The organism is Nitrincola schmidtii, assembly GCF_008973715.1.
GTDB classification, from domain to species: domain Bacteria; phylum Pseudomonadota; class Gammaproteobacteria; order Pseudomonadales; family Balneatricaceae; genus Nitrincola; species Nitrincola schmidtii.
This window is the reverse complement of record NZ_WBOL01000004.1, coordinates 173,014-222,513: the sequence shown is the minus strand read 5'-3', so window position 1 is coordinate 222,513 and position 49,500 is coordinate 173,014. Positions and strand designations below refer to the sequence as shown.

Annotated in this window: 49 protein-coding genes (1 of these 49 only partly in view); 28 read left to right on the top strand and 21 right to left on the bottom strand. The window is 46.4% G+C overall.

The annotated features are described in order from the left end of the window. Window positions 1–123: 123 nt before the first annotated feature. From F7R24_RS05570 to F7R24_RS05560, 3 genes are read right to left on the bottom strand one after another with little or no spacing between them, the layout of a single operon-like run. Window positions 124–375 (bottom strand): glycosyltransferase, encoded by a 252-nt coding sequence (locus tag F7R24_RS05570; protein ID WP_151670263.1) that lies wholly within the window; start codon window positions 373–375, stop codon window positions 124–126. 10 nt (window positions 376–385) lie between these two features. Then, window positions 386–1,426 (bottom strand): glycosyltransferase, encoded by a 1,041-nt coding sequence (locus F7R24_RS05565; protein WP_151670262.1) that lies wholly within the window; start codon window positions 1,424–1,426, stop codon window positions 386–388. Then, window positions 1,423–2,343: a lysophospholipid acyltransferase family protein gene (locus tag F7R24_RS05560; RefSeq protein ID WP_151670261.1), complete on the bottom strand. Its 921-nt coding sequence runs from the start codon at window positions 2,341–2,343 to the stop codon at window positions 1,423–1,425. The genes F7R24_RS05565 and F7R24_RS05560 overlap by 4 nt, the downstream gene beginning before the upstream one ends. A 123-nt stretch (window positions 2,344–2,466) precedes the next feature. On the opposite strand from F7R24_RS05560, the gene msbA reads away from it, so the two are divergent. Together msbA and F7R24_RS05550 are read left to right on the top strand one after the other, a co-directional pair. Then, on the top strand, window positions 2,467–4,236 hold the full coding sequence (gene msbA, locus F7R24_RS05555; RefSeq protein WP_151670260.1) for a lipid A export permease/ATP-binding protein MsbA: 1,770 nt from the start codon (window positions 2,467–2,469) through the stop codon (window positions 4,234–4,236). Further along, a complete protein-coding gene (locus tag F7R24_RS05550) occupies window positions 4,237–5,721 on the top strand; it encodes a glycosyltransferase family 39 protein (protein ID WP_151670259.1) in 1,485 nt (494 codons plus the stop codon). Window positions 5,722–5,735: 14 nt separating this feature from the next. Here F7R24_RS05550 and waaA read toward each other — a convergent pair whose 3' ends face one another. Further along, window positions 5,736–7,007, bottom strand: coding sequence for a lipid IV(A) 3-deoxy-D-manno-octulosonic acid transferase (waaA, locus tag F7R24_RS05545; protein WP_240775997.1), 1,272 nt, complete (start codon window positions 7,005–7,007; stop codon window positions 5,736–5,738). 88 nt (window positions 7,008–7,095) lie between these two features. Between waaA and F7R24_RS05540 the strand changes: the two genes are divergently transcribed. From F7R24_RS05540 to F7R24_RS05500, 9 genes are all read left to right on the top strand, one after another. Next, entirely contained in the window at window positions 7,096–8,148 is a 1,053-nt protein-coding gene (locus tag F7R24_RS05540; protein ID WP_151670258.1) for a glycosyltransferase family 2 protein, read from the top strand. Further along, on the top strand, window positions 8,145–8,516 hold the full coding sequence (locus tag F7R24_RS05535; protein WP_151670257.1) for a GtrA family protein: 372 nt from the start codon (window positions 8,145–8,147) through the stop codon (window positions 8,514–8,516). Before F7R24_RS05540 ends, F7R24_RS05535 begins: the two co-directional genes overlap by 4 nt. Further along, a complete protein-coding gene (locus F7R24_RS05530) occupies window positions 8,513–9,331 on the top strand; it encodes a ChbG/HpnK family deacetylase (protein WP_151670256.1) in 819 nt (272 codons plus the stop codon). The genes F7R24_RS05535 and F7R24_RS05530 overlap by 4 nt, the downstream gene beginning before the upstream one ends. A 95-nt stretch (window positions 9,332–9,426) precedes the next feature. Beyond that, window positions 9,427–9,534 carry an LPS translocon maturation chaperone LptM gene (gene lptM / locus F7R24_RS05525; protein WP_151670255.1) on the top strand — a complete coding sequence of 36 codons (108 nt, stop codon included), beginning with the start codon at window positions 9,427–9,429 and terminating at the stop codon, window positions 9,532–9,534. A gap of 52 nt (window positions 9,535–9,586) precedes the next feature. Then, window positions 9,587–10,843 (top strand): diaminopimelate decarboxylase, encoded by a 1,257-nt coding sequence (gene lysA, locus F7R24_RS05520; RefSeq protein WP_151670254.1) that lies wholly within the window; start codon window positions 9,587–9,589, stop codon window positions 10,841–10,843. A gap of 10 nt (window positions 10,844–10,853) precedes the next feature. Next, window positions 10,854–11,684 (top strand): diaminopimelate epimerase, encoded by an 831-nt coding sequence (gene dapF, locus F7R24_RS05515; RefSeq protein WP_151670253.1) that lies wholly within the window; start codon window positions 10,854–10,856, stop codon window positions 11,682–11,684. Beyond that, a complete protein-coding gene (locus F7R24_RS05510; protein ID WP_151670252.1) occupies window positions 11,681–12,388 on the top strand; it encodes a DUF484 family protein in 708 nt (235 codons plus the stop codon). The genes dapF and F7R24_RS05510 overlap by 4 nt, the downstream gene beginning before the upstream one ends. Window position 12,389: 1 nt before the next feature. Further along, window positions 12,390–13,304 carry a tyrosine recombinase XerC gene (gene xerC, locus F7R24_RS05505; protein WP_151670251.1) on the top strand — a complete coding sequence of 305 codons (915 nt, stop codon included), beginning with the start codon at window positions 12,390–12,392 and terminating at the stop codon, window positions 13,302–13,304. Continuing rightward, a complete protein-coding gene (locus tag F7R24_RS05500) occupies window positions 13,297–14,013 on the top strand; it encodes an HAD family hydrolase (protein WP_151670250.1) in 717 nt (238 codons plus the stop codon). The genes xerC and F7R24_RS05500 overlap by 8 nt, the downstream gene beginning before the upstream one ends. 15 nt (window positions 14,014–14,028) lie before the next feature. Here the strand turns inward: F7R24_RS05500 and hemW are convergent, their stop codons facing one another. The 7 genes from hemW to F7R24_RS05465 all read right to left on the bottom strand — a co-directional run bounded on the left by hemW (window position 14,029) and on the right by F7R24_RS05465 (window position 19,396). After that, the gene (gene hemW / locus F7R24_RS05495) at window positions 14,029–15,174 is read right to left on the bottom strand and encodes a radical SAM family heme chaperone HemW (protein WP_151670249.1); all 1,146 of its coding nucleotides are present in this window, start codon (window positions 15,172–15,174) and stop codon (window positions 14,029–14,031) included. Continuing rightward, entirely contained in the window at window positions 15,171–15,776 is a 606-nt protein-coding gene (gene rdgB, locus F7R24_RS05490) for an RdgB/HAM1 family non-canonical purine NTP pyrophosphatase (RefSeq protein WP_151670248.1), read from the bottom strand. The genes hemW and rdgB overlap by 4 nt, the downstream gene beginning before the upstream one ends. 3 nt (window positions 15,777–15,779) lie before the next feature. Continuing rightward, window positions 15,780–16,244 carry a DUF4426 domain-containing protein gene (locus tag F7R24_RS05485; protein ID WP_151670247.1) on the bottom strand — a complete coding sequence of 155 codons (465 nt, stop codon included), beginning with the start codon at window positions 16,242–16,244 and terminating at the stop codon, window positions 15,780–15,782. Between the two features lie 26 nt (window positions 16,245–16,270). Next, window positions 16,271–16,861, bottom strand: coding sequence for a methionine biosynthesis protein MetW (metW, locus tag F7R24_RS05480; protein ID WP_151670246.1), 591 nt, complete (start codon window positions 16,859–16,861; stop codon window positions 16,271–16,273). Next, window positions 16,851–18,005, bottom strand: coding sequence for a homoserine O-succinyltransferase MetX (gene metX / locus F7R24_RS05475; RefSeq protein WP_151670245.1), 1,155 nt, complete (start codon window positions 18,003–18,005; stop codon window positions 16,851–16,853). Before metX ends, metW begins: the two co-directional genes overlap by 11 nt. A 59-nt stretch (window positions 18,006–18,064) precedes the next feature. Beyond that, window positions 18,065–18,598, bottom strand: a complete 534-nt coding sequence (locus F7R24_RS05470) for a YggT family protein (RefSeq protein ID WP_151670244.1) — start codon at window positions 18,596–18,598, stop codon at window positions 18,065–18,067. 99 nt (window positions 18,599–18,697) lie between these two features. Next, window positions 18,698–19,396, bottom strand: a complete 699-nt coding sequence (locus tag F7R24_RS05465; RefSeq protein ID WP_151670243.1) for a YggS family pyridoxal phosphate-dependent enzyme — start codon at window positions 19,394–19,396, stop codon at window positions 18,698–18,700. 90 nt (window positions 19,397–19,486) lie between these two features. Between F7R24_RS05465 and F7R24_RS05460 the strand changes: the two genes are divergently transcribed. Both F7R24_RS05460 and F7R24_RS05455 read left to right on the top strand, forming a co-directional pair. Next, the gene (locus tag F7R24_RS05460) at window positions 19,487–20,521 is read left to right on the top strand and encodes a type IV pilus twitching motility protein PilT (protein ID WP_151670242.1); all 1,035 of its coding nucleotides are present in this window, start codon (window positions 19,487–19,489) and stop codon (window positions 20,519–20,521) included. Window positions 20,522–20,544: 23 nt separating this feature from the next. Beyond that, window positions 20,545–21,720: a PilT/PilU family type 4a pilus ATPase gene (locus F7R24_RS05455; protein WP_151670241.1), complete on the top strand. Its 1,176-nt coding sequence runs from the start codon at window positions 20,545–20,547 to the stop codon at window positions 21,718–21,720. A 13-nt stretch (window positions 21,721–21,733) separates the two neighbouring features. Here the strand turns inward: F7R24_RS05455 and F7R24_RS05450 are convergent, their stop codons facing one another. The 9 genes from F7R24_RS05450 to metK form a co-directional block, all read right to left on the bottom strand. Next, complete coding sequence (locus tag F7R24_RS05450; protein WP_151670240.1) at window positions 21,734–23,011, bottom strand: dihydroorotase; 1,278 nt, start codon at window positions 23,009–23,011, stop codon at window positions 21,734–21,736. A 2-nt stretch (window positions 23,012–23,013) separates the two neighbouring features. Continuing rightward, window positions 23,014–24,021, bottom strand: a complete 1,008-nt coding sequence (locus F7R24_RS05445) for an aspartate carbamoyltransferase catalytic subunit (protein ID WP_151670239.1) — start codon at window positions 24,019–24,021, stop codon at window positions 23,014–23,016. 38 nt (window positions 24,022–24,059) lie between these two features. Further along, window positions 24,060–24,572, bottom strand: a complete 513-nt coding sequence (pyrR, locus tag F7R24_RS05440) for a bifunctional pyr operon transcriptional regulator/uracil phosphoribosyltransferase PyrR (protein WP_151670238.1) — start codon at window positions 24,570–24,572, stop codon at window positions 24,060–24,062. Beyond that, entirely contained in the window at window positions 24,559–25,047 is a 489-nt protein-coding gene (ruvX, locus tag F7R24_RS05435) for a Holliday junction resolvase RuvX (RefSeq protein ID WP_151670237.1), read from the bottom strand. The genes pyrR and ruvX overlap by 14 nt, the downstream gene beginning before the upstream one ends. 12 nt (window positions 25,048–25,059) lie before the next feature. Further along, a complete protein-coding gene (locus F7R24_RS05430) occupies window positions 25,060–25,626 on the bottom strand; it encodes a YqgE/AlgH family protein (RefSeq protein WP_151670236.1) in 567 nt (188 codons plus the stop codon). A gap of 70 nt (window positions 25,627–25,696) precedes the next feature. Then, window positions 25,697–26,692: an energy transducer TonB gene (locus tag F7R24_RS05425; RefSeq protein ID WP_151670235.1), complete on the bottom strand. Its 996-nt coding sequence runs from the start codon at window positions 26,690–26,692 to the stop codon at window positions 25,697–25,699. Then, window positions 26,689–27,642 (bottom strand): glutathione synthase, encoded by a 954-nt coding sequence (gshB, locus tag F7R24_RS05420; RefSeq protein ID WP_151670234.1) that lies wholly within the window; start codon window positions 27,640–27,642, stop codon window positions 26,689–26,691. Before gshB ends, F7R24_RS05425 begins: the two co-directional genes overlap by 4 nt. A 35-nt stretch (window positions 27,643–27,677) precedes the next feature. Beyond that, window positions 27,678–28,406: a 16S rRNA (uracil(1498)-N(3))-methyltransferase gene (locus F7R24_RS05415; protein WP_151670233.1), complete on the bottom strand. Its 729-nt coding sequence runs from the start codon at window positions 28,404–28,406 to the stop codon at window positions 27,678–27,680. Window positions 28,407–28,450: 44 nt separating this feature from the next. After that, window positions 28,451–29,671, bottom strand: coding sequence for a methionine adenosyltransferase (gene metK, locus F7R24_RS05410; protein WP_151670232.1), 1,221 nt, complete (start codon window positions 29,669–29,671; stop codon window positions 28,451–28,453). A 246-nt stretch (window positions 29,672–29,917) separates the two neighbouring features. Between metK and tkt the strand changes: the two genes are divergently transcribed. From tkt to F7R24_RS05360, 10 genes are all read left to right on the top strand, one after another. After that, entirely contained in the window at window positions 29,918–31,912 is a 1,995-nt protein-coding gene (gene tkt, locus F7R24_RS05405; RefSeq protein ID WP_151670231.1) for a transketolase, read from the top strand. A 10-nt stretch (window positions 31,913–31,922) separates the two neighbouring features. Next, window positions 31,923–32,942 carry a type I glyceraldehyde-3-phosphate dehydrogenase gene (locus tag F7R24_RS05400; protein ID WP_151670230.1) on the top strand — a complete coding sequence of 340 codons (1,020 nt, stop codon included), beginning with the start codon at window positions 31,923–31,925 and terminating at the stop codon, window positions 32,940–32,942. Between the two features lie 35 nt (window positions 32,943–32,977). Then, on the top strand, window positions 32,978–34,147 hold the full coding sequence (locus F7R24_RS05395) for a phosphoglycerate kinase (RefSeq protein ID WP_151670229.1): 1,170 nt from the start codon (window positions 32,978–32,980) through the stop codon (window positions 34,145–34,147). Between the two features lie 31 nt (window positions 34,148–34,178). Further along, on the top strand, window positions 34,179–35,243 hold the full coding sequence (gene fba, locus F7R24_RS05390) for a class II fructose-bisphosphate aldolase (protein ID WP_151670228.1): 1,065 nt from the start codon (window positions 34,179–34,181) through the stop codon (window positions 35,241–35,243). A 391-nt stretch (window positions 35,244–35,634) separates the two neighbouring features. Continuing rightward, a complete protein-coding gene (locus F7R24_RS05385; protein WP_240775999.1) occupies window positions 35,635–36,615 on the top strand; it encodes an amino acid ABC transporter substrate-binding protein in 981 nt (326 codons plus the stop codon). 107 nt (window positions 36,616–36,722) lie between these two features. Continuing rightward, the gene (locus F7R24_RS05380; protein WP_151670226.1) at window positions 36,723–37,901 is read left to right on the top strand and encodes an amino acid ABC transporter permease; all 1,179 of its coding nucleotides are present in this window, start codon (window positions 36,723–36,725) and stop codon (window positions 37,899–37,901) included. A 1-nt stretch (window position 37,902) separates the two neighbouring features. Then, entirely contained in the window at window positions 37,903–38,997 is a 1,095-nt protein-coding gene (locus tag F7R24_RS05375; RefSeq protein ID WP_151670225.1) for an amino acid ABC transporter permease, read from the top strand. 15 nt (window positions 38,998–39,012) lie between these two features. Further along, on the top strand, window positions 39,013–39,762 hold the full coding sequence (locus F7R24_RS05370; RefSeq protein ID WP_151670224.1) for an amino acid ABC transporter ATP-binding protein: 750 nt from the start codon (window positions 39,013–39,015) through the stop codon (window positions 39,760–39,762). 196 nt (window positions 39,763–39,958) lie between these two features. Then, window positions 39,959–41,014, top strand: a complete 1,056-nt coding sequence (locus F7R24_RS05365; protein WP_151670223.1) for an efflux RND transporter periplasmic adaptor subunit — start codon at window positions 39,959–39,961, stop codon at window positions 41,012–41,014. Between the two features lies 1 nt (window position 41,015). Continuing rightward, the gene (locus F7R24_RS05360; protein WP_151670222.1) at window positions 41,016–44,147 is read left to right on the top strand and encodes an efflux RND transporter permease subunit; all 3,132 of its coding nucleotides are present in this window, start codon (window positions 41,016–41,018) and stop codon (window positions 44,145–44,147) included. A 27-nt stretch (window positions 44,148–44,174) separates the two neighbouring features. Here the strand turns inward: F7R24_RS05360 and F7R24_RS05355 are convergent, their stop codons facing one another. Beyond that, window positions 44,175–44,855, bottom strand: coding sequence for a cytochrome b/b6 domain-containing protein (locus F7R24_RS05355; RefSeq protein ID WP_151670221.1), 681 nt, complete (start codon window positions 44,853–44,855; stop codon window positions 44,175–44,177). Window positions 44,856–45,190: 335 nt separating this feature from the next. Between F7R24_RS05355 and F7R24_RS05350 the strand changes: the two genes are divergently transcribed. The 5 genes from F7R24_RS05350 to F7R24_RS05330 all read left to right on the top strand — a co-directional run. After that, the gene (locus tag F7R24_RS05350; protein ID WP_240775996.1) at window positions 45,191–46,240 is read left to right on the top strand and encodes an ABC transporter substrate-binding protein; all 1,050 of its coding nucleotides are present in this window, start codon (window positions 45,191–45,193) and stop codon (window positions 46,238–46,240) included. Between the two features lie 60 nt (window positions 46,241–46,300). Next, the gene (locus F7R24_RS05345) at window positions 46,301–47,080 is read left to right on the top strand and encodes an ABC transporter ATP-binding protein (protein WP_151670220.1); all 780 of its coding nucleotides are present in this window, start codon (window positions 46,301–46,303) and stop codon (window positions 47,078–47,080) included. Window positions 47,081–47,093: 13 nt separating this feature from the next. Further along, the gene (locus tag F7R24_RS05340) at window positions 47,094–47,876 is read left to right on the top strand and encodes an ABC transporter permease (RefSeq protein ID WP_151670219.1); all 783 of its coding nucleotides are present in this window, start codon (window positions 47,094–47,096) and stop codon (window positions 47,874–47,876) included. 23 nt (window positions 47,877–47,899) lie between these two features. Continuing rightward, window positions 47,900–49,288: a uracil-xanthine permease family protein gene (locus F7R24_RS05335; RefSeq protein ID WP_206057477.1), complete on the top strand. Its 1,389-nt coding sequence runs from the start codon at window positions 47,900–47,902 to the stop codon at window positions 49,286–49,288. A 132-nt stretch (window positions 49,289–49,420) separates the two neighbouring features. After that, on the top strand, window positions 49,421–49,500 hold the 5' portion of the coding sequence (locus F7R24_RS05330) for a TetR/AcrR family transcriptional regulator (protein WP_151670217.1). The gene runs 577 nt beyond the window's last position; only the first 80 of its 657 coding nucleotides appear in the window; its start codon is at window positions 49,421–49,423; its stop codon lies off the right edge, out of view.

The window sequence follows — 49,500 nt, the reverse complement described above, 5'->3', positions numbered from 1 at the left end:
ACATCGCAGAAGCCGATACGCTAGAGAAACTTGAACAACTCTTGCCATGGAATGCACCGCTAGAGAAGACTTCGAAAAAAGTGACTCAGTACAGCTAGGGGTAGAGTGCTGATTTATTGGCACTTACTCTAAATTCAATATCCAGTCATGTGAGGTTTTCTCTTCTGCAAAGCGCTTTTGTTGTCCATAGCCGGGCCATTCGTTAAAGAATGTTTTAGCTTCAAGCCTTTCAGCTTTTTGAACAGTGTCATCATTGCTTCCAGAGTCAACCACAATGATTTCATCTACCCAGTCAGCTACGCTATCGATTGCCTTTTCGATTCGATCAGCTTCATTTTTAGTAATAAAAATAACGCTGATGGGAAGTTTTTTCATGTTAATAGACTCAAATGCTTTTTTTATAGAGAGATGTGTATGTATTTAATACCGAACTAGCAACATATTTGCTGATAAGTTCATTATATCCATTTTCAACAATTAGCGACTTCAAGCTAGCATTGCTTTGTAAAATAGATACTTTTTCTGCTAAAGAATAATGATTGTCTTTGTTAAACATTAATGAAGTTTTATTATCTTCGGTAATGGCTAGCGCTCCTTGTGAGTCTGATGTAACAAGAGGTTTTTTATGAGACCAAGCTTCTAGTAATACACTGCCAAAGGGTTCATGGCGAGAAGGAACAAGGAAAATATCACTTATGTAGCAAAAGGGAGTGATGTCGTTTTGCCATCCGGCAAAAATAACTCTATCTTGAACACCTAAATGATTTGCGAGCTTCTTGAGAGTGTCTTCTTCTGGACCGTTTCCCACAATAAGGTAACAAAATTGATCAGGTAATAATTTAAGTGCCTTGATAGCCGTATCAAGGCCTTTAACGCTATGAAGTCTAGCAGGAGTAAAAAGTACAGTTTTATCATTTAATCCTAGCTCATTCTTTAAGTTATCTGATGCTTTTTGCTCTTCGGGGCTGGGCAGATTAACAAAGTTAGGAATACAAGAAAGCTTGTCCGAGTGCCATCCGTTTTGTGTAATATGATTACAAATGTCGTTAGTTGCTCCGACCAACCAATCCATAGATTTGTAGTTCTTCAGTGAATAATAGCCACCTAGGCGCCCAATTTTGAAACCTCGTGCTCTTTTCGGTGTTAAAGTAGCGGCTCGATTCATCCAGCATTGAATAATATCTGATTTTTCTTTTAATGAGATTTTTAAAATCTTTAAGCTAGTAATAAGGTCGAAGCTGGATCGAAAGCCAAGCGCATAAACTTTGATATCTTCTTTGTTAAGCTGTTCTTCAAGCCATGAGTCTTTGCGAACTATGGCGACGACATCCATATCTTCATGCTTATTGAGTTCTATGCAAAATCGTAGGAAATGAGCTTCAGCTCCGCCTGCTTTTTGAGCGCCACAAATTTGCAATATTTTCATTTAATAATGCTCTTAGCTTGGTTATAAAGATAATTCTTCCCTTTAGGATGACTCTTAAATCGACGATGCACCCACATATACTGCTCAGGGTCTTTACGAATTGCCCGCTCAATCTCTTCATTGATGCGCGTTGCATCGTCTATTTCATCGCCTGTTGGAAAAGGTTCAATGATGGGATATAGCTCTAGCTCATAACGTCCATCAGCTAACCGATGCTGTGCCAGCATGAGCACAGGAGAGCCATTCAGTTTGGTAAGGCGCGTCGTCGCTGTCAGTGTCGCTGCAGGCACACCGAAAAAAGGCACAAATACAGACTGTTTCATGCCAAAGTCTTGATCAGGTGCATACCAGATGATTTCATTGGACTTGAGTTTTCGAATGACGCTTCGGAAGTCGGATCGGTCAATGTTATGCGTAAAGCGCGATCGACCGTTACATATGACTTGGTCAAGGTAGGGATTGTTATTAGGTCGATAGAGGGTGTTGAGTTTGTAGTGATATGAAAAAAGCAGTCCACCCAAATCTAGCGTTGAAAAATGAGCGCCCAACATAATTACGCCCTTGCCTTGAGCAAGCGCTTTATCTAAGTGCTCTTTACCCCTCAAGCTCACTTTGTCTTGAAACCAACTTATCGGTGCCCACCATGCCATGGCGGCTTCCATAATGCCGATGCCATTGTGATGGAAGACAGTGCGAACACGTTTGCGTTGTGCTTCAGGTGAAAGTTCAGGGAAGCATAAGCGAATATTGACTTCAGTGACATGGCGTCTGTCTCGAGCTAAGTGGTAAAGCACCCAGCCAAAGAAGGCCCCGATATGCATTTGTAAATTATAGGGTAAGCGAGCAAGCAAGCGCAGAATGTTGACCCACAGGCTAATGGGCCAAAGAGACGGTTTTTTGAGTATTTCTGAGGTCATTAGCCGTTCTGTCACGTCACTTTTTCACTGATACAAAACAATATTTATACCATTCTAACCTGTTATCTGACTCCTGTGCAGTTATACTACTGCTTTTGTCTGAGTCATTGTTAAGAGAGTTCTATGACGAAAACCCCTCAAAACGGTGTTGTCACGCAACCTCAAACAGGTTGGGATGTTTATCTGCGTTTGCTGAGTTATGTACGTGGCCACTGGCCTATGTTCATTGTCGCTTTTGCTGGATTTGCTCTCTATGCTGGATCTCAAACCGCCGCAGCTAAGTGGTTAGAGAGTTTTATTGACGCGGTTGAAAGCGGTAATCTTGATCAGCGATTTTGGTTAGCCTTAGCTATTTTATTGATCTTTTTTGTGCGAGGCATAGGTACTCTATTAGGGAACTATGGCTTTTCTTATGTGGCTAGAGCGGTGGTCAGTCGCCTTCGCTGTCAAATGTTTGATCATCTATTAGTGCTTCCTTGTTCGTTTTATCAACAGCATACCTCTTCAGAGTTGTTATCAAAGCTAACCTACAATGTTGAGCAGGTCACCGGTGCTGCCACCGATGCACTCAAAACAGCGGTTCGCGAAGGCTTAACGGTCTTAGGATTGTTTGGATATATGCTTTTCTTGAACTGGAAGTTAACTCTCCTTTTTGTTGCAGTGGCTCCCTTAGTTGGTGGTGTCGTGGCATTGGCGTCAAAACGATTACGTCGACTCAGTCATGGGATTCAAGATTCCGTTGGTGATATCTCTGCTTCAGCATCAGAAGCCATTAAAGGTTATCAAGTCGTCAGAGTATTTGGCGGTGCTGAGTCTGAGCGTGCTCGCTTTAATAAAGCTTCTGAACGTAATCGTCGCCAATTTATGAAAATGGTTGTCACCCAGTCAGTAACGACGCCGATTATTCAAATGCTGGTGGCTGCAGTCGTGGCATTGTTGACCTTTATCGCAATGTCCCCTGCACTCGTTGCTTCGATGTCTACTGGCCAATTTATTGCCTTTATTTCAGCTGCTTCCTTAATGGCCAAGCCAATACGTCAGTTAACAGAAATTAACAGTACAGTACAAAAAGGTATTGCTGCTGCGGAAAGTTTCTTCCAGCTTTTTGATGAAATTCCTGAAAAAAACAGTGGTTCGGTCATTCTAACGGATGCAAAAGGGCGTGTTGAGTTTCGTGATGTATCGTTTACTTATCCAAAAAGTGAATCTCAGGCACTTAAAAATGTAAGCTTTTTCATCGAGCCTGGTGAAACTGTTGCCCTCGTAGGTCGGTCGGGTAGTGGTAAGTCGACTTTAGCAGGTCTATTGCCGCGCTTTTATGACGTGCAACAGGGAGAAATTCTGTTAGATGATCGTCCTTTATCTGACTATACGCTGGAAAGCCTTCGTAATCAGATTGCCTTGGTAAATCAGCATGTTGTGCTGTTTGAAGGAACCATTGCTGAAAATATTGCTTACGGAGCCTTATCAGGAGCATCTGAAGAAGCCATTCGTGCTGCTGCCGATGCGGCAATGGTGACTGAGTTTGCAGAGCGTCTGCCAGATGGGCTAAACACCCTGATCGGTGAAAATGGTTTGTTGCTGTCAGGTGGGCAGCGACAGCGAATCGCAATTGCGCGTGCTATTTTGAAAGATGCACCGCTGTTGATCTTAGATGAAGCGACCTCAGCACTGGATACTGAGTCAGAGCGTTTTATTCAAACAGCATTAGAGCATGTGATCAAAGATCGTTCTACGTTGGTGATTGCGCATCGTTTATCGACCATTGAGCGAGCGGATCGTATCTTGGTGATGGAGCAGGGCGTTGTGGTGGAGCAGGGTAGTCACGCTGAGTTGTTAGCACAGGGTGGCAGCTATGCTCGTCTTTATAATATGCAATTTAATCAAGACTAAATGACTTCATACGCTGCTTTTTCAAGTGATACGACCCGTTATGTTTGGCTGATTTTAGTTCTTAACGCGTTGCTCTGGACACTGCTGCCTTGGTTGTCAGTCTACAGTTTGCCGCTTGATGTGGTTGAAGGGCTGTTTTGGGGCAAAGAGTGGCAATGGGGTTATTATAAGCACCCTCCTTTACCGTCTTGGTTGATCAATCTTTTGTGGCTGGGTTTGGGTGATCTGGGGCCTTTTGTTCTCAGCCAACTGAGTTTATTGATCACCTATGTTTACGTATGGCGTTTGGGGTTGCGCTTGCTCGGCGTGGAGAAAGCAGCCTTAGGGACTTTGTTGTTGTTAGGGGTCTATTATTTTACGTGGCCCAGTCCAGAATATAACCACAACATTGCTCAGATGCCCATTTGGGCTGCAGCGGTCTTTTATTACTATCAAGCACTGCACTCAGGTCGTTATAGAGACTGGATACTGGTTGGTTTTTGTGCTGGATTAGGATTGCTGACCAAATATGTGATGATCGTTCTATTAACAGCGATCTTCCTGCATCTGCTGACCCAAGCCGAAGGTCGTCGTCAACTGATCCGATGGCCAGTATGGTCTGGTGTGTTGGTGATGTTGCTGGTGTTTATGCCCCATCTGATCTGGCTGTTTCAGCATGACTTCTTGCCTTTTCAATACGCACAGCAACGAGCGGGTGAGGCACCTTCTGCCTTGCAAGCGCATCTTTTTGGCCCACTAAAATTCTTGACGGTACAGTTGCTGGATCATTTCCCCTTGCTGATTCTTTTAGCCGTAACTGGCTTTTTCAGTCGTCCGCTTTGGTCCTCGGATCAAGCTGAAGCGAAAACGCGCTGGTTTTTGTTTGCGATAGGTCTGGGCCCTGCGTTATTAACAGCGATAGTGGCGGGAGCCACTGGGACGGGTTTGCGAGATATGTGGGGAACACCCATGTGGAACTTGTCTGGATTACTGATCGTGTCATGGCTTATCACACCGCTTGCGCAACAGCCGCAACGACGTTTGCTGCGTGGCAGTGTGATGATGGTGATGGTGTTGATTTTGCTTCGTTTAGTCGACATGAGCCTACTGCCTTATCTTAAAGATAAACCGTCACGCATCGGTTGGCCGGATAAAGCGATAGCCTCAGAACTAGAAAAAAATTGGCAACTCGAAACGAACTGTCCATTGGATCTGGTAGCGGGTGAATACTGGTTAGGTGGTTTAGTGTCTTTACGTGCCTCAACACGTCCTTCGGTGCTAATTGAGGGTCGAATGGACTACAGCCCTTGGGTGGATCAGCCACGCATCGATCAGTCGGGTGTGATGCTGGTGTGGCAAAATACTGATTTGCCTGAACAGCTTGCAAATCTGGGTGAAATTTCGGCACAGGGCGAGCTAGCACTCGAATGGCCCGTTACCAAGAATGCAGAGCCTCTAAGATTGAACTGGGCGATTATCCCCCCTCGTTCAGTTTGTCCTGAGTGACGATGGTGAAAAACTCAAAGCAGCTTTTCCAGTTGAGCGGTTAATCGATCTAAGGCTCCAGCGTGTTTTGCAACATAGGCTTTAGCGGCATCGCCTGCTTTCAAGCGTTCTTCATGTTTTGCAAACCAGTCTGCCGCTTGACGCATCACTTGTTCAGCTTGGCTGGTTTGAACCAACGCGCCTGCCTGTAACAGTCCATCGGTGATGCTGGCAAAATTAAAGGTATGTTGACCACAAAGCACGGGCTTTCCGAGTAAAGCAGGTTCTAAAGGGTTGTGCCCTCCGCGTTCAATGAGCGAACCACCAACAAATACCACATCAGCCGCCGCACAAAAGATCATTAGTTCTCCCATAGTGTCGGCAAGGTAAACTTGTATCTCCTCTGAGATAGGTTGGTGTGCGCTTCGGCATTGATAGTCTAAACCACTGGCGAAGCAAAGTTGCGCCACTTCATCAAAGCGCTCTGGATGCCGAGGGACTAAAATCAGCAGTGCATCGGTCTGCTGGCTGAGCAGTAGAGGAAAGCTGTTTAGCAGTTGAGCTTCTTCATCAGCATGAGTGCTGGCAGCCAAAAGGACAGGTCTTCTAGGTCCCCAAGCCTGTTTAAGCCTCTCCGCTTGTTCAAGCCAGACTGTCTGTATCGGTACATCAAACTTAATGCTTCCAGTCATGCTAAGTCGCTCTGGAGACATTCCCAGTACTTTAAAGCGTTCCGCATCGGCTTCACCCTGAGCCGCAAGATGGGTAATCTGATCAAGCATTGCTTTGGTTAAGTGAGGAAAGCGAGCATATCCCCGAGCGGAACGCTCAGATAATCGCGCATTTGCCAATAAAATAGGTATATTTGCGCGCTGGCATTGGTCTAAAAAGTTGGGCCACAACTCTGTTTCAACGATTAAACAAGCACGGGGTTTGATGGTGCGAATAAATCGCTTGAGTGCCCATGGAAGGTCATAGGGGCAGTATCGGTGTGTTACGCGCTTGCCAAATAAAAGCTGCACACGATCAGCACCCGTCGGTGTCATGGTGGTGATGATGATGGGAATATTAGGATGTCGAGCGAGTTGGTTTTGCACCAAGGTAGAGACAGCTTGTACCTCGCCAACCGAGACAGCATGAATCCATAGCGGAGCGTCAGGCGTTTTTTCCACAGGAGTTAAGAAGCCCAAGCGCTCTAGCCAGCGATCTCGATAATGAGGTGCTTTAAAGCCTCGCCACCACAGGCGTAGCAGAATGATCGGTAGCAAGAAATGCAGTAAACAGGTGTAAATTAAGCGACTTATCATAGGATTTGTGGGCTATCCGGTGCGAAACGTAAAGATATAGTTTACCATTATGCCCTGTAGTCTGAAGGACTTGAAACTGGAATGAAGCATGCCCGATAAAATAACACAGCATACATCGGAATCAGATCCAACGTTATCGCCCAGAAACTTAGGCGATACGCCCAGTATTACCTGCATTTTACCTGCCTATAATGAAGCAGATAATCTCAAGGTGATCATCCCCAAACTTTGCGAATATCTGCCCAAGCTTTCATCTCGCTTTGAAATACTGGTGGTTGATGATGGCAGTCGCGATGCAACCTCCGCAGTCGCAATTGACTTAGGTAAGCAGTATCCGGTTTCCCTTATCCGTCTGTCGCGAAACTTTGGTAAAGAAGCCGCGATGAGCGCAGGCCTAGATCATGCGGATACAGATTTAGTGATTTTGATGGACTCGGATCTGCAGCATCCGATTGAGATGCTCGGAGAGTTTTATCAGCACTGGTTAGAAGGCTATGACATGGTGTATGGCATACGCTCAGATCGATCAGATGAGCATCCGATCAAGCGTCGATTAACGCGCTATTTTTACCATATGTTAAGTCAAAGCGCCGATGTGGAGATTCAAGCCGATGCGGGTGATTTCCGCATGATGGACGCTAAAGTGGTTAAAGCACTGAGAGCCTTGCCCGAACGCAAACGGATGATGAAAGGTCTATTTGCCTGGGTCGGTTTTCGCAGTATCGGTATTCCTTTTCAGGTCAATCCTCGCCACAGTGGTGAAACCTCCTTTGGTATTCGTCGTTTATCATCGCTGGCGCTGACGGGAATTACGGCTTTCAGTAGTACGCCGTTGCGTATGTGGATGTTTATTGGTGCGGGAATCTCCATGCTGGCGATCGCCTATGCCATTATCATCGTGTTGCGGACATTGTTTTGGGGAGTCGATGTTCCCGGTTGGCCAACTCTGGTGGCTGGCATCGGATTTTTGGGTGGCGTACAACTCTTATCGGTGGGTGTGCTGGGTGAATATGTGGCGCGTATCTTCTCGGAGGTAAAAGCTCGCCCCGTCTACCTGATTTCCGATCATCACCCAACTAAAGTCAGTTCTGATCGTGTCATTAACATTGAACAACCAGAATCAGGTTCTGTTGATCAATGATGGCACAGGTTTCACGCTTTGCTCTGGTCGGGGTGACGGCCTTAATGGTGCACTGGTTGGTCGTCAGATTACTGGTGCCCTTGGGATTGGCTCCTTTAGTGGCTAATGTGTTTGGCTTTTTGGTCGCTTTTAATGTCAGCTATTTTGGTCACCGTAAACTCACCTTCAAGGCTGAACAACTGAAGCACAGTCGTACCTTACCTAAGTTTGCGACAGTAGCTTTGGGTAGTTTTGCGATTAATGAATCGCTTTATGCGCTGTTACTGCTATTCACCCCCTTACGTTATGACATCGCCTTGTTTATTGTGCTGGGTGTGGTGGCTGTTTTGACTTACCTGTTTAGCCGTTTTTGGGCGTTTGCGGCATGAAATCTGTAGGCTGCGAAAAAACACTAGCGTCTAAATCGATTGTCATGTGTGCAGATGATTTTGGGCTTTCAACGCCGGTCAGTGAAGGAATCCTAGCTTTGCTGGAGCGTCAGCGTCTCTCGGCGGTGAGCTGTATGACCTGCTTTGCGGATTGGAAGGAACAAGCGCAAAACTTACAAAAGTTCAAAAATCATGCAGCGATCGGTTTGCACTTTAATTTAACCGAATCTGATTCGGCTCAACCTCTAGGCCAGTTAATGCTCAACTCTTTAACTGGAAAGCTGGACCTTAATTGGGTTCGAGATGAAATCAACCGACAATTAGATGATTTCGAAGACCAGTTTGGTTATCGGCCAGAGTATGTCGATGGTCATCAGCATGTGCATATTTTTCCCGGTATTCGCTCTGTTTTGTTGGCGACCCTCAAACAGCGCTATCCTAACGAAACTCTATGGTTAAGGGGCGTCAAACCCGCTTTTTCGGGTCATGACTCTTTGACTAAAGCCGTTGCATTGCGAGTGATGGGCTGCGGTTTTTCAGTGCAGGCAAAAAAAGCAAACCTCCCCGTCAGTCGCTATTTTGCGGGGTTATACTCATTAAAGGCTGACGCTGATTTTTCAGCTTTTCTTCATGGCTGGATAGATCACTTGCCTGATGGTGGTTTGATCATGTGTCATCCGGGTCTAACCGGAGCGTCGTCCACTGGCATGGCGCTTACGCGGCAGCAAGAGTGGGACTATCTTGCCAGTGATCTATTTCTTAATCGACTGTCTCAACAAAGTGCAACGCTTTCTAAAACGCCTAGCTTGAACTGATTCTTGCTGGGTTTGCATCTGCCCCTGCCCATCGCCCACGACATCAGGTTATAATCCCCCATTTAAGACACTATTAGCCCTAAAGGTGGTTAGGTATGAAACTGTTTTGGTCTGTGTTATTTGCCAGCCTGTTACTCTTAAGTGGCTGCGGTCAAAAAGGGCCTTTGTACTTGCCCGATACTACTGAAAATCAGACCGACTGAATCACCTACAACGCCTAACATTAACTTTGATACAGGGCAGATGAGAGAACCAATGGATAGTTTTGAGTACCGCAACGGCGAGCTTTTTTGTGAAGAGGTATCGCTGACCCAAGTGGCCGAACAATATGGCACACCGGCTTACGTCTATTCTCGTGAAGCCATAGAACAAGCCTATATGGCCTATGCGAACGCATTACAGGGGCGTGATGCGCTGGTCTGTTATGCTGTCAAAGCAAATTCAAATATTGGTTTGCTCAATTTATTAGCACGCTTAGGTGCTGGCTTTGATATCGTTTCTTTAGGTGAGTTAGAGCGCGTTTTAAGGGCCGGTGGCGACCCTGCCAAAGTGGTCTTTTCGGGTGTCGGTAAGCAAGCCGCTGAGATAAGTCGCGCGTTGGAAGTCGGTATTTTTTGTTTCAATATCGAATCAGATGCTGAGCTAGATCGTGTGAATGCGGTTGCGCTAGAGTTGGGTAAAGTGGCGCGTGTCTCTTTTCGTGTCAATCCCGATGTTGATGCCGGAACGCATCCCTATATTTCAACCGGATTAAAAGAGAATAAGTTTGGTATCGATATTGATCACGCAGAAGCGGTTTATCTGCGTGCTGCCTCTTTACCCGGCATTCAGGTGGTGGGCATGGATTGTCATATTGGCAGCCAGCTCACTGAAATCAGCCCCTTTCTAGATGCCTTGGATCGTTTGTTAGCCCTGACGGATCGTTTAGCTGAGCAAGGTATTGTCATTCATCACCTTGATGTTGGCGGTGGATTGGGCGTGTGTTATACCGATGAAACTCCGCCAACGCCGGATGCCTTTGTCAAAGCGATGTTAACGCACATAGGTTCGCGCCCTCTGAAGCTGATTTTTGAGCCAGGACGTTCGATTGTTGCCAATGCGGGTGTATTACTCACGCGAGTTGAATTCTTAAAAAGAACCGGTGAGAAAAACTTTGCCATTATTGATGCGGCGATGAATGACTTGATCCGTCCATCACTCTATAGCGCTTATCAAGAAATCATTCCGCTGCAAATCAAAGAAGAGGTGGCGACTCAAACTTGGGATCTGGTCGGCCCTGTCTGTGAAACGGGTGACTTCTTAGGTAAGGACAGAGCGCTAAAAATCGAAGCCAATGATCTGTTAGCGGTTTGCTCAGCGGGTGCCTATGGGTTTGTCATGGCATCTAATTACAATACGCGTCCGAAGCCGGTTGAACTCATGGTCGATGATGACCAAATCTTTGTGGTTCGCGAACGTGAACAGATCGATGATCTGTTAAAAGGCGAACAACTGCTGCCAAGCGATCTCTGAGGAAGCAGTCATGTTAGTACGCTTTAGTAAAATGCATGGGTTGGGTAACGATTTTATGGTGATCGACGCCGTAGCTCAGCGTGTCCGCTTGACTCCAGAGGTTGTTAAGCGTTTAGCGGATCGTCACACGGGTGTTGGCTTCGATCAACTGTTACTGGTAGAGCCGCCTAGCCGTCCCGATATGGATTTCCGATACCGTATCTACAATGCTGACGGCTCTGAAGTCGAGCACTGTGGCAATGGAGCGCGCTGCTTTGCCCGATTTGTGCGTGAAAGACGCTTAACAGTGAAGCAAGAGATTCAGGTCGAAACCGCTAAAGGCAGTGCTCTGCTCAAGGTGCAAGCCGATCGTTCCGTCCAGGTAGATATGGGCGCACCGATTTTACAACCTAATGAGATTCCATTTGCTGCTGAACAACAAGCGAGTCGTTATGATTTAGACGTCGAAGGTAAAACCTATGACGTGTCAGCCGTTTCGATGGGTAACCCTCACTGTGTCTTAGTGGTTGACGATATTTCTCAAGCGCCGGTTAAACAACTGGGACGTGTTATTGAAAAACATCCTCGTTTTCCTCAGCGCGTCAATGTGGGATTTATGCAAATTGTCTCTCCTAACCATATCAAGTTGCGGGTCTTTGAGCGTGGCGCAGGAGAGACTCGTGCCTGTGGAACAGGAGCCTGTGCTGCGGTGGTTGCAGGTCGTTTGCGTGGATTACTAAATGAAGACGTGACGGTTGAATTACCCGGTGGCGAACTACAAATTAGTTGGAAAGGTGATGGCCACTCTGTCTTAATGACAGGGCCCGCCACAACCGTGTATGAAGGGCAGATTTATCTATGATACAGCAGGCAGTGGAAACGGATGAGGCGGCATCTGCAGGTGTGACGGCTGAACAGGTCGCAGAATACCTAGCGGCACACCCTGACTTTTTTGATGCACATGTTGGTTTGTTAGAGAAGCTCTATGTTCCTCATCAGCGAGGTACGACGGTTTCTTTGGTTGAGCGTCAAACCTCGTTATTAAGAGAGCGAAATCAAAAACTTCATGGCCATCTTGCCGAGCTGATTGAAATCGCTCGACATAACGATATCCAGTTTGAAAAAACCAAACGCATGGTGCTGTCACTGCTAGAAGCACAAACACTCGATGATGTGGCAATCGCGATCGAAGAAAGCTTGTGTCAGGACTTCTATGGTGATGACGCGCGCCTTATTCTATTCAGTGATGCGCCTTTTGATGTGAACAGTCTTCGTATCTTAAGCCGTTCTGACTGTAGTTTGGTGCAGCCTTTAGTTGAAACCAGTATGCCCAGTTGCGGACAGTTATCTGAACCCATGAACCGTTTTCTGTTCCAAGAGAATGCGACTCGTATTCAGTCTGCGGCAGTCGTCCCGCTCGTTAAAGGGGAAACCTTAGGTTTGCTGGCGATAGGTAGTTTTGATCCTGATTACTTCCAGAGTAGCCAAGGAACGTTGTTTTTGAGCTATGTAGGTGAAGTGCTTAGCCGAATTGTCATGCATATTTTAGAGTCTCCGCGTCGCTAGTATGTCGGATCTGCCTGACGAGTCCTCATGGGTTGACGCGTTTTTACGTCACCTGCACTCAGAGCGGCAACTCTCCCCGCATACCTTGCAGCACTATCGGCGTGATCTGCAAAAACTGGCTGAACAGTTACAGGAATTACAATTTGCTGGCTGGATGAGTTTAAACGAAAAGCGGCTACGTCAGGCCATTGCCATGTTGCATGGTAATGGCTTATCGGGTCGTAGCTTACATCGTTTACTCTCCGCGACACGCACCTTTTATCACTTTTTAAATAGGGAAGGTTGGATCGATAAAAATCCAGCGCTAGCGGTTCAAGCGCCTAAATCGGGTCGCCGATTGCCTGCTACACTCGATCCGGACCAAGTCAGTCAGCTCTTAACCCCGCCTAATGATGAACCCATTACACTCAGGGACTTCGCCATGATGGAGTTGATCTATTCATCGGGTTTGCGTGTCTCTGAATTGGTTTCTTTACGGATCCAGATGATGGATCTCGGGGATGCATCCTTGCGCGTCATCGGTAAGGGGCAAAAAGTGCGAGTGCTTCCGATAGGCCTGCCCGCATTAAATGCGCTGAAACAATGGCTTGTCGTACGAGAATTGTGGAATAAGTATCATCTTCCCGAAGTCTTTTTAGGCCAGCGTGGCCGTCCCCTAACGACGCGTTCAGTAGAGCAGCGCTTGGCACACTGGGGCGAGTATTTAGGCACTCAGGGACGTGTATATCCTCACCGTCTGCGCCATAGTTTTGCCAGTCACCTGTTAGAATCCAGTCAAGATCTGCGGGCGGTTCAAGAGTTACTGGGACATAGCGATATCAGTACGACACAAATTTATACCCATTTGGATTTTCAGCATTTAATGCAGGTCTATGAACAATCACACCCACGTGCGAGGAGAAAATCGCGTGATTAAAGCCGTTACTTTCGATTTAGACGATACACTCTGGGCTGTTGATCCTGTGATTCAGCATGCCAATCGCACCCTGTGGGAGTGGTTGCATGCCAATACGCCAGCAGTGACGGCGGAGTTTGCATTAACTGATCTTAACGAGGGCTCAGCATTACGCGCTAAGCTGATCGAAAAGCATCCTGAGATTGCTTATAGCATGACGTTGGTGCGCGTTCGTCTGTTGCAAGAATGCTTAAAGTCGGTTGGCTATAGTGAGCAAGAGGCAGAAGTTCATGCGAATCATGCGTTTGCGGCCTTTATTGAAGCGCGCCATGAGGTGGAATTGTTTGCTCATGCGCGCACCATGCTTGAAGCCTTAAAAGGAAAGGGTTTGATAATCGGTGCACTAAGTAACGGTAATGCGGAAGTCAAGCGGACAGGTTTGGCGGATCTTTTTGACTTCCAGTTTAATGCTGATGATGTCGGCCAGGCTAAACCTCACCCGCTGATGTTCGAGAAAGCCTTAGCGCTACACCAGCTGAAAGCGGAAGAAGTGGTGCATGTCGGAGATCATCCAATCAATGATATCAAGGCGGCAGCCGACTTAAAGATGAAGACCATATGGGTCAATATTTGGAAAGTTGAGTGGCCTAGCGGTGTTGAAACTGCTGATGCCGAAGTCACCAGTCTTGATCAGCTAGCGGCTGTGGTTGAAGCATTTTCGCAAGCATAATTGTTGGTAAAACGATTATAAAAACAGCTCTAAAAGATCATTCAGAAACAGTCTTCCCTGTGGGGTCGGCTCTAATCGGTCTGGATTATCGACTAACAAGCCTTTAGCTCGGGCGAGTGCCAAAGGTTTGTGAATCCTATCCAGTGATAGGCCGGTTCTTTCAGAAAATAAACCCGCGGGAACACCGTGATAAAGGCGTAAAGCATTGAGCATAAACTCAAAGGCTAACTCATCCTCATCAACCCATTCACGCTGTTGAGTCGGATTAAGTGCTTGCAAATAGCCTTTGGGCTGTCGCTGTTTTTGGTGACGCTCTATTCTGAGTCTGCCTGAATCCCGATGTGATACTTTGCCATGAGCACCGGCACCAATGCCGATATAATCTCCGAAGGTCCAATAATTCATATTGTGCTGACTTACTGCACCCTGTCGAGCGTAAGCGGAAATTTCATATTGCTGAAACCCTGCCAAACTGAGTAATTCCTGCCCTTGTTCTTGAATCTCCCAGAGTGCTTCATCGACCGGTAGCAGAGGCGGGCGTGCATGGAATTCGGTATTGGGTTCCAGCGTCAGTTGATACCAAGAAAGATGCTCAGGACCCAGATCGATTGCTTGTTGAAGATCCTTTAGGGCTTGTTGTGTTTGTTGTTCTGGTAAACCGTGCATCAGATCTAAATTGACGCGATCAAAGAGTTTGATGGCACTGGTCGCTGCCTGAATGGCATTTTCAGCGTTATGAACGCGACCTAAGGCTTTAAGTTGCGTGTCGTGAAAACTCTGTATCCCTAATGACAGTCTATTGACGCCAGCAGCGCGAAAACCTGCGAACTTCTGCTGCTCAAAGGTTCCCGGATTTGCTTCTAGGGTGATCTCTGTGGAGGATGAGATAGGCATCTGTTGATCAATTTGCTGCAGCAAACGGTGGATCGCTGCGGCAGAAAACAAACTAGGGGTGCCGCCACCGATAAAGATGGAGTGTAGTCCTCGAGGTGAATTTATGCGATTCATCTCAAAGGTTAAATCTCTGATTAATGCGTCAATGTACTCGTTTTCAGGTAAAGACTCATCACGTTGTGCATGTGAATTAAAGTCACAATAAGGACATTTGCGAATGCACCAAGGGATGTGTACATATAACGAAAGGGTTGCCGGCACTGTCATGCCGGCAGATAGTGGGGGAGTTGTTCGAAAAATGCTCGCATCGCTTTTCCGCGATGACCGTATTGATGCTTAGTCTCAGCGCTAAGCTCTGCCACAGCGCTATTCAGTTCAGGAATATAAAAAATCGGGTCATACCCAAAGCCACCTTCACCTCGTCGCTCTGTCAAAACCACACCTTCCCAGCTGGCCTGACAGATCAGTGGTGTAGGATCTAAGGAATGGCGCATATAGACCAAGACACACTGGTAGCGGCCAGTTCGTTGAGCTTCTGGAACCTCTTTCAGTGCATCCAACAGCTTATCAATGTTTTTGGCATCGTTAGCGCCTTCGCCAGAATAACGTGCTGAGTAAATACCGGGCGCGCCATTCAGTGCATCAACCTCGAGCCCAGAATCATCTGCCAGGGCGGGTAGTCCTGTGGCTTGACTAGCATGACGAGCCTTTAAGATCGCATTTTCGACAAAGGTTAGGCCGGTTTCGTCGGCATCTGAAACCGAGAATGCTGATTGAGGAAGCAGATCAATGCCTTGCTTCGCCAACATCTCACTAAACTCACGAAGCTTTCCGGCATTGCTGCTCGCTAATACAAACTGTTTGTTCACACCTTAATCCACGTAAAAAGTTTGTTGCAGTTCAATCGTATAGGTTTGCTCAGAGCTTTCTGGTTTGACACTTAAGGTAATCGTCAACAGGTCTTCGTTGGTGAATTGAAAGCTACTAATCGAATAGATGGCGTTCGCTTCTTCTACCTCATTAAAGATCAAATTTTGGCGCTGTTGAACGATGTTGCGTGTATCACCACTGACCTCAGCACTCACTGGCTGGGTTGAGCCATCCTCCTGCTTTTCCAATACCGCAATATTGATCAGACCGCGATTGCCACTGCGTGTTAGACCATGACGAGAGGCAACTTCTGCCGGAATCAGGGTTGAATTAAACGCGTTATAGTGGATTTCATAACGCTCATCACTGAACATCTGTTCGGCTTGAGCCGAGCTAATGATGCCTAACGATAATGCTAGAGCTATTGCGCTAGCTACGTAGGTTTTTGTTTTTAAATGCTTAAACATGATGTATCTCCAAGGGTTAGAGGCTATCAACGTGTTATACGGTAAATAGCGATCTCTCCGAGCATATTAGGCCACAAACGAATCCACCAGCGGTGTTTATGCTCATTGTCTACAACCGTGCGATCCACTATGTAGATGTTACGTTCGACACAGAGTTCCTCAAAATCTTTGAAGGTAAAAAAGTGGATGTTTGGCGTGTTATACCAAGTATAAGACAGGAATTTAGACACCGGCATACGTCCACGAAAGGCTAAGTAAAACCTTGCGCGCCAATGGGCAAAGTTAGGGAAGGTCACAATGCATTCTTTACCGATGCGCAGCATCTCTTCAACAATTTGATCGGGTCGATGCATGGTTTGCAGCGCATGACTCATGACAACCGTATCAAAGCTATTGTTACGGATACCGCATAAGCCTTCATCAATGTCTTTCTCGATAACGTTAACGCCCTTTTCAATACAGGCGGTAATGTTGTCTGGGTTTATTTCGATGCCGTAGCCCTGAACCTGTTTTTCTTTGACGAGATATTCCAGTAGTTCACCTTCGCCACAACCGAGATCGATGACGCGAGCGCCCGGACGGATCCAGTCACGAATGATTTCTAAATCAGCGCGCATGATTATTCTCCAGAGAGTTGGCGATACGATTCATATAAGCTCCAAACACCTCCATGTAACGAGGAATAGGAATCAGAAACGCATCGTGACCATGAGCCGCTTGAATTTCGGTATACGTTACTTTTTTTCCTGCTTCGATAAGTGCATCTACAATTTCGCGTGAGCGTTCGGGAGAGAAGCGCCAATCTGTAGTAAAGGAGGCAACAAAATACTCACATTGAACGTCCCTGAGTGCGGTAGCCAAGTTATTATCGTAGTCAGCTGCTGGGTCGAAGTAATCCAATGCTTTGGTCATCAATAAATAGGTGTTGGCATCAAAAGCGGTAGAAAAGCGCTCACCTTGGTATTGAAGATAGGTTTCAATCTCAAATTGTGGGTTGAAATCAAAACTCAATTTACCTGATCGAAGCTCGCGTCCAAATTTCTCACGCATACCGTCTTCAGATAGGTAGGTAATATGCCCAACCATTCGCGCCAACATTAATCCCGTTTTGGGGACCACATCATTGGCATAGTAGCGACCATCATGGAATTGCGGGTCTTTGGTGATCGCTTGTCGAGCCACTTCATTAAAGGCGATGTTTTGCGTGCTGAGCTTGGGTGCTGCGGCAATGATAACGCAATGGCGAAGGCGATCGGGGAAGTCGATAGACCACTGTAGCGCTTGCATGCCACCTAAACTACCGCCAACAACTGCGGCCCATTGCTGAATACCAAGGTGATCAGCAAGACGAGCTTGACTCTTTACCCAGTCAGCCACCGTGACAATGGGGAAATCAGGTCCATAGGGCTCGCCTGTTTCTGGATTAACTGAGTTAGGGCCGCTACTACCATGGCAACCTCCCAGATTGTTCAAGGAAACAACAAAAAAACGCCGAGTATCAATCGCTTTGCCGGGGCCAATGGCTGAATCCCACCAGCCAGGTTTACGATCACCTTCATGAAAACCTGCCGCGTGATGATGTCCGGACAGCGCGTGACAAATTAAAATAGCATTACTGGCATCGGAATTAAGTTCGCCATAGGTTTCAATCACCAGTTCATATTGAGAAATGACGCGGCCACTGGCAAGTGTCAGTGGCTGGTCAAAATGTATACTTTGCGGGGTGACTAAACCGACTGAATCTTCTGGAAAATCCTTCACCTTTTTTACCCTCTGTTGATCACGCTGAAAATCGAAACAATAAACAATCGAGTTTCAGGTCACATCAAGCGAGGCAGTTGAGATTGAATGATTTGAATCACCAAGAAGATCGCAATAGGCGACAGATCAAGCCCGCCGATGGGGGGGATGACTCTGCGTACCAGTGCAAACAGAGGCTCCACCAGTTGAACCAGCAACTGAGGAGCAGGGTGCGGTGAATTCGGTGCGACCCAGCTAATAATGACTGAACCGATAGTCGCCCAGAATACGATGGTGAGTAAGGTGTCTAAAACACCGACTAACGAGAATACGGCGATAGGGCCAAAGCCTATGGCGCTGCCGGTAATGGATACCAGAAGAAACAGGGTGCCAAGCTTAACTAGAAACGCTAAAACGAGTGGAGATACATCAACACCGGCGATTCTAGGAAGTGATCGCTGTAAAGGCATCAGCGGTGGTTGGGTGATTTTGACCACGGCTTGTGAGATAGGATTGTAATAATCCACCTTCATGGTTTGCAGTAAAAAACGCAAAATCGCAATGAAAGCGAACATTTCGCCAATGGTTCTGATAATCAGTAATAGCGGATCCATGATCTACCCTTTAACTTGATGCAGCGATACTAAAAATATTTATAAGCAGTATAGAGATTTTCATGCGGTGAATGAACCTTTTAACCCAGTGAATTAATCTCATTCTACTGATTTTGCTGGACGCGCTCCAAAAAGAGCCGTGCCCACACGAACTAGGGTACTGCCTTCTGCAATAGCTGCCTCTAAGTCAGAAGACATACCCATCGACAAGGTGTCGAGAGGCAAACCAGCACGTTTTAGTTGTTCAGAAAGTTCTGCAACCGCCTTAAAAGCTCGATGTTGCTTAGCAGCATCATCAGTTGGAGCCGGTATCGCCATTAAACCTCGTAATCTAAGGTGAGGCAGTTCAGCGATTTGGCGAGCAAGTGCGAGCGCCTCATCTGGATGACAGCCTGATTTGCTTTGTTCATCATCGATATTAACCTGAAGGCAAACATTCAGTGCTGGCAGGTTACTTGGGCGTTGCTCAGACAAACGCTGGGCAATTTTCAGTCGATCAACACTGTGCACCCATGCGAATGATTCAGCAACTTGACGCGTCTTGTTTGATTGCAAGGGGCCTATAAAGTGCCATTCAATCGGCAAATCACTTAATTCGACTATTTTCCCAACTGCTTCCTGCACATAGTTTTCGCCAAAGCAATGCAGACCTTGATGAAAAGCTTCCCTGATTTCATCGGTACTTCGTGTTTTACTGACGGCTAATAGGGTGACATCATCAGGTTTACGTTGTGAATCTTCGCAAAACTGTTTGATTTGACGCACTACCTGTTCGATTTTCTCTGCTATGATAGACATATGATAGATTCTGGTTGTTGTTTATTCAGTGATCAGAGTATTCTGCGATAATCAAACCTCTGATTGGAAGAAGCTGCGAGCATTAATTCTATGGATATTACAGAACTTTTGTCCTTTGCTGTTCAACAGGGCGCTTCGGACTTGCACCTAACGTCCGGTATGCCTCCCATGATACGTGTTGATGGTGACGTGCGTCGCATCAAATTACCCGCATTAGACCATAAACAAGTTCACACGCTTGTCTATGACATCATGAACGACCGTCAGCGCAAAGAATACGAAGAAAACCTTGAGGCAGACTTCTCTTTCGAAGTACCCAAGCTTTCTCGTTTTCGTGTGAACGCGTTTAATCAGCATCGAGGTGCCGCTGCTGTTTTTCGTACCGTTCCAAGTAAGGTGTTTACGCTAGATGATCTCGGAATGGGTAAGGTGTTTCAGGATCTATCTGAAAAAGCGCGTGGTTTAGTCTTAGTCACAGGCCCTACGGGCTCAGGTAAGAGTACCACCTTAGCAGCGATGGTCGACTATATTAACGATACGCGATCAGAGCATATTCTGACCATTGAAGACCCTATCGAGTTTGTTCACGAAAGTAAAAAATGTTTGGTTAACCAGCGTGAAGTGCATCGAGATACGCATAGTTTTGCCAACGCACTGCGTTCAGCGCTTCGTGAAGACCCTGATATTATCCTAGTCGGCGAGATGCGTGACCTTGAAACCATTCGATTGGCACTAACGGCTGCTGAAACAGGTCACTTAGTTTTTGGTACCCTGCATACTACCTCGGCGGCAAAAACCATTGACCGTATTATCGACGTTTTCCCTGCTGCGGAAAAAGATATGGTTCGCTCCATGTTGTCGGAGTCGTTGCAGGGTGTTATCTCACAGACACTGATGAAAAAAATCAAAGGTGGGCGTGTAGCAGCCTATGAAATTATGATCGGTACACCTGCCGTTCGAAATTTGATTCGTGAAGATAAAGTTGCACAGATGTATTCAGCGATTCAAACGGGCGCTTCCTTCGGTATGAAAACACTGGACCAATCTCTTAGTGAACTCGTATCAAAAGGGTTAATCTCTCGTGATGCAGCACGTGAGAAGGCTAAAACTCCGTCATCCTTCTGATGGCTTAAATAAAGGACCAGATTATGGACTTTACACAACTACTTAAAGTGATGTCGGATCGTGGGGCGTCAGATTTATTTGTCACAGCTGGTGCTGCTCCTGCGATCAAGGTTGACGGAACCATCAAACCACTAACCAAGGAAGCATTGAAGCCCGAGCAAGCTAGAAAGCTTGTGTATAGCACCATGAACGACAAGCAACTATCTGAGTTTGAGGGTACTCATGAGTGTAATTTTGCTATCAGTGCTCCAGGTATCGGTCGTTTTCGTGTCAGCGCCTTCGTGCAACGTAACACCCCTGGAATGGTGATGCGACGCATCAATACTTACATTCCTACCCTAGAAGAGTTGAATTTACCACCGGTTTTGAAAGATCTGTCCATGACGAAGCGAGGTTTGATACTTTTCGTGGGCGGTACTTCTACGGGTAAGTCTACGTCATTGGCTTCCATGATTGATTATCGAAACAGCCATCATGCTGGACACATTATTACCATTGAAGATCCCATTGAATATATTCACCATCACAAGAAAAGTATCATCACTCAACGTGAAGTAGGTTTGGATACCGAATCGTATGAAATCGCGTTGAAGAATACGCTGCGTCAAGCTCCTGATGTCATTCTGATGGGTGAGATACGCGATGCAGAAACCATGAAGTATGGGTTGAGCTTTGCTGAAACCGGTCACTTATGTATGGCGACCCTTCACGCAAATAATGCCAACCAAGCATTAGATCGAATTATTTCCTTCTTTGGTCCAGATCATCATAATCAGGTTTGGATGGACATGTCTTTGAATCTCAAGGCTATTGTTGCGCAGCAGCTGTTGCCCACGGTTGATGGTCAAGGGCGCCGTGCTGCGATAGAAGTGCTGATTAATACGCCATTAATTCAGGATATGATCCGTAAGGCGGCTGTGCATGAAATCAAGGACGTGATTAAGAAATCCACCAATTTAGGTATGCAGACTTTTGATCAGTCACTCTTCCAGCTCTATAAAGAGGGTGTCATTAGCTACGATGTTGCTATAAGTCATGCAGATTCGTCTAATGATTTGCGCTTAATGATCAAGCTGAATGCGGAAACCTCTGGTAAATCTAAAACACCACAAAAAGATGAGTCCATGCCGTCATTTACTCTTCAGGAAGAGGATGACAACATGAACTTGAGTGGTGTGGCAGACGTCAAGAGTATGTGATTGACTAGGCCTACTAGCCTCGACGAAACACCACTCGCCCGCCGAGTAGTGTAGTAAAAACACGACCTTTTAATGTTTTACCATTGAAAGGCGTGTTTTTACCGGCAGAACGTAAACTATTTTTATTCACAGTCCACTGTTCGTTAGGATCAAAAATACAGATATCTGCAGGCTTACCGATCTGTAAACTTCCTGAATCTAATCCCAATATTTTTGCTGGTCCTAGAGTGAGTTTCTCAATCACTTGTGGTAGTTCAATTAACTTTCGCTCCACTAAGCTTAAGCTCAGAGGTAACAGGGTTTCTAATCCGCTCAATCCGGCAGCTGTTTCGGCAAAAGGTGCTTGCTTTGAGATTAGATCTTGAGGTTGATGATCAGAACAGATCGCCGTTACGCTCCCTGAAAGTAACCCTTGAATTAAACCTGCACGATCTAATGCACTGCGCAAAGGCGGTTGCAGGTGCAGTGAAGAGTCAAATTCATTGACCTGCTCATCACTTAAAATTAAATGATGCGCAGCAACGTCTGCGGTAACCTTTAAGCCACGCTGTTGGGCGGCAGTGATTAACTGCACCGAGCGTTCACAACTGAGCTGGCCGAAGTGAGCTCTAACACCGGTTTGTTCAACAAGCAGTAAGCAGCGAGAAACCTCAATCGTTTCAGCCGCTTCTGGAATGCCACTTAATCCCATGCGTGTTGAGTTGGCGCCTTCATGCATGCAGCCATTGCTACTGAGGCTGTGATCTTGCGCTTGAAAAACGACTAACAGATCAAAGGTTGCTGCATATTCAAGACAGCGCAGCAGGTTCAAAGTGCTTTTTATAGGTAAGCGAGCATTGGTAAATGCGATACAGCCAGAACCGGCCAGGGCATGTAATGGTGCTAATTGTTCGCCTTGCAGTCCTTGAGTGAGCGCACACATCGGCATCACACGGGCAAAGCCAGCATCCGCTGCTCTATCCTGAATCAGCTCAGCGACAGCCGGTGTGTCAACGATAGGGCGAGTCGTCGGTGGTGTAATTAGCGAGGTGATCCCGCCAGCAGCTGCAGCAGCGGTTTCACTTGCAATACTGCCTTTGTGCGTTTCACCCGGTTCACGTAGATGCGCACATAGATCTATCAAGCCGGGACAGACAATTAGCCCTGTTGCATCAATGACTTCGTCGTAATGAAAATCGTCAGCTAGGTCACCGATAGCATAAATCTCACCAGCACGAACATAGAGGTCGGTCACCTGATCTAGCCCAGTTGCAGGGTCAATTATACGTCCATTGGAAATTTTAATATTCATCATTAGACCCCTGACGCCTCTAATCGCTGCTGAGTTTGTTTTAACTGACCGCTCATCGCCATTGACATCACCGCCATGCGAACGGCTATGCCATTAGTAACCTGTTGTAAAATAACCGAGCGATCACCATCGGCAACCCCTGATTCTATCTCAACGCCACGATTGATCGGCCCTGGATGCATAATAATCGCATCCGGCTTTGCGTAGGCTAGCTTGGCTTCAGTCAAACCAAATAATTTATAGAACTCTGATTCACTGGGTAGTAACGCTGTTTGCATTCGCTCTTTTTGTAGGCGAAGCATAATAATGACATCGACATCGCGCAAACCACGCGACATTTCGTTAAACACTTTAACTCCCATTGACTCAATATGACGGGGTAGGAGTGTTTGCGGGGCAATTACTCTAATCTCTTCGACACCGAGAATACGCAGTGCATGAATTTGAGATCGAGCGACACGAGAATGCAGAATATCGCCGACGATAGCGACTTTTAGTTTCGTAAAGTCGCCCTTATGTTGGCGAATAGTGAGCATATCCAGCATCGCTTGAGTTGGGTGTGCATGGCGACCATCACCGGCATTGATGACGGCTACATCCGGCGTGACATGTTCCGCGATAAAGTGTGCAGCGCCACTGGCGGAGTGGCGCACCACAAACATATCGCAATGCATCGCCCTTAAGGTCATCAGAGTGTCTTTTAACGTTTCACCCTTAGAGGTAGAAGAGGTGCTGATATTCAGGTTAAGTACGTCTGCGGAAAGGCGTTTTGCAGCTAGCTCAAAGGTTGATAGAGTGCGTGTGCTGGCTTCAAAAAACAGATTGGCGACGGTTTTGCCTCGAAGTAGTGGGACTTTTTTGACCTGTTGCGCGCTCATATCGACAAAGGAATCGGCGGTATCGAGAATTTCTGTGAGCAACTCAGCATGCAGGCCTTCGATGGTCAGAAAATGTTTCAGCTGACCTTCGGGTGTCAGTTGTATGCTGTCGTAATGATTCGGGTTAGGCATGGTGTTAATCTCAAATTAGCGTCAAAGGAGTGTGCCGATTAGTTGTTTCGTTGCCGTATTTCCAAAACAAGTGGGGCAGGGCCGTTGAGCTTGATCTGCTGATCCGCGCCCAGCGTCATAATGTCGCCAGCAACATCGGGCTGGATCGGAATTTCACGGTGCTGTAGGTCGATCAAGGTGACCAGCGTAATCGAAGCGGGACGTCCATAATCAAACAGCTCATTCATGGCGGCGCGAATGGTTCGGCCCGACATAATCACATCATCCACCAGAATGACGTGGCGATCTTCAGTCGCGCAGGGAAGATTGGAAGGCAGTACCTTGGGATTAAGGCCATTTCGGGTAAAATCATCTCGATAGAAAGAGATATCTAGCATTCCCATGGGGCTTTGCAAGCCTAGACGCTGATGTAGATGTTCTGCAATCCAAACACCGCCGGTTCTGATGCCAACAATGAGGGGGTCTTCGATGTTGCGGTATGTGATCAGTGCGTTGAGGTTCTGTGTCATTTTATCGAGCAAATGCTCGACATTCAGATTACCTGATACCATAAAGGCTCTCCAGTGGCGTGTGGCTGGGAAAAAGAGTGTCAGTGTTAAACCAGTCTTCTAGAATTAAACGCGCAGCAATGCTATCAACGGGATCTTTGCGGTAATGATTGCTACCGCCTGCCGCATGGTGGATCTCTTTTGCTTCGCGTGTTGTGAGGCGTTCGTCGATAATAAAGCAGGGAAGTTGAAAGCGTTCGTGAAGGCGGTTAGCGAATTTTCGTGAACGACGAGCCATATCGCTGATGCTGCCATCCATATTTAGCGGGATACCAATGACCAAACAGTGAGGTTGCCAAGTGTCGATTAAACTGTTTATGAGGTTCCAATCTGGAATGCCATCTTTTGCAGCGATGGGTTCAAGAGGAGACGCAGTAGCGGTGATTCGTTGACCAAAAGCGGCTCCGATACGTCGGGTGCCAAAATCAAATGCTAATGCCGTTTCAAAGTCTGTTGCCGTAACACGAGATGGTTGCATGCAATATGTCGATTAGGCATGTCCGGCATGTGCTGTCATCAGTTGTAAATTGACACCCAGTGATGCTGCCGCTGCCTGAAGTCGCTCCTCAGCTGGTAATTTAAACATTATATCTGAATTTGCTGGGCAGCTTAACCAAGTATTGTCACAGATCTCTTGTTCCAGTTGACCGGGGCTCCATCCGGCATAGCCAAGTGCGACTAAATAATCTTTAGGGCCTTCGCCAACGGCGATCGCTTCTAAAATATCCATTGATGTGGTTAGGCGAATATCACCAGTGATCGAATGACTGGATAACCATCGACTACCATCATCGCGATGTAATACAAAACCGCGATCTTGATGAATCGGTCCGCCACGAAATACAGGCATTGGGTCGATCGCTATTTTACTGTAGTCCAGATCAATATGGGCGAAGAGGTCATGAACTAACATACCTGCAGGTCGATTAACAATGATGCCCATCGCACCATATTCGCTGTGATCGCAAATATAGGTCAGGGTGTTAGAGAAATGGCGATCGTCGAGGTGAGGCATCGAAATAAGAAATTGATCGCGAAGAGACGTAGATTCAGACATGATCTTTACCCTGAAATACCGATAGTCATCGGCTGTGTAGATGCATACAAAAAATAATTCTATATTAGGTTTAGTTCACGCTGGCGCGATTCTCAAATTTCCAGGTACGAATTATTTCAAGACGATCGGTACTTCGACGCATTTCGTTGGTGAAGGGTTGGAAGGGAGAAGCCATTTGTACGATACGGATAGCTGCATTATCCAGTACCGCATGTCCTGAAGATTGGAGAACATCAATCTCTGCAACACTGCCATCTGGCATAATGGCAACCAGTAAGCGTAAGCTGCCGTTGATGTTATTGCGGCGTGCTTCTTCTGGGTAATTCATATTGCCGACAGATTCGATGCGGCGACGCCAGTTATCTAAATAGATCGCATCATCATGAGCCATGGTTGACGGAGAAGATGTTAGGCGCCTAACACGAGGTTTGCGCGATTGATCTTGTTGTTGCGCCGACAGTTGCGCCTGAATGCTGGCTATTTCCATGCTTCGTGCCAGCAGCGATCCGGATGGTCCTGAGGTGGGCGGTGGTGATGCCTCTGGTTGACGTTGCTGCTGCACCGGTGCTTGTTGCACTGCTGGCGCTTGAGTTACCACTGCTGCTGGTGTTTCAGTCGGTGCCGGTGGTGCCGGTGGTGCCGGTGGTGCCGGTGGTGCGGGTTCGGGTTGTACGACTGCTTCGGGCACCGGTTCTGGCGGTGTTGGTTCAGGCTGTGGTTCAGGAATAGGTTCAGCTACAGGCTGAGGAATCGGTGCTTGCTCACGAATTTCTTCATCTTCAAGGAGTGATTCTTCCGTTACACTCGGGTCAAGCATCTCCTCACTGTCACCACTGCCGAGCTGATTTTCTTGTGCAAAGAAATCGGCATCATCTGGTGCTTGCTCTGTCGGCTGATAAGCCAGTGTGATATCAAGTGTATGTTGAGGTTTGACGCTTTGGGGTAGATTAAAGCTGATCGCCAAAATCAAAAAACCATGCAGAGCGACGGCCAAAAACAAATTAAGGCCGAAGCGGTCTGCTGCGGTTTTATACCATGAATGTTGGCGATCAGGCTCTAGGCTCATCGGTTCGCAAGTGTCTTTTCAATCGTGTCCATCAGCTGCATACCGATATCTAAACCGAATTGGTTGTCCAGTTCTCGGATGCATGTCGGACTGGTTACATTCACTTCCGTTAGGTAGTCGCCAATCACATCTAAGCCAACAAAAAGTAATCCTTGTTCTCTTAAACGAGGGCCGACTTGTTCACAGATCCAGCGGTCTCTGTCGCTTAGGGGCTGACCTTCACCACGCCCACCTGCAGCAAGGTTGCCACGTGTTTCACCTGCAGACGGAATTCTGGCTAATGCATAGGGAACAGGTTCACCGTTAATCATTAAGATGCGCTTATCGCCTAGGCTGATTTCCGGTAAATATTTTTGCACCATACACATTTGCGTGCCGTGTTGAGTTAGAGTTTCAATCACGACGCCTAAATTTAAGCCATCTTCTTTGATGCGGAAGATCGAAGTGCCACCCATGCCATCCAGTGGTTTGAAGATCACATCGCGGTGTTCGGCTTGGAAAGCGCGAAGTTGTTCAGTGTTGCGTGAAACGAGAACGGGTGGACAGCATTGAGGGAAGTGTGTGGCAAACAGCTTCTCGTTGAAGTCTCTAAGTCCTTGGGTGCGATTAACAATCAAGGTCCCTTTCGCTTCGGCTAAGGCAAGAATTTGCGTGGAATACAGAAATTCATTATCAAAAGGTGGATCTTTGCGCATTAAGATCACATCTAGGTCGGCTAAGGCTTTTGACTGATATTCTCCGCGTTCAAACCAGTGCACAGGGTCCATCTGCACCTGTAACGGTGCCATGCGTGCCATAGCCTCACCTTGAGCAATGCTAAGATCGGACTGCTCCATATACCAAAGCTCCCAGCCTTTACGTTGTGCGGCCCACAGCATGGCGAGGCTGGAATCTTTTTTGTAGCTGATGGCGTCGATGGGGTCCATCACGATGCCGATTTTTATGCTCATATGAAATCCTTTGATATTAGGCGGTTTGCCAAAACTTAACGCAGATCACCCCAAAGATAATGAAGAATAGCGCAGGCAGCAACGGGTGCGGTTTCTGTTCTCATGACTCTAGGTCCAAGCCTTAATGGTTTGAAATCATATTCTAAGGCCAATGCGATCTCTGCATCGCTTAAACCACCTTCCGGACCGATTAACAAGGCAACTGATTGTGGTGCTTGATAACTATCCAATGGCGCTTCTTCATGCGGGTGAAGAACCAGTTTTAACTCAGCTTCGCAGTCTTTAAGCCACGCTTCAAGCGATAGCGGAGCTGAAATGTCAGGAGGTGTGGCGCGCATTGATTGTTCACAAGCGCTCACAGCTGTTTGCTGCCAGTGGCGTTGGCGCTTGTCTTGTCGATCAGATGACAGTCGTACCTCACAGCGTTCGGTAAAAAGCGGCGATATCTTATGACAACCCAATTCGGTGGCTTTTTGAATAGCATAATCCATCCGTTCACCGCGAGAGATGGCTTGTCCGATTTCAATCTTTAAGGATGATTCGCGCTCATTAGGTGCAGACTCGAGCACACGAATCTGCATTTGTCGCTTATCTGCATGAGTGACTTCCGCTAAATAGTCAACGCCATCGCCATTAAACAGGGTGAGTTTATCCCCTTCGCGCATCCTGAGAACCTTTGCCGCATGCTGAAAAACTGAGTCAGTTAGGGTTAACTCTTGCATGCCAGCCAGCGGTTGGTTCTCATAGAAGCGTGGAATTCTCATGGGCTATGTCGCTACCTATTTAGTGAACTTTTAGTCAGTAAACATCAAAGACCGGATGCTTTGCGTAAGCTATCTGCTTTATCGGTTTTTTCCCAAGGGAAGGCGATAAAGGTTTCAGTTTGTGTTTTACCCTCTTGATCGATCCACTCGTAACTGGTTTCGAAAGGCTCACGACCAAAGTGACCGTAGGCTGCCGTTAATTGATACATGGGATGCAGTAAATCGAGCATCTTCGTGATCGCATAAGGGCGTAGGTCAAACTCCTTTTGAACCAGTTTAATAATGTCAGTATCGCTAATCTTGCCGGTGCCGAACGTATTAATAGAAACAGAGGTTGGTTCAGCGACACCGATAGCATAGGAAACTTGAATTTCACAGCGATCCGCTAGGCCCGCAGCGACGATATTTTTAGCCACATAGCGACCGGCATAGGCAGCTGAACGATCCACCTTAGAAGGATCTTTACCAGAAAATGCACCACCACCATGACGCGCCATACCACCGTAGGTATCCACAATAATTTTACGACCGGTTAAACCGCAGTCCCCCACAGGTCCGCCGATAACAAATTTTCCGGTAGGATTGATATGATAGCGTGTGTTTTCACTCAGCCATTCTGCAGGAATAACCGCTTCGATGATTTCACGCTGCACCATACGGCGCAGATCATCTTGTCGTATTTCAGGGTCATGCTGGGTTGATAGAACTACAGCATCAACCCCACAAGGTTTACCTTCATTATCGTAGCGAAAAGTAACCTGACTTTTCGCATCAGGACGTAACCAAGGAAGCATACCGCTCTTACGCAGTTCAGCTTGACGTTCAACCAAGCGATGAGCGTAATGAATCGGTGCTGGCATTAAGGATGGCGTTTCATTGGTGGCGTAGCCAAACATTAAACCTTGATCGCCTGCACCCTGATCTTCAGGCTTGCTTCGATCAACACCCTGAGCGATATCGACGCTTTGTTTGCCTATCAAGTTGATTACGCCGCAAGTCGCACCGTCATAACCAACTTGGGAAGAGGTATAGCCAATGTTGTTGATGACATTTCGAACCAAGTCTTCAAGATCAACCCAGGCAGACGTAGAAATTTCACCGGCTACAATCGCAACACCGGTTTTAACCAGTGTTTCGCAGGCAACGCGGGCATGTTTGTCGCGGGCGATAATGGCATCTAAAACCGCATCAGAGATCTGGTCAGCAATTTTGTCTGGGTGACCTTCTGAAACAGATTCAGAGGTGAAAAGAGTGTATTCGCTCATGTCAGGAAATATCCTATCGTTTCAAAATTAGGCAACAGTCTAGAATCATTCAGGCCATTTTAGCGGTTTGGGCCGTCATTTTCACAACTGAATTTGGTGTTTAGGGTGAAAATTAAGAGATTTTGCATGAATTTTGCGCTTTATGTGCATTTGCATTTGAAGCGCGTGGCTATCTGCGAGAAAATCACCACTGAAATTTTATTACGCACGCTACACTAAATCGGGCCACCCCTAGGAGTTGTTTGAATGTCCTCTCGTCGTGAACTTGCCAATGCTATTCGTGCATTGAGCATGGATGCCGTCCAGAAAGCTAAATCCGGTCATCCCGGAGCGCCAATGGGTATGGCGGATATCGCTGAAGTCTTATGGAATGACTTCATGAAGCATAACCCTGCCAATCCATACTGGTATGATCGTGACCGCTTTGTGCTTTCCAACGGCCACGGCTCTATGCTGATCTATTCGTTACTTCACCTGACTGGCTACGATGTCAGCATTGAAGATATTAAAAACTTCCGCCAATTGCATAGCAAAACCGCAGGACACCCAGAGTATGGTTACTGCCCTGGTGTTGAAACGACAACCGGTCCATTAGGTCAAGGTATTACCAATGCGGTCGGTATGGCTATCGCAGAAAAAGTATTGGCTGCGCAGTTTAATCGTGAAGGCCATGACGTTATTGATCACTTCACGTATACCTTCCTTGGTGACGGTTGTTTGATGGAAGGTATTTCCCACGAAGCTTGTTCACTGGCTGGTACCTTAGGCCTCGGTAAGTTGATCGCTTTCTGGGACGACAACGGCATCTCTATTGATGGTGAAGTGGAAGGTTGGTTTACCGATAACACACCTGCACGTTTTGAATCTTACGGCTGGCAAGTGATTGCGAATGTCGACGGTCATGATGCAGATCAGATTCGTGAAGCGATTGAAAAAGCGCGTGAAAATACTGAACAGCCGACGTTAATCTGCTGTAAAACGATTATCGGCTTTGGTTCACCAAACAAGCAGGGCAAGGAAGACTGCCATGGTGCTCCGTTAGGTGAAGATGAAATTTTATTGGCACGCGAACAACTTCAGTGGCCACACTTGCCTTTCGATGTTCCTGCTGAAATTTATGATGACTGGAATGCCGTTGAAGCAGGTCAGCATGCCGAAACGGAATGGAATGAGCGTTTGGTTGCCTACAAAAGCGCCTATCCTGAGTTAGCCGATGAATTGTTACGTCGTTTAAGTGGCGAATTGCCAGCTGATTTCACTGCAAAAGTGGATCAGTGGATTGCTGAGGTGGCTGCCAAAGGCGAAACCATTGCTACCCGTAAAGCGTCTCAAAATGCACTGAATGCACTAGGTCCGATCTTGCCGGAATTTTTGGGCGGTTCAGCTGATCTGGCTGGATCTAACCTAACCATTTGGTCCGGCGCTAAGGGTGTTTCTAAAGCAGAAGCGAATGGTAATTACCTGTATTACGGTGTGCGTGAATTTGGCATGAGTGCCATGATGAACGGTATCGCTCTTCATGGTGGCTTCATTCCTTACGGCGCAACTTTCCTGGTATTTATGGAATATGCGCGTAATGCCGTGCGTATGGCTGCGTTAATGAAGCAGCGTGTCATCTTTGTCTATACCCATGACTCTATCGGTTTGGGTGAAGATGGCCCAACGCATCAGCCAATTGAGCAGATCTCTAACCTACGTCATACACCCAATATGGAAACGTGGCGTCCATGCGATGCTGTTGAGTCAGCCGTTAGCTGGAAATCAGCAGTCCTGCGTACGGATGGTCCAAGTGCGTTGATCTTCTCGCGTCAAAACCTTGCGCATCAAGCACGTTCAAATGAACAGATTGCTGACATAGAGCGTGGCGGATATGTATTAAAAGCTTGCGAAGGTCAGCCAGATCTTATTTTGATCGCAACCGGTTCTGAAGTGGCGTTAGCGATGGATGCCGCGCAACAGCTTTCAAGCGAAGGTCGTCAGGTTCAAGTCGTCTCTATGCCTTGTACAGAACGTTTTGATAAGCAAGATGCCGCTTACCGCGAGAGCGTTCTGCCAAAAGCAGTAACCGCTCGTATTGCTATTGAAGCCGCTCAAGCAGACTTCTGGTACAAGTATGTTGGACTAGACGGTGCTATTGTGGGGATGCGAAGCTTTGGTGAGTCCGCTCCAGCGGGCGATCTATTTAAGCACTTTGGCTTTACCGTTGAAAACCTTCTCGAAACAGCACGTGGGTTGATCTAATCACATTCCTATGAGCTATCGGATTGCAATTAACGGATACGGACGTATTGGCCAGTGCGTTTTGCGTGCGCTATATCAGCGAGGCCTGCAGCAAAAGCTGCAGGTTGTCGCATTAAATGAATTAGCGGATATCGAAACTCTAACCTATTTAACACGCTATGACACAACGCATGGCCGCTTCCCTATGACGGTGAGTCACAGCGATCAGCATCTGTTGATCAATGAAGACGCCATTAAGGTATTAAGTGTAGAAGATCCAGAATTTCTGCCTTGGGCAGCGTTGGATGTTGATCTGGTTCTCGACTGTTCTGGTAGCTTTTCCGATCGTGCACAGGCGCAAAAGCACTTAAACAGTGGGGCAAAACGTTTGCTCTTTTCTAACCCAGCTTCTGCGGATATTGATGCAACGATTATCTTCGGTATCAATCATCATGCCTTAAATGGATCACAGCGTATCGTATCAGCAGCCTCTTGTACGACCAATTGCTTGGTACCCGTACTAGACCTTTTGGATCGCCATTTTGGTATCCTTAACGGAGTGACCACGACGGTCCATTCGGCAATGAATGATCAACCCGTGATTGACAGTTATCATCGAACGGATCTGCGGCTAACGCGCAGTGCACTGCAATCGATTATTCCTGTCGATACTGGGTTAAGTAAGGGAATAGATAGGCTTCTTCCTCATTTGGCTGGACGTTTCCAGTGTCTGCATTTGCGCGTGCCAACGATTAATGTGTCCTTGATGGATATATCGATTAATTTGGCTCGTGAGGTCACTGTTGAGGACGTAAATGCCTTATTTGAGCAATCAGCGTTAAGTGACCCTCTGTTGAATCTGTTGGGCTATACAGAAGAGCCTCACGCATCTATCGATTTCAATAGTGATAGCCGCTCAGTGATTGTGGATGGCACACAGACGCGTGTATCAGGCGGCCAATTGTTAAAGATGGTTTGCTGGTTTGATAATGAATGGGGTTATGCCAACCGCATGCTCGATGTGGCAGAACACTGGCTGGCACAAACCTAAACTTTTTGACTAACTATGAAACAGGGACTCAGCGTATGAGTATTCAGAAAATGACCGATCTAGATCTAGCTGGAAAGCGAGTGCTTATCCGCGAAGATCTTAATGTACCCGTAAAAGATGGCAAAGTAACATCAGATGCGCGTATTCGTGCTTCGTTACCGACCATTGAGTTAGCACTGAAATCGGGTGCTAAAGTGATGGTTATGTCACATTTAGGTCGTCCAACGGAAGGAGAGTATGAAGAGAAGTATTCACTGGCGCCAGTTGCGGAGCATCTCTCCGTATTACTGAAGCGCCCTGTCCCGTTGATTCGACATTGGTTGAACGCTGATTTTGACGTCGCTGAGGGCGATCTTGTTGTGCTCGAAAACGTGCGCTTCAACGCCGGTGAGAAAAAAGATAATGAAGAGCTAGCCAAAAAAATGGCGGCCTTGTGTGATGTCTTTGTCATGGATGCTTTCGGTACTGCGCATCGTGCACAAGCCTCAACGCACGGTGTGGCTAAATTTGCTCCGACTGCCTGTGCAGGTCCATTGTTGGCCAATGAATTAGAAGCGCTTGCCAAAGCCCTGGATGCACCTGCTCGTCCTATGATGGCCATCGTGGGTGGCTCTAAAGTGTCTACCAAGCTGGAGGTATTAAACTCCTTATCTGACAAATGCGATCAATTGATCGTCGGTGGTGGTATTGCGAATACCTTCTTGGCCGCTGCGGGTAAACCGGTGGGTAAATCACTGTGCGAGCATGACCTCATTCCGGTAGCTCAAGCACTGATGGCTAAGGTGCATATTCCATTGCCGGTAGATGTGGTTGTAGCGAAAACGTTTGCTGAAGATGCTGAAGCAACCGTTAAATCAGTGGATGATGTGGCTGAAGATGACATGATTTTAGATATTGGACCTAAATCAGCACAGAGTTTGGCAGAACTGTTAAAAGCTGCGGGAACCATCATTTGGAATGGTCCAGTGGGTGTGTTCGAATTTGACCAGTTTGGCGAAGGTACTCGTACTATTTCGATGGCTATTGCGGAAAGCCAAGGTTTTTCCATTGCCGGCGGTGGTGATACCCTTGCTGCTGTTGATAAATACGCGATTGCTGATCAAGTTTCCTACATCTCGACTGGGGGCGGTGCCTTCCTAGAGTTTGTAGAAGGGAAAGTGTTACCGGCGGTTGCCGTTTTGGAACAACGCGCTGCAAAGCAGTGATCAACACTAAAATTTAGAGAGGTTTATTCTCATGGCTCTTATTTCTATGCGTCAGTTGCTCGATCATGCTGCTGAGCGGGGATATGGAATTCCTGCGTTTAACGTAAACAATTTAGAACAGATGCGCGCCATCATGGAAGCGGCTGACAAAACCAACTCTCCCGTTATCGTGCAAGCCTCAGCGGGCGCACGTAAATATGCCGGATCTAACTTTCTGCGTCATATGATTTTGGCTGCCATTGAAGAGTTTCCGCATATTCCTATCTGTATGCACCAAGATCATGGTACTAGTCCTGCAGTCTGCCAGCGTTCAATTGCGATGGGCTTCTCATCCGTGATGATGGATGGCTCTCTAGGTACGGACGGTAAAACGCCGACTTCTTACGAGTACAACGTTGAAGTGACCCGTCGTACCGTTGAAATGGCGCATGCGTGTGGTGTTTCTGTTGAAGGTGAGTTGGGCTGCTTAGGGTCACTGGAAACGGGTATGGCAGGCGAAGAAGATGGTATCGGTGCAGAAGGGATTTTATCGCACGATCAGATGTTAACTGACCCTGAAGAAGCGGCTGACTTTGTTCGCAAAACAGGCGTGGATGCCTTAGCGATTGCCATAGGTACCAGTCATGGAGCATACAAATTTACCCGTCCACCTACTGGCGATACGCTAGCGATTCAGCGAATCAAAGAGATTCATGCACGCATTCCTGATACTCACTTAGTGATGCATGGCTCTTCATCAGTACCTCAAGATTGGTTGGCCATCATTAATGAATACGGTGGCGAGATTCCTGAAACTTACGGTGTGCCGGTAGAAGAGATCGTTCAAGGGATTAAGCACGGTGTGCGCAAGGTCAATATTGATACCGATCTTCGCTTAGCCTCTACCGGCGCTATTCGCCGTTTCTTGGCGCATAACAAAGCTGAATTTGATCCACGTAAGTATCTAAAAGAGACCATGACCGCGATGCGCGATATCTGTATCGATCGTTATGAAGCGTTTGGTACCGCAGGTAACGCAAGTCTGATCACGCCAATCTCATTAGAGAACATGGCTGATCGTTATGAGTCTGGTGAGTTAGACGTTAAGATTAATTAATTCATATCTGTTTTTTTCAGGTGGAGCCATGCTTCACCTGTTTCCTTTATGCCTGATATCCCCTAATTCCCCCTCACTTTCCAAAACAACTGTTTGTTTTAAATATGAACTTTTCTTGTCTTGCACTTAAGTAGCGCAGTAAACATTTTTTTGTGTATTTTTGGTGCGTTATGGGCTACCTTAGTTTTAGGCTTAAAGTCTGTTAATAAGTAGAAGCGCGTTAAACGCTCGGTTTTTCGAAAAATTCCAGTAGGTTTTCATTGCTGGCTCGAAAATTGCAATAGCTCCCGTGCGTTTATGCGTAACTACTATTTAAAAGTTGCGTAAAACAATAAACAACATTCATGGGAGAAACTACATGAAGAAGATTGCAACAATCGTTGGCGCTGCAATGGCGGTTACCGCTGCAGCTGGTGTAAATGCAAGTACTTTAGATTCTGTTAAAAACCGTGGCGCTCTTCAATGCGGCGTCAGTGATGGTCTACCTGGTTTTTCTGCTACTGATAGCGCTGGTCGTTGGCAAGGTCTTGATGCTGATTTCTGTCGTGCTGTTGCTGCCGCTGTTTTAGGTGATGCTGAAAAAGTAAATTTCGTATCTTTGACTGCAACAGAGCGTTTCACTGCATTGCAATCGGGTGAAATTGATGTCCTTTCTCGTAACTCCACTTGGACACTGACTCGCGATGCGTCTTTGGGCCTAAACTTCGCTGGTGTAAACTACTACGATGGTCAGGGTTTCCTAGTAAGCAAAGATTTAGGTGTGGATAGCGCGTTAGAACTGGATGGTGCTTCTGTATGTATCCAGTCAGGTACCACCACAGAGCTTAACCTTGCTGATTATTTCCGTATGAACGGCATGAGTTATGAGCCAGTCCTCTATGATACATCAGATCAAACGACTGCAGGTTTTGAAGCCGGTCGTTGCGATATTTTAACGTCTGACCAATCTCAGCTTTCAGCTCTTCGTCTACAGCTTTCAAATCCGGATGCTGCCGTTGTTCTTCCAGAAATCATCTCTAAAGAACCTCTAGGACCCGTTGTACGTCAAGGTGATGATGTATGGTTTAATATCGTAAAATGGACTCTGTTTGCTAAGATCAATGCTGAGGAAATGGGCATTACCACGGTCAATGCAGAAGAAATGTTGTCTTCCGATGATCCTTCAGTTCAGCGTTTCTTGGGCGTATCGGGCAACATGGGTGAGTTGTTAAATCTAGAAAATAACTGGGCTTACAACATTGTTAAACAAGTAGGCAACTACGGCGAAGTGTTTGAGCGTACAGTTGGTAAGGGCTCTCCGCTTAACATTGAACGTGGCGTGAACGCACTATGGACTGATGGTGGTATTCAGTACGCACCACCTGTTCGTTAATAGTTCAATTCTGGGTTAACAGTCTGGATCATGGGGTTAAAGCCTCATGATCCATCTCAGAACCTAGTCTGAGATTTCCTTTTGACTGTCAGAGGCGCTTATTCTCAATGAAATCAAATAACCGTAATGGTCTTACCCGCCTAATCTATAACCCGACAGCGCGCAGTCTGTTTTTTCAGGCCGTTGTGCTAGGTGGATTACTCTGGTTCATGCTTACCATTATAGGTAATGTAATGACCAACCTCGACTCTCGAGGAATATCTACTGGCTTTGGCTTTTTGAGTCAACCAGCTGGCTTTGGCATATCACAAACCCTGATTGAATATAACGAGACCTTTTCTTTTGGTCGAACCTTTATTGTTGGGTTGCTGAATACGTTGTTAGTTTCCGCATTAGGAATCGTCGCAGCAACCATATTGGGTGTGTTTGTGGGGATCAGTCGAATTTCTCCAAACTGGCTACTACGAAAAATCTCGATGGTTTACATCGAGATACTGCGAAACATTCCACTGCTATTACAAATTTTCTTCTGGTATTTCGTTGTATTACAGACACTGCCAAGACCTAGAGACAGTATTACCTTTGGCGAAGCTATCTTTATCAATGTTCGTGGTGTTTTTGTTCCCAAGCCCATGGCAGAAACAGGCTTTACCTTTTATGTGATACTGATCGTGGCTGCGATTATCGGTGTGTTTGTTCTAGGTCGATGGGCTAAACGCCGAATGATCGATACAGGACAGCAATTTCCAGTATTTTGGACATCGGTTGGCATTCTGATTGGAACAGTCCTGATTGGATACTTTATTACTGGACGTCCCATTTCACTAGAATATCCTGAATTACGCGGTTTGAATTTCCGCGGAGGTATCTCCTTATTGCCAGAGCTTTTGGCTTTATGGTTTGCCCTGACTATTTACACCAGTACCTACATCGGTGAGATAGTGCGTTCAGGCATACAGTCAGTAGCTCATGGTCAAACAGAAGCTTGTCGTGCGTTGGGTTTAAATGAAAAGCAGCGTATGAATTTGGTCATTCTCCCGCAAGCGATGCGTGTCATGATCCCACCAATGACTAGCCAGTACCTGAATTTAACTAAAAACTCTTCGTTGGCGACGGCGATAGGTTACCCCGATTTGGTGTCCGTTTTTGCTGGAACAACCCTCAATCAAACGGGTCAGGCAATAGAAATTATTACCATGACGATGCTGGTTTACCTGACGATCAGTTTATCGGTATCAGCCTTTATGAACTGGTTTAACAAACGTGTTGCGTTGGTGGAGCGATAAAATGGAAAAATTTACTCCCATTGAAAGTCGTCCTGCACCCTTGGTTGAGGTTGGCATCATAGGCTGGATGAGAAGAAATCTTTTTTCTAGTATTCCAAATACTCTGGTGACCTTATTCACAGCGTATATGTTGTGGATTGTGTTGGTGCCATTTATAAATTGGGCTTTTATTAGTTCTGACTGGTTTGGAACTTCTCGTGAAGATTGCTCCAGTGGTGGTGCCTGCTGGGTATTTGTGACGGTGCGTTGGAACCTGTTTATGTATGGTTTCTATCCTGAAGATAGTTACTGGCGCCCCAATCTCGCATTTATTCTGCTGATAGTGACAATTGCGTGGCTTTCAATTCCTAATTTGCCATTCAAAAAGTGGGTGGGTATTGCTGCCATTACTGTCTATCCAGTGGTTGCGTATACCTTGCTTTATGGTGGTTTTGGCTTAGAAGTGATCCCAACTCACCGTTGGGGTGGCTTAATGCTAACACTGGTATTGGCGCTTATCGGTATTGTCGCTGCGATTCCAATCGGTATTCTGCTGGCGCTTGGGCGTCGAAGTGAGATGCCTGTCATAAAGATGGTTTGTGTCATCTTTATTGAGTTTTGGCGTGGCGTACCGTTGATCACCATTTTGTTTATGGCGTCAGTCATGCTTCCGCTATTTTTTGCCGGTGGAACTGATGCAGATAAATTGATGCGTGCATTGATCGGGATCATCATGTTTCAGTCTGCTTACATGGCTGAAGTGGTGCGTGGTGGTTTGCAAGCACTGAGTAAAGGACAGTTTGAAGGCGCGGATGCGCTAGGTTTGAGTTATTGGCAAAAAATGAACCTAGTGGTGTTACCCCAAGCCTTGAAAATTATGATTCCGGGCATAGTGAATACCCTGATCTCCTTATTTAAGGACACCAGTCTAATCGTCATTATCGGTTTGTTAGATGTATTGGGTATGGTTCGCCAAGCGCTGTCTGATCCAGCTTGGTTGGGTTATCCAGCAGAGGGTTATCTATTTGCTGCCTTCATGTTCTGGATCTTCTGTTTCAGTATGTCTCGTTACAGTATTTATCTTGAAGATCGCCTCAATACCGGCCATCGGAATTAATTGGAGTTCTGGTCTATGACGAACGAACAAGAGTTTATTATCACTCTGAATAATGTAAATAAATGGTACGGCCAGTTTCACGTATTGAAGGATATCAACCTAAACGTGAAGGTCGGTGAAAGGATCGTTATTTGTGGTCCTTCAGGCTCTGGCAAATCAACCATGATCCGTTGTATCAACCACTTGGAAGAGCATCAAGAAGGAGATATCGTTGTTGATGGTGTGGTGTTGAATAATGACTTGAAGAACATTGGTCAGATACGTAAAGAAGTAGGTATGGTGTTCCAACACTTTAACCTCTTCCCACATCTGACGGTTCTGCAAAATTGCACGTTGGCACCTATTTGGGTCAGAAAAATGCCTCAAAAAGAAGCTGAGGCGATTGCAATGAAATATTTGGAACGTGTCAAAATTCCAGAGCAGGCCAATAAGTTTCCAGGACAGCTATCGGGTGGGCAGCAACAGCGTGTCGCCATTGCAAGAAGCTTATGTATGAATCCAAGGGTAATGCTGTTTGATGAGCCGACTTCTGCTCTTGACCCAGAGATGATAAAGGAAGTGTTGGATGTTATGGTGGAACTAGCTCAAGAAGGGATGACCATGTTGTGCGTCACTCACGAAATGGGCTTTGCGAAAAAAGTGGCAGACCGCGTTATCTTTATGGATGCTGGTCAAATTGTAGAAGAGAATGAGCCAGAAGAGTTCTTCAATAATCCTCAATCAGACCGCACCAAGTTATTCCTCAGTCAAGTACTGGGGCATTAATCCCATTCTCAATCGAGTAGTAGGGTGAACCTGCTGCTCGATTGTCTGTCCTAAGTCATCTATAACCTGACTTTTTACGTATCTTTACTGTGATCGTCATGTTATTGCTATGTATAAAAGCTAAAATCTTCTTATTAGCTTCTAATCATTAAACGCGTTTAACTGCGTTATTAAAAATATCTCAAGGAGAGACCGTGTGCGACCATCGTTGTTTGCGATCCTGATCAGCTCATTGTTGTTTTTAACGGGTTGTGATCAACCGGCAGCACAAAGTAATGAACAACAAAGACAACCCCGCCCACATCTCGTTGAGGTTTATAACGTCAACTTTGAAGACGTGAAATTAGATCGGATGCGAACGGGTACGCTAAGGGCAACAACACGCTTTAGGGTGTTTGCACAAGAGGAAGGTCAACTGGCAGCCTTGCCCTGGTATCCCGGTGATACAGTTAATCAAGGTGAGCTGTTGATGGCTTTAGATGATAGTTTGCTGAGGTCACAAATAGCCCGAAGTCGCGCAGAACTCAGCCGAGCTGAGCGAGATTTAGAAAGAGTGCGCTCGCTTTCTCAACGAAACTTAACGTCCGTTGAAGAGTTACAAAAACGCGAAACTGAGCTTGAAATCGCTCGTGCAGAGTTGGCTATTCTAAATACTCGTCTTTCCTTTACGCGAACCGAAGCACCTTTTTCTGGTGTCATTACCGAACGACTTTCTGATCCGGGTAATTTCGCATCAAAAAATACACATCTACTCACATTGATTGATCCTCAGTCATTAGTGGTTGATCTTCAGTTATCAGAACAAGTGATGACACACCTTAATCTTGAAGATCTGGTCGATATTCAGCTTGATGCGTTAGGCTCACAAATATTCATGGGCAAAGTATCGCGTATCTATCCGGAAATTGATCCACTAACGCGTCGAGGGCAGGTAGAGATCAGTTTAGATCCAGTACCTAATGGCGCGCTACCGGGTCAGCTAGCGCGTGTTAGTTTAACGGCCAATTTGCAACAGCGAATCATGATTCCGTTTGCCGCCCTGCGCTTTGAGCAGGGTGAATATGTTTACGTGATGAATGAGCAGCAGCGTATAGAAAAACGTGAGGTCATTACTGGACTTAGAGTGGCAGATCGAGTAGAGATTTTAGAAGGTCTCACTGCTAATGAAGCGGTCGTCATTCGAGGTTTTATGGGACTCACGGAAGGTCGACACGTGACCCCAGTCACTCCGTTATCGGAACGGGGTAGTTAAGATGTCTAAAACGGTATTACGACATAGCTCTGGTGTAGCGGGTTGGTCCATTCGACATCCTGTCGGTGTCACAATGATTGCACTGGCAGTGATCGTGTTAGGTGTGTTTAGCTTAAGTCGATTGTCGGTTGATCTTCTGCCACGCCTAATCTATCCCGAAATACGTGTCAGCATCACTGATCAGGGTGTTCCAGCCGTAGTGATGGAAGATCGTGTAACACGCTTTTTAGAAGAGCAATTGGCCGTCACTGAGGATATGGTCAATATCCAGTCAAGTACCAGTCAGGGTCGAGCTTCAGTGGATTTAATCTTCCCTTATGGCAAAGATATTGATATCGCCTTAAGAGATGCCAGCACACGCCTGGATAGAGCAAGACGTTTACTGCCGGATTCCATCGAACAACCCACTATATTTAAGCGAGACCCCTCACAAATCCCCGTGATGCAATTTGCCATCAGCTCATCTTTGCGAGATCCCGTTGAGTTACGTACATGGGTTGACGATGTGTTTGCCAATTGGTTTATTAATTTACCCGGCGTTGCGGCTGCCGAGGTGGGTGGAGGGTTGGAAAGAGAAATTCAGATACTACCCGATCCGGTTCGATTGGCAGGGCTAGGATTAGAAGTAGATGATGTCGTTGATGCCTTAACGCGTAATCATCGTGAAGATCCAGCGGGTCGTTTAAGGACAGAGCGACAAGAGATTAGTGGTCGTATTAGTGGACGATTTGATAGTGTTGAAGCCTTAGCTTCGTTATCCATACCCCTAGCGGATGGTAGTCGAGTCTCATTAGATGAGGTGGCGACGATATTAGATACCCATAAAGATGAGCGTTTACGAATCCGTGCCAATGGTATTCCCGCGCTACAGTTATCCATCCAGAATCAACCTGACGCGAACACTATTTCGGTTGCTAACCATGTACAAACACGGATGCAATGGCTTAGCGATCAGGGACTGATACCCGATGATATAGAGATCTATCCTATCTCTGATCAATCCATTTATGTGCGTCAGGCATTGAATAACTCAGTTATTGCGGTTGTCAGTGGTGCATTATTGGCCATGTCAGTGGTCTATCTGTTTTTGGGTAACCTACGACGCACGTTGATCATTGGTAGCGCAATTCCCATCGCAGTGATGGTGACCTTTGTATTGATGGGTATCAGCAATCTCACCCTAAATATCATGACCTTAGGTGGTTTGGCATTAGGTGTGGGGATGTTGGTCGATAACACCATTGTTATGCTGGAAAATATCTATCGCCATCAACGCGAAGGTGAGGCAACACTTGAAGATGCAGAAAATGCCGCTGCAGAGGTGAATAGTGCGATTTTAGCCTCCACGTCGACCAACTTAGCTGCAATTTTGCCGTTTCTATTTGTCGGTGGATTGGTGGGACTACTCTTTAGAGAGTTAATTATTACCATCTCGGCTGCGGTCGTAGCGTCGATGGTGATTGCGCTGACACTGGTACCCGCTTTGGCGTCTCGAGTGCTTACTCATAAAACCAGCGCCTTCCGTCGACTAGTAGATCGCTTTATTGACACCTTACAGCGAGGTTATGCCTTTCTGATAGGTAAAATCTTAACGTTTCGTTGGCCCATTCCCTTGATATTTATTGGTTTGCTGGTCATTAGCGCTCCAACATTTTTAAGTGGAGCCCAGACGTTTTTACCAACCATGGATAATGGTGAAATTGATATTCGCGTGATCGGCGATCCTGATATTACCTTAGATGAAATGGATCAACGGGTGCTTATCATTGAATCCATCATCAGAAGAGATCCTCATGTAGAAAGCGCTTTTGTCGTTTCCGGAGGCTTCGTGTGGGGCCGAACAGCTCGAGAGGCCGCTAACCAAGCCAGTATCACTGTTCAATTAAAGTCCCTAGCGGATAGAGAGATCACCTCACAGCAATGGATCAACCGTAAAAACCAGCAGATTGCAGAAGAGCAGTTAGCGGGTGTTCAGGTCCGTATGCGCCAACGCGGTATTCGAGGTATTCGAACCAGTACCAGTGACGATGATATCAGTGTGCGAATTCAAGGGCCTGACTTAGAGGTGTTGGATCGATTAGCCAGAGAATCGGTCGATAGAATGGCATCAGTTGAAGGGTTGCAAAACCTAGCCTTTTCATCGGAAGAACAAGTGTTAGAACTGGATTTTCGTGTCGATAGAGATAGAGCTGCTGTGTTAGGTGTGAATGTTCAAGATGTTAATGCGGCCTTGATGATGGCATTAGAGGGAAGAGTCGTCACCGACTTTTATGAGGGAGGTCGAGGTTTTGATATTCGCATACGTCTTCCTCAGCATCTGACACGTGATGTACAAGACTTAGAATCGGTATTGTTGTTTCCTGCCACCAATGGTCGACAGCCAGTCTACTTGGGCGACCTAGTTCAAATTGAATTAACGCAATCCCCAGGAACGATTCGCAGAGACAGTCAAATGCGTATTGTTGAAGTCACCGCGACATTAATGTCGGGTTATCCACTTGGAGAAGTATTACAGAGCATAGATCAAGCCTTAGCAGAGTTGGCATTGCCGAGTGGTTACACGCGATTTGATGGTGGAGCAGGGCAAACATTGCAAGAAGGTCAGCGTTTAACCGGCATATTGTTATTACTGGCCCTATTTTTGGTGTTTGTGGTGATGGCGGTTCAATATGAATCCTTGCGCAATCCCTTAGTCATTATTCTCAGTGTTCCGTTTAGTGCCATAGGTGTTGCAGGGGGCTTAAATCTATTGGGGATGCCGCTTTCAATGCCAGTCTGGTTAGGCATGATTATGCTAGCCGGTATTGTGGTGAACAACGCTATCGTCTTGGTTGAATACATTGAACTGCAACAGGATAAAGGACTGCGTCGCGATGAGGCGATTATCTCAGCAGCAAAACTAAGGCTTCGCCCTATCATGATGACAACCATGACCACTGTGGCAGGAATGCTACCCTTGGCTATAGGTATCGGGGAGGGTTCAGAAATGCTGCAACCCTTAGCCGTTTCTATTGTCTTTGGATTAAGCTTTTCGATGTTTGTTGGCTTGTTGTTGGTGCCTGTCATCTACTCTTATTTGCAGCCCGCTGAGCGCAAGGTCAGTGGCTTGGCTCAGGTGGCTACAACCGCTTAAACGATATTCGAACGTTATCACTTCACGCTAAAAATGAAATAGGTAATAAACTGTACTAGCAGCAATCGCGACAGTGATCGCAAAACGTATCCAAGGAAAGGATTCAGGTGCAGGAAGCACTTTCTCTTTATCAGGTGCGCTGTCGATCATCGGCTTCTTGCCGGTAAACATGGCTTTTACCAGTCCCTCGCCCAAAAGCTTGTACAAAGCAATGGCGGTTAGATGAAGTGCGACCAGAATCAGAATCCAGTCAAAGAAATTCTTATGCCAGCGGCTCATCCAGCGAACCGTATCTCGATCTACTGAGTTAGATAACGGGCCTGCAAACAAAATATCATCATTGGTGAATAGTCCGGTCGTTAACTGAAAACCTAAGGCACTTAGCAACACAATGACCATGATTCCACCCAGAGGATTATGGCCTAAATAGTGTATAGGCTGGCGCTTTAGCAGTGCAGAAGCATAGACCCACCAGGTTGCGGGGCCCGTAATAAAACGGCTAAAGCGTGCTGCTGGCGTACCAACAAATCCCCAAATCACTCGATAAATCATCAAGCCTAATAAGATTTGCGCCAGTATCATGTGATGTTCAATAGCATCAAAGTTTTGGCTTTGTGTCGCAGAAAACCAGAGTAAAAAGAGTAAGATGGGTAAACTCCAGTGAAATACCCGAATACTCCAATCCCAGACTTTTACATCGTCTTTCATAACATATCCTTAGTTCAAATTAGCCCTTAATTATATAGGGACAGCATAGCACACTGAAAAGTTTACTTAATGACTTAAACACTTTGGTAAGTGAGTGATTCAGTTTGATGCTTATTTGACCAGTATTTTTACTTTTTGCAGTATTTTGGTGCAATGCAGTAACAAAAATCCTGAAATAACACGGATAAATAGTGGCATAAGCTTTGCAAATAAAAAATCAAATAAGTTGACTGGTCGGTCAGTTTTGCGTTGAAGCCAAACAGCCTGATGGCTATCTAGGCATCCAGACAGACTTTCTAGACATGAATCGATATTTTATTTGAAAGGAAAAAATGATGAATATTGCAAAGCGTTTAACCTTGAAAAAAATGGCAGTGGTGTGTGGTTTAACTGCTTGTATGGGCTTACAAACACTGATGGCATCAGATGTACAGGCCTCAACTGCAATTAACTTCACCTTAGATTGGCGCTTTGAAGGACCCTCTGCACCTTTCTTACTCGCGTTAGATAAAGGCTACTTTGCCGAAGAAGGATTAAACGTCAATATCGATTCGGGTAACGGCTCTGCCGGTGCGGTCACCCGCGTGGCGACGGGTGCCTATGATATGGGTTTAGCGGATTTTAATGCGCTGATTGAATATGCATCAGCAAACCCTTCATCCGGCATTCAAGGCGTTTATATGTTGTATAACAATACCCCTGCGGCGGTGTTTACCCTGAAGGATTCTGGTATTGATACACCCGCAGATTTAGTCGGTAAAACCTTGGCGGCTCCTGTCTTTGATGCAGGTCGTAAAGCTTGGCCTGCCTTTGCAGCGCATAATGGTCTCGATGTCGATAGTGTGACCTGGCAAAGTGTTGATCCCGCAATTCGTGAAACCTTACTGGCTCGTCGCCAAGTCGATGGTATCACCGGCTTTTACTTCACCAGCTTATTGAATTTAGAAGCGCGTGGTATCGACCCTGAGATGATTACCGTCATGCCTTATTCCGATTTTGGTGTCGCTTTGTATGGTAATGCCATTATCGCCAGTGAAAAGTTGCTAGCGGAAAATCCAGATGCGGTTTCAGCTTTTGTTCGTGCGTTTAACCGAGCTTTGGTTGAAACCCTTGAAGATCCTGCAGCAGCGGTTAAGCACGTTAAACGACGTGATGCGCTTGTTAACGAAGCATTAGAACTAAGACGTTTGAACTTAGCATTAGACGCTCAAGTCGTTACCGAAGAAACTTTAGCTGAAGGGCTAGGTGCGGTGACTCAAGATCGCTTAGAACAATCAATTCAGGAAGCTGTCAGTGCGTTTGGATTGGATGTGACTCCTGACGCTGCACAACTCTTTAATACCGCCTTTTTACCGGAACTGACCGAGCGCACGGTTCCTCGTTAATTGTCATCTCTCTAGTCAGTCTGTCTTAGCTGACTAGAGAGGCTTTGTTTGAGGTGGATTATGGAGTTTGTAACCTTTGAAAAGGTCAGTTTAGCCTACGAAGAGGGCGGTCCTCTGGCGATACGTGATGTTTCGCTATCTGTAAGAAAAAATGAGTTTATTGCGGTAGTCGGACCTTCAGGGTGTGGTAAGTCTACCTTGATGAAATTGGTGTCTGGGCTTTCCAATCCCACATCAGGCTATGTGTATCTGAATGGTCGAGAGATTTCAGGCCCACAAAAATGTATCGGTATGGCGTTTCAGGCATCCAATCTACTGCCTTGGCGCACCACACTGCAAAACGTCATGTTACCGCTAGAGATAGTGCAGCCCTATCGTTCTCAGATGCGCAAGAAGCGCAAAGAGTTCGAAGAGATGGCGCGAGCACTGATTGCCCGTGTGGGTTTAGCGGGGTGGGAAGATAAATACCCTTGGGAATTATCCGGTGGCATGCAACAACGTGCCTCCATTTGTCGGGCACTGATTCATAAACCTGAATTGTTAATGCTAGACGAGCCCTTTGGTGCATTAGATGCCTTCACCCGTGAAGAGCTGTGGTGCATGTTACAGGATCTATGGCGGGAACAACCCTTCACTGTCGTGCTAGTGACACATGACTTAAGAGAAGCGGTGTTTTTAGCGGATACCGTGTATGTGATGAGTAAAGGTCCAGGCGAGATCTTGGTTCGACGAGAAGTCGATCTGCCTCGTCCAAGAACCTTAGAAGATACCTATACCGAAGGTTTTGCATCACAAGTCCATGTGTTGCGTGATCATATTGGTGCGATTCGTAAGCACTGATTGGGAGATAAAAATGGCGTTTAATCGACGTAAATTTATGATTCGCAATGCCAGTTGGATGCTGATCGTAGTGTTATTACTGCTGTGGGAAATCTTATGTGTGGGATTAGAGGTTCCTGAATATCTCTTTCCGGCACCTACGGCAGTGTGGAGTGCAGGTATAGACCGCTGGGAACCGATCATGATGCATGCTTGGCAAACCTTCTTCACCACGCTAGTAGGCTTTGCCATTGCCGTGGTGGTGGGTGTGGTGCTAGGTATCGCTGTCGGAACCTACCCTATTGTTTATAAAGCCTTATATCCTCTATTAGTAGGATTTAACAGTATTCCTAAGGTTGCCTTTGTCCCTGTATTAGTGGTGTGGTTTGGTATCGGTACGGTTCCAGCCATTTTAACGGCTTTCTTAATCTCTTTCTTTCCGGTGCTGGTTAACGTCGCAACAGGTTTAGCAACACTGGAACCAGAGCTTGAAGATGTAATGCGCTCTTTAGGTGCATCCAAGCTGGATATTCTTCGAAAAGTAGGTTTGCCACGCGCACTACCTTACTTTTTTGCATCCCTAAAAGTGGCTATTACCCTAGCGTTTGTTGGCTCTGTTATCTCGGAAACCGTGGCTTCAAATATGGGGATTGGCTATTTGATGATGGCGGCTAGTTCGTCAATGGATATGGCACTGGTCTTTGCAGGGTTGATTGTCATCGGTGTCATGGGCGTGGTGATGTATGAACTCTTTGCATGGATGGAAAAGCGTTTCACACGTTGGGCAAATCGGGGCAGCAACAGTGTTGCGGTCTGATATTGAATAAATGGAGAACACAGATGAATAATGAACTACTGTATCCACTCGACTCTCGACCTGGAGTCAAAGCATCCACCTTTGCGGCTATTCAGCATGTGTTAGCCAGTTTTGTCGGTATCATTACACCTACCTTGATCATCGGTGGTGTGTTAGGGCTAGGTGAACATCTTCCTTACTTAATCAGCATGGCACTATTTGTCTCAGGTGTTGGTACCTTTATTCAAGCCCGTCGTGCCTGGGGTATTGGTGCTGGTATGGTGTGTGTACAGGGAACCAGTTTTGCCTTTTTAAGCGCAGTATTAGCCGCAGGGTTTATTGCTAAAAGCAAAGGCGGTGGCCCTGAAGAGATATTGGCGTTAATCACCGGCGTGTGTTTTTTAGGTGCTTTTGTTGAAATCTTTATCAGTCAAATACTGCATAAACTGAAACGAATACTGACGCCGTTAGTCACCGGTATCGTTATTACTATCATAGGCATCAGCTTAATTCGAGTCGGCATGACAGACCTTGCTGGGGGTGTAAATGCAGCAGATTTTGGCAGCTTAGCGAACTTAGGATTGGGTGGTTTTGTACTTGTTAGCATTATTTTGCTGAACCGCTCAAAAAACCCATGGATCCGTTTATCATCCATTGTGCTGGGTTTAACTGCTGGCTTCGTCATTGCGTTTTTCATGGGTAAAGTCAGTTTTGCTCAAGTCTCTGAAGTCAGTTTTATGACCTTGCCGATCCCCTTTCAGTATGGTTTTGCATTTGATCTGGGAGCGTTTATTCCTGTCGCACTGATCTATCTAGTGACTGCTATCGAAACCAGTGGTGATATTACCGCTAACTGTATTGTCTCTAAACAGCCGATTAAAGGTGAAGCCTACGTCAGCCGCATTAGAGGTGGTGTGTTGGCAGATGGTATCAATTCTATGATTGCTGCTGTTTTTCACACCTTTCCAAATACAACATTTAGTCAAAATAATGGTGTGATTCAGTTAACCGGTGTGGCCAGTCGTTATATTGGTTACTACGTAGCCGGTATCTTAGTCTTGTTGGGATTGTTCCCAATCATCGGTGCCGTGTTGCAGCAGATTCCCAAGCCTGTTTTGGGTGGAGCCACCCTAGTGATGTTTGGCACTGTGGCTGCAGCTGGAATTAAAATTCTTGCCAATGAAACGCTCGATCGTCGTAATCTACTGATTATGGCGGCTTCGTTTGGTATAGGTTTAGGAGTTACCATGACACCCGACTTATTGGCACAAATGCCAGATTTGGTTCGTAATGTGTTTGGTTCAGCTGTAACGGCGGGTGGTTTGACCGCCATTATCTTATCGCTGATTTTACCTCAAGAAGAAACAGAGGTAGAGCAGGTCTCTAGTGACGTTGTGGATGAAACATCCTCGTCACTGGTAAAAACCAACTAGATATATCTATAACTATCTAATTTAAACGTCAACTTCTCCACTGCAACTCCAAGATTTACCAATACTGGGGGTTGCAGTGACCCACTCTTCTGATACGATCAGCATTCGTATTTCCGCCCCGGAGAGTCCCCGTTGTTGTTCAAAATCGATTCACATCAAACAGAAAAAGAACGTAACGTCGGCAAAATACGCCAACACAATGAAACATTAAT

Bases quoted from the DNA above. Each gene is read 5' to 3' on its own strand.
- F7R24_RS05535 (WP_151670257.1), top strand. From the start codon at position 8,145: ATGATGGCACAGGTTTCACGCTTTGCTCTGGTCGGGGTGACGGCCTTA.
- F7R24_RS05530 (WP_151670256.1), top strand. From the start codon at position 8,513: ATGAAATCTGTAGGCTGCGAAAAAACACTAGCGTCTAAATCGATTGTC.
- fba (WP_151670228.1), top strand. From the start codon at position 34,179: ATGGCTCTTATTTCTATGCGTCAGTTGCTCGATCATGCTGCTGAGCGG.
- F7R24_RS05510 (WP_151670252.1), top strand. From the start codon at position 11,681: ATGATACAGCAGGCAGTGGAAACGGATGAGGCGGCATCTGCAGGTGTG.
- F7R24_RS05485 (WP_151670247.1), bottom strand. From the start codon at position 16,244: ATGTTTAAGCATTTAAAAACAAAAACCTACGTAGCTAGCGCAATAGCT.
- F7R24_RS05565 (WP_151670262.1), bottom strand. From the start codon at position 1,426: ATGAAAATATTGCAAATTTGTGGCGCTCAAAAAGCAGGCGGAGCTGAA.
- F7R24_RS05335 (WP_206057477.1), top strand. From the start codon at position 47,900: ATGAATAATGAACTACTGTATCCACTCGACTCTCGACCTGGAGTCAAA.
- lysA (WP_151670254.1), top strand. From the start codon at position 9,587: ATGGATAGTTTTGAGTACCGCAACGGCGAGCTTTTTTGTGAAGAGGTA.
- F7R24_RS05450 (WP_151670240.1), bottom strand. From the start codon at position 23,011: ATGAATATTAAAATTTCCAATGGACGTATAATTGACCCTGCAACTGGG.
- F7R24_RS05455 (WP_151670241.1), top strand. From the start codon at position 20,545: ATGGACTTTACACAACTACTTAAAGTGATGTCGGATCGTGGGGCGTCA.
- F7R24_RS05355 (WP_151670221.1), bottom strand. From the start codon at position 44,855: ATGAAAGACGATGTAAAAGTCTGGGATTGGAGTATTCGGGTATTTCAC.
- metW (WP_151670246.1), bottom strand. From the start codon at position 16,861: ATGCGCGCTGATTTAGAAATCATTCGTGACTGGATCCGTCCGGGCGCT.
- F7R24_RS05470 (WP_151670244.1), bottom strand. From the start codon at position 18,598: ATGGATCCGCTATTACTGATTATCAGAACCATTGGCGAAATGTTCGCT.
- F7R24_RS05460 (WP_151670242.1), top strand. From the start codon at position 19,487: ATGGATATTACAGAACTTTTGTCCTTTGCTGTTCAACAGGGCGCTTCG.
- gshB (WP_151670234.1), bottom strand. From the start codon at position 27,642: ATGAGCATAAAAATCGGCATCGTGATGGACCCCATCGACGCCATCAGC.
- waaA (WP_240775997.1), bottom strand. From the start codon at position 7,007: ATGATAAGTCGCTTAATTTACACCTGTTTACTGCATTTCTTGCTACCG.
- metK (WP_151670232.1), bottom strand. From the start codon at position 29,671: ATGAGCGAATACACTCTTTTCACCTCTGAATCTGTTTCAGAAGGTCAC.
- F7R24_RS05350 (WP_240775996.1), top strand. From the start codon at position 45,191: ATGAATATTGCAAAGCGTTTAACCTTGAAAAAAATGGCAGTGGTGTGT.
- tkt (WP_151670231.1), top strand. From the start codon at position 29,918: ATGTCCTCTCGTCGTGAACTTGCCAATGCTATTCGTGCATTGAGCATG.
- F7R24_RS05345 (WP_151670220.1), top strand. From the start codon at position 46,301: ATGGAGTTTGTAACCTTTGAAAAGGTCAGTTTAGCCTACGAAGAGGGC.
- ruvX (WP_151670237.1), bottom strand. From the start codon at position 25,047: ATGCAACCATCTCGTGTTACGGCAACAGACTTTGAAACGGCATTAGCA.
- hemW (WP_151670249.1), bottom strand. From the start codon at position 15,174: ATGACAGTGCCGGCAACCCTTTCGTTATATGTACACATCCCTTGGTGC.
- F7R24_RS05560 (WP_151670261.1), bottom strand. From the start codon at position 2,343: ATGACCTCAGAAATACTCAAAAAACCGTCTCTTTGGCCCATTAGCCTG.
- F7R24_RS05395 (WP_151670229.1), top strand. From the start codon at position 32,978: ATGAGTATTCAGAAAATGACCGATCTAGATCTAGCTGGAAAGCGAGTG.
- pyrR (WP_151670238.1), bottom strand. From the start codon at position 24,572: ATGGTATCAGGTAATCTGAATGTCGAGCATTTGCTCGATAAAATGACA.
- F7R24_RS05360 (WP_151670222.1), top strand. From the start codon at position 41,016: ATGTCTAAAACGGTATTACGACATAGCTCTGGTGTAGCGGGTTGGTCC.
- F7R24_RS05465 (WP_151670243.1), bottom strand. From the start codon at position 19,396: ATGTCTATCATAGCAGAGAAAATCGAACAGGTAGTGCGTCAAATCAAA.
- xerC (WP_151670251.1), top strand. From the start codon at position 12,390: ATGTCGGATCTGCCTGACGAGTCCTCATGGGTTGACGCGTTTTTACGT.
- msbA (WP_151670260.1), top strand. From the start codon at position 2,467: ATGACGAAAACCCCTCAAAACGGTGTTGTCACGCAACCTCAAACAGGT.
- F7R24_RS05445 (WP_151670239.1), bottom strand. From the start codon at position 24,021: ATGCCTAACCCGAATCATTACGACAGCATACAACTGACACCCGAAGGT.
- F7R24_RS05570 (WP_151670263.1), bottom strand. From the start codon at position 375: ATGAAAAAACTTCCCATCAGCGTTATTTTTATTACTAAAAATGAAGCT.
- F7R24_RS05380 (WP_151670226.1), top strand. From the start codon at position 36,723: ATGAAATCAAATAACCGTAATGGTCTTACCCGCCTAATCTATAACCCG.
- F7R24_RS05400 (WP_151670230.1), top strand. From the start codon at position 31,923: ATGAGCTATCGGATTGCAATTAACGGATACGGACGTATTGGCCAGTGC.
- F7R24_RS05415 (WP_151670233.1), bottom strand. From the start codon at position 28,406: ATGAGAATTCCACGCTTCTATGAGAACCAACCGCTGGCTGGCATGCAA.
- F7R24_RS05370 (WP_151670224.1), top strand. From the start codon at position 39,013: ATGACGAACGAACAAGAGTTTATTATCACTCTGAATAATGTAAATAAA.
- F7R24_RS05340 (WP_151670219.1), top strand. From the start codon at position 47,094: ATGGCGTTTAATCGACGTAAATTTATGATTCGCAATGCCAGTTGGATG.
- lptM (WP_151670255.1), top strand. From the start codon at position 9,427: ATGAAACTGTTTTGGTCTGTGTTATTTGCCAGCCTGTTACTCTTAAGT.
- F7R24_RS05425 (WP_151670235.1), bottom strand. From the start codon at position 26,692: ATGAGCCTAGAGCCTGATCGCCAACATTCATGGTATAAAACCGCAGCA.
- F7R24_RS05550 (WP_151670259.1), top strand. From the start codon at position 4,237: ATGACTTCATACGCTGCTTTTTCAAGTGATACGACCCGTTATGTTTGG.
- F7R24_RS05375 (WP_151670225.1), top strand. From the start codon at position 37,903: ATGGAAAAATTTACTCCCATTGAAAGTCGTCCTGCACCCTTGGTTGAG.
- F7R24_RS05430 (WP_151670236.1), bottom strand. From the start codon at position 25,626: ATGTCTGAATCTACGTCTCTTCGCGATCAATTTCTTATTTCGATGCCT.
- F7R24_RS05540 (WP_151670258.1), top strand. From the start codon at position 7,096: ATGCCCGATAAAATAACACAGCATACATCGGAATCAGATCCAACGTTA.
- dapF (WP_151670253.1), top strand. From the start codon at position 10,854: ATGTTAGTACGCTTTAGTAAAATGCATGGGTTGGGTAACGATTTTATG.
- F7R24_RS05385 (WP_240775999.1), top strand. From the start codon at position 35,635: ATGGCGGTTACCGCTGCAGCTGGTGTAAATGCAAGTACTTTAGATTCT.